This window comes from Cupriavidus gilardii, from assembly GCF_017598945.1.
GTDB classification, from domain to species: Bacteria; Pseudomonadota; Gammaproteobacteria; order Burkholderiales; family Burkholderiaceae; genus Cupriavidus; species Cupriavidus gilardii_E.
Genome location: NZ_JAGFTW010000004.1, coordinates 1 through 57671, shown reverse-complemented (window position 1 = coordinate 57671; position 57671 = coordinate 1). Strand labels below are relative to the sequence as shown.

The 57671-nt window shown below is 68.8% G+C and carries 49 protein-coding genes and 1 riboswitch; of the genes, 33 read left to right on the top strand and 16 right to left on the bottom strand.

All coding sequences use genetic code 11. From position 1 onward, the window contains the following. Positions 1–10 precede the first annotated feature (10 nt). From J5T34_RS02110 to J5T34_RS02085, 6 genes are all read left to right on the top strand, one after another. On the top strand, positions 11–853 hold the full coding sequence (locus J5T34_RS02110; RefSeq protein WP_244258654.1) for an HpcH/HpaI aldolase/citrate lyase family protein: 843 nt from the start codon (positions 11–13) through the stop codon (positions 851–853). A 187-nt stretch (positions 854–1040) separates the two neighbouring features. After that, on the top strand, positions 1041–1775 hold the full coding sequence (locus J5T34_RS02105; protein ID WP_244258653.1) for a GntR family transcriptional regulator: 735 nt from the start codon (positions 1041–1043) through the stop codon (positions 1773–1775). Between the two features lie 72 nt (positions 1776–1847). Then, positions 1848–3362: a malonyl-CoA decarboxylase domain-containing protein gene (locus J5T34_RS02100; RefSeq protein WP_208578239.1), complete on the top strand. Its 1515-nt coding sequence runs from the start codon at positions 1848–1850 to the stop codon at positions 3360–3362. Positions 3363–3541: 179 nt separating this feature from the next. Further along, complete coding sequence (locus J5T34_RS02095; protein WP_432207620.1) at positions 3542–4501, top strand: Bug family tripartite tricarboxylate transporter substrate binding protein; 960 nt, start codon at positions 3542–3544, stop codon at positions 4499–4501. A gap of 31 nt (positions 4502–4532) precedes the next feature. Further along, on the top strand, positions 4533–5324 hold the full coding sequence (locus tag J5T34_RS02090; protein ID WP_208578227.1) for an enoyl-CoA hydratase/isomerase family protein: 792 nt from the start codon (positions 4533–4535) through the stop codon (positions 5322–5324). Between the two features lie 61 nt (positions 5325–5385). Continuing rightward, the gene (locus J5T34_RS02085; protein ID WP_208578225.1) at positions 5386–6936 is read left to right on the top strand and encodes a malonate--CoA ligase; all 1551 of its coding nucleotides are present in this window, start codon (positions 5386–5388) and stop codon (positions 6934–6936) included. A 173-nt stretch (positions 6937–7109) separates the two neighbouring features. Here J5T34_RS02085 and J5T34_RS02080 read toward each other — a convergent pair whose 3' ends face one another. The 5 genes from J5T34_RS02080 to J5T34_RS02060 all read right to left on the bottom strand — a co-directional run bounded on the left by J5T34_RS02080 (position 7110) and on the right by J5T34_RS02060 (position 10816). Further along, positions 7110–7817 (bottom strand): SIMPL domain-containing protein, encoded by a 708-nt coding sequence (locus J5T34_RS02080; protein WP_174106821.1) that lies wholly within the window; start codon positions 7815–7817, stop codon positions 7110–7112. Between the two features lie 96 nt (positions 7818–7913). Next, complete coding sequence (locus J5T34_RS02075; protein ID WP_208578218.1) at positions 7914–8726, bottom strand: sulfite exporter TauE/SafE family protein; 813 nt, start codon at positions 8724–8726, stop codon at positions 7914–7916. A 93-nt stretch (positions 8727–8819) separates the two neighbouring features. Then, positions 8820–9266, bottom strand: a complete 447-nt coding sequence (locus J5T34_RS02070) for an EVE domain-containing protein (RefSeq protein WP_208578317.1) — start codon at positions 9264–9266, stop codon at positions 8820–8822. An 837-nt stretch (positions 9267–10103) separates the two neighbouring features. Beyond that, entirely contained in the window at positions 10104–10484 is a 381-nt protein-coding gene (locus J5T34_RS02065) for a cell division protein ZapA (protein WP_208578215.1), read from the bottom strand. Continuing rightward, a complete protein-coding gene (locus J5T34_RS02060) occupies positions 10481–10816 on the bottom strand; it encodes a hypothetical protein (RefSeq protein WP_006577387.1) in 336 nt (111 codons plus the stop codon). Before J5T34_RS02060 ends, J5T34_RS02065 begins: the two co-directional genes overlap by 4 nt. A 209-nt stretch (positions 10817–11025) precedes the next feature. Next, positions 11026–11307, top strand: a riboswitch (cobalamin riboswitch). Between the two features lie 81 nt (positions 11308–11388). Between J5T34_RS02060 and J5T34_RS02055 the strand changes: the two genes are divergently transcribed. The 7 genes from J5T34_RS02055 to J5T34_RS02025 are packed head-to-tail and all read left to right on the top strand — an operon-like array spanning position 11389 to position 18551. Then, a complete protein-coding gene (locus J5T34_RS02055; RefSeq protein WP_208578213.1) occupies positions 11389–13341 on the top strand; it encodes a TonB-dependent receptor domain-containing protein in 1953 nt (650 codons plus the stop codon). A 54-nt stretch (positions 13342–13395) separates the two neighbouring features. Next, positions 13396–14424: a FecCD family ABC transporter permease gene (locus J5T34_RS02050; protein WP_244258652.1), complete on the top strand. Its 1029-nt coding sequence runs from the start codon at positions 13396–13398 to the stop codon at positions 14422–14424. Positions 14425–14434: 10 nt separating this feature from the next. Further along, complete coding sequence (locus J5T34_RS02045) at positions 14435–15259, top strand: ABC transporter ATP-binding protein (protein WP_208578211.1); 825 nt, start codon at positions 14435–14437, stop codon at positions 15257–15259. A 31-nt stretch (positions 15260–15290) separates the two neighbouring features. Then, complete coding sequence (gene cobO / locus J5T34_RS02040) at positions 15291–15938, top strand: cob(I)yrinic acid a,c-diamide adenosyltransferase (protein ID WP_208578209.1); 648 nt, start codon at positions 15291–15293, stop codon at positions 15936–15938. Positions 15939–15941: 3 nt separating this feature from the next. After that, positions 15942–17045 carry a nicotinate-nucleotide--dimethylbenzimidazole phosphoribosyltransferase gene (cobT, locus tag J5T34_RS02035; protein WP_208578207.1) on the top strand — a complete coding sequence of 368 codons (1104 nt, stop codon included), beginning with the start codon at positions 15942–15944 and terminating at the stop codon, positions 17043–17045. Between the two features lie 46 nt (positions 17046–17091). Then, on the top strand, positions 17092–17931 hold the full coding sequence (locus J5T34_RS02030) for an adenosylcobinamide-GDP ribazoletransferase (RefSeq protein ID WP_208578205.1): 840 nt from the start codon (positions 17092–17094) through the stop codon (positions 17929–17931). Next, the gene (locus J5T34_RS02025; RefSeq protein ID WP_208578203.1) at positions 17916–18551 is read left to right on the top strand and encodes a histidine phosphatase family protein; all 636 of its coding nucleotides are present in this window, start codon (positions 17916–17918) and stop codon (positions 18549–18551) included. Before J5T34_RS02030 ends, J5T34_RS02025 begins: the two co-directional genes overlap by 16 nt. Before the next feature lie 40 nt (positions 18552–18591). On the opposite strand, the gene J5T34_RS02020 is transcribed toward J5T34_RS02025, so the two are convergent. The 4 genes from J5T34_RS02020 to cobU all read right to left on the bottom strand — a co-directional run bounded on the left by J5T34_RS02020 (position 18592) and on the right by cobU (position 22340). Beyond that, positions 18592–19491 carry a cobalamin-binding protein gene (locus J5T34_RS02020; RefSeq protein ID WP_208578201.1) on the bottom strand — a complete coding sequence of 300 codons (900 nt, stop codon included), beginning with the start codon at positions 19489–19491 and terminating at the stop codon, positions 18592–18594. A 70-nt stretch (positions 19492–19561) separates the two neighbouring features. Beyond that, on the bottom strand, positions 19562–20629 hold the full coding sequence (cobD, locus tag J5T34_RS02015; RefSeq protein ID WP_208578199.1) for a threonine-phosphate decarboxylase CobD: 1068 nt from the start codon (positions 20627–20629) through the stop codon (positions 19562–19564). Next, complete coding sequence (gene cbiB / locus J5T34_RS02010) at positions 20626–21624, bottom strand: adenosylcobinamide-phosphate synthase CbiB (protein ID WP_208578197.1); 999 nt, start codon at positions 21622–21624, stop codon at positions 20626–20628. Before cbiB ends, cobD begins: the two co-directional genes overlap by 4 nt. Then, a complete protein-coding gene (gene cobU / locus J5T34_RS02005; protein WP_208578195.1) occupies positions 21618–22340 on the bottom strand; it encodes a bifunctional adenosylcobinamide kinase/adenosylcobinamide-phosphate guanylyltransferase in 723 nt (240 codons plus the stop codon). The genes cbiB and cobU overlap by 7 nt, the downstream gene beginning before the upstream one ends. Positions 22341–22514: 174 nt before the next feature. On the opposite strand from cobU, the gene J5T34_RS02000 reads away from it, so the two are divergent. The 3 genes from J5T34_RS02000 to J5T34_RS01990 all read left to right on the top strand — a co-directional run bounded on the left by J5T34_RS02000 (position 22515) and on the right by J5T34_RS01990 (position 26508). Continuing rightward, positions 22515–23975: a cobyric acid synthase gene (locus J5T34_RS02000; RefSeq protein WP_208578312.1), complete on the top strand. Its 1461-nt coding sequence runs from the start codon at positions 22515–22517 to the stop codon at positions 23973–23975. A gap of 123 nt (positions 23976–24098) precedes the next feature. Next, complete coding sequence (locus tag J5T34_RS01995) at positions 24099–25298, top strand: PepSY-associated TM helix domain-containing protein (RefSeq protein WP_208578311.1); 1200 nt, start codon at positions 24099–24101, stop codon at positions 25296–25298. 199 nt (positions 25299–25497) lie between these two features. Beyond that, on the top strand, positions 25498–26508 hold the full coding sequence (locus J5T34_RS01990; protein ID WP_208578193.1) for an ankyrin repeat domain-containing protein: 1011 nt from the start codon (positions 25498–25500) through the stop codon (positions 26506–26508). Between the two features lie 35 nt (positions 26509–26543). Here the strand turns inward: J5T34_RS01990 and panC are convergent, their stop codons facing one another. From panC to J5T34_RS01975, 3 genes are all read right to left on the bottom strand, one after another. Next, entirely contained in the window at positions 26544–27392 is an 849-nt protein-coding gene (gene panC / locus J5T34_RS01985; RefSeq protein WP_208578190.1) for a pantoate--beta-alanine ligase, read from the bottom strand. 47 nt (positions 27393–27439) lie between these two features. Next, positions 27440–28318, bottom strand: a complete 879-nt coding sequence (locus J5T34_RS01980; RefSeq protein ID WP_208578188.1) for a segregation and condensation protein A — start codon at positions 28316–28318, stop codon at positions 27440–27442. Positions 28319–28385: 67 nt separating this feature from the next. Continuing rightward, positions 28386–28574, bottom strand: coding sequence for a DUF3460 family protein (locus J5T34_RS01975; protein WP_208578186.1), 189 nt, complete (start codon positions 28572–28574; stop codon positions 28386–28388). Positions 28575–28756: 182 nt separating this feature from the next. On the opposite strand from J5T34_RS01975, the gene J5T34_RS01970 reads away from it, so the two are divergent. The 3 genes from J5T34_RS01970 (at position 28757) to bamE (ending at position 35577) form a co-directional block, all read left to right on the top strand. After that, positions 28757–30601, top strand: coding sequence for an autotransporter assembly complex protein TamA (locus J5T34_RS01970; RefSeq protein ID WP_208578184.1), 1845 nt, complete (start codon positions 28757–28759; stop codon positions 30599–30601). Between the two features lie 127 nt (positions 30602–30728). Further along, positions 30729–34979, top strand: a complete 4251-nt coding sequence (locus J5T34_RS01965; RefSeq protein WP_208578182.1) for a translocation/assembly module TamB domain-containing protein — start codon at positions 30729–30731, stop codon at positions 34977–34979. Between the two features lie 49 nt (positions 34980–35028). Further along, on the top strand, positions 35029–35577 hold the full coding sequence (bamE, locus tag J5T34_RS01960; protein WP_174106803.1) for an outer membrane protein assembly factor BamE domain-containing protein: 549 nt from the start codon (positions 35029–35031) through the stop codon (positions 35575–35577). Between the two features lie 24 nt (positions 35578–35601). Here the strand turns inward: bamE and metG are convergent, their stop codons facing one another. After that, entirely contained in the window at positions 35602–37680 is a 2079-nt protein-coding gene (metG, locus tag J5T34_RS01955; RefSeq protein WP_208578180.1) for a methionine--tRNA ligase, read from the bottom strand. Positions 37681–37945: 265 nt separating this feature from the next. Continuing rightward, complete coding sequence (locus J5T34_RS01950; protein ID WP_208578170.1) at positions 37946–38578, bottom strand: OmpA family protein; 633 nt, start codon at positions 38576–38578, stop codon at positions 37946–37948. 367 nt (positions 38579–38945) lie between these two features. Here J5T34_RS01950 and apbC point away from each other — a divergent pair, with 367 nt between their 5' ends. From apbC to J5T34_RS01880, 14 genes are all read left to right on the top strand, one after another. Beyond that, positions 38946–40034, top strand: coding sequence for an iron-sulfur cluster carrier protein ApbC (gene apbC / locus J5T34_RS01945; RefSeq protein ID WP_174106800.1), 1089 nt, complete (start codon positions 38946–38948; stop codon positions 40032–40034). Between the two features lie 11 nt (positions 40035–40045). Next, positions 40046–40567 (top strand): DUF3305 domain-containing protein, encoded by a 522-nt coding sequence (locus J5T34_RS01940; RefSeq protein ID WP_208578310.1) that lies wholly within the window; start codon positions 40046–40048, stop codon positions 40565–40567. Positions 40568–40628: 61 nt separating this feature from the next. Next, entirely contained in the window at positions 40629–41294 is a 666-nt protein-coding gene (locus J5T34_RS01935) for a DUF3306 domain-containing protein (RefSeq protein ID WP_208578168.1), read from the top strand. A 102-nt stretch (positions 41295–41396) separates the two neighbouring features. Further along, positions 41397–43550 (top strand): 4Fe-4S binding protein, encoded by a 2154-nt coding sequence (locus J5T34_RS01930; protein WP_208578166.1) that lies wholly within the window; start codon positions 41397–41399, stop codon positions 43548–43550. A 112-nt stretch (positions 43551–43662) separates the two neighbouring features. Next, positions 43663–44295: a TorD/DmsD family molecular chaperone gene (locus J5T34_RS01925; RefSeq protein ID WP_149317721.1), complete on the top strand. Its 633-nt coding sequence runs from the start codon at positions 43663–43665 to the stop codon at positions 44293–44295. A gap of 251 nt (positions 44296–44546) precedes the next feature. Continuing rightward, entirely contained in the window at positions 44547–44756 is a 210-nt protein-coding gene (locus tag J5T34_RS01920; RefSeq protein WP_174106797.1) for a formate dehydrogenase, read from the top strand. Positions 44757–44891: 135 nt separating this feature from the next. Further along, the gene (locus tag J5T34_RS01915; protein ID WP_208578164.1) at positions 44892–47921 is read left to right on the top strand and encodes a molybdopterin-dependent oxidoreductase; all 3030 of its coding nucleotides are present in this window, start codon (positions 44892–44894) and stop codon (positions 47919–47921) included. Positions 47922–47931: 10 nt separating this feature from the next. Continuing rightward, positions 47932–48621 (top strand): formate dehydrogenase FDH3 subunit beta, encoded by a 690-nt coding sequence (fdh3B, locus tag J5T34_RS01910; protein ID WP_064572710.1) that lies wholly within the window; start codon positions 47932–47934, stop codon positions 48619–48621. Further along, entirely contained in the window at positions 48618–48860 is a 243-nt protein-coding gene (locus J5T34_RS01905; RefSeq protein ID WP_244258651.1) for a hypothetical protein, read from the top strand. Before fdh3B ends, J5T34_RS01905 begins: the two co-directional genes overlap by 4 nt. Positions 48861–48921: 61 nt before the next feature. Continuing rightward, positions 48922–50172, top strand: coding sequence for a formate dehydrogenase subunit gamma (locus J5T34_RS01900; RefSeq protein WP_244258650.1), 1251 nt, complete (start codon positions 48922–48924; stop codon positions 50170–50172). Positions 50173–50245: 73 nt separating this feature from the next. After that, positions 50246–50791, top strand: a complete 546-nt coding sequence (locus J5T34_RS01895; RefSeq protein ID WP_208578162.1) for a superoxide dismutase family protein — start codon at positions 50246–50248, stop codon at positions 50789–50791. Between the two features lie 97 nt (positions 50792–50888). Then, positions 50889–51719 carry a formate dehydrogenase accessory sulfurtransferase FdhD gene (locus J5T34_RS01890; protein WP_208578160.1) on the top strand — a complete coding sequence of 277 codons (831 nt, stop codon included), beginning with the start codon at positions 50889–50891 and terminating at the stop codon, positions 51717–51719. A 291-nt stretch (positions 51720–52010) separates the two neighbouring features. Next, positions 52011–52577 carry a dCTP deaminase gene (dcd, locus tag J5T34_RS01885; protein WP_053821151.1) on the top strand — a complete coding sequence of 189 codons (567 nt, stop codon included), beginning with the start codon at positions 52011–52013 and terminating at the stop codon, positions 52575–52577. Between the two features lie 176 nt (positions 52578–52753). Then, complete coding sequence (locus J5T34_RS01880; RefSeq protein ID WP_208578158.1) at positions 52754–55024, top strand: arginine/lysine/ornithine decarboxylase; 2271 nt, start codon at positions 52754–52756, stop codon at positions 55022–55024. Between the two features lie 164 nt (positions 55025–55188). Here J5T34_RS01880 and J5T34_RS01875 read toward each other — a convergent pair whose 3' ends face one another. Beyond that, positions 55189–56922, bottom strand: a complete 1734-nt coding sequence (locus tag J5T34_RS01875; RefSeq protein WP_208578157.1) for a TRAP transporter large permease — start codon at positions 56920–56922, stop codon at positions 55189–55191. A 12-nt stretch (positions 56923–56934) separates the two neighbouring features. Continuing rightward, complete coding sequence (locus J5T34_RS01870) at positions 56935–57534, bottom strand: TRAP transporter small permease subunit (RefSeq protein WP_208578155.1); 600 nt, start codon at positions 57532–57534, stop codon at positions 56935–56937. Positions 57535–57671: the final 137 nt, after the last annotated feature.

The following is a 57671-nucleotide window of genomic DNA, read 5'->3' as shown; positions in this document are numbered from 1 at the left end:
GGAGGACGCGATGACTCGGGACATGCTGAATCAGGGCGGGCGGCCGCCGCGCAGCTATCTGTTCGTGCCGGCGAATCGTCCCGACAGGATCGGCAAGGCGCTGGCCGCCGGTGCCGACGCGGTGATCGTCGACTTCGAGGATGCGGTCGCGCCGGCCGACAAGGCCGCGGCGCGCGAGAACCTGCGCGCGCCCTGGCCCGCGCTGGCGCAGCAGGCCGCCGATGCCGGCGTGCTGCTGCTGGTGCGCGTGAACGCGGCCGGTACGCCGTACCACGACGACGATATCGGCTGGTGCCGGGCGCTCGGGATCGATACGCTGGTGTTGCCCAAGGCCGACGCCCAGGCGATGCAGCCGTTGCGGCAGGCGCTGCCCGGCGTGCAATGCCATGCGCTGCTCGAAACCGCGGCGGGCTTCGCGCAACTTGCGCAACTGGCCGTGCAGCCGGGCGTCGTGCGGCTGCTGTTCGGCAGCATCGACCTGATGGGCGATCTGGGTGTCGGCGACGAGGGCGAGCCGCTGCATGCGTTCCGCAGTCTGCTGGTGCTGCATTCGCGCGCGGCGGGTCTGCCCGCGCCGGTGGACGGTGTCTGCACCGCGCTGGGCGATACCGCGGTGCTGGCGGCCGAGACCGCCCGGGCGCGCGCGTTCGGCTTCGGCGCCAAGCTGCTGATCCACCCGGCGCAGATCGGCCCGGTGCATGCCGGCCTGGCGCCGACCGAGGCCGAACTGGCCTGGGCCAGACGCATCGTCGAGGCAGCGGGAGCGGCGGACGGCGCCGCGGTGGCGGTCGACGGCAAGATGGTCGACCGTCCCGTGCTCGAGCGGGCGCGGCGCATCCTGGCCCACGGCTGAAGCGATCCGGCAGCCGCTTTACTCTCCAGCCCATCTCCGCCCAGCGGCCCTTGATGCCCTTGACGCTGTGCAATATCGAAACACCTTGCCATTCCCTCGCCGTTATTCATAATTATGAATTATTGCGAGGGCCTCCCGGAGGGGCTACGGCCATCGCGATGTCCACGCATCGCACCGGGAGGAACCCATGCGCATCGTCCAGCAGGCGCTGTATCTCGAAGTCGCCGATCGCCTGCGCGCCATGATCGACGAGCACACGCTCGTGCCGGGCGCCTGGATCGACGAAGCGGCCCTGGCCACCACGCTGGGCATCTCCCGCACCCCGTTGCGCGAGGCGCTGAAGGTGCTGGCGGCGGAAGGACTGGTGCGGCTGGAGCCGCGCCGCGGCTGCTTCGTCAACGAGTTGTCCGAGCAGGACCTCGACGAAATCTTCCCGCTGATGGCGCTGCTGGAAGGCCGCTGCGCCTACGAGGCGGCCCGCAATGCCACGGCCGCCGACCTCGACGCCCTCGAGGACCTGCATCGCGATCTCGCGCGCTACGCCGGCGCCGGCCAGATCGACGCCTACTACGAGACCAACTACCAGATTCACGAAGCGATCCAGCGGCTGGCCGGCAATCGCTGGCTGTCCGGGCTGATCGGCGACCTGCGCAAGGTGCTGCGACTGTCGCGGCACAAGAGCCTGCAGTTGCCGGGCCGCATCGACGAATCCTGCGCCGAGCACCTGTCGGTGTTCGCCGCGCTGAAGGCGCGCGACCCCGAAGGTGCCGAGGCGATGATGAAGACCCACCTGCTGCGCCAGCGCGCCGCGTTGAAGGCGCTGGACGCGGATGCGCAGGCCGCAGCGCCCGAGCCCGCGGCGCCCGCGCGACGGCGCCACAGCCGCCTGCGCCTGGCAGCCAAGGCCGCCTCCGATCGCTGATCCGACTGCACCGCCGTATCGTTCGCGCCGTATCGTTCCAGTTCGCTTCCATCCTTTGCCACAGGTAGTTCGATGACTTCTTTCGAGACCGGAGACAAGACCGTCAGCGCGCCGCTCGGCGCCAGCGAGACCCTGGGCGACGCACGCCCCGACGCGGCCGGCAGCACGCTGCTGGCGCGCTTCGGCCGCTGGTGGAACCGCAAGGGGACACCGGCCGATGCCAATGCGGCGGCCGATGGCAAGACCCGCGCGGCTGCGCCCGCGACACTGAGTGCGCGCGTGCAGCGCCGCCAGCGCGAGGAGCTGCGGCTGTGCTTCGATGCCCGCCTGACCGATGGCGCCGCCAACGCGGCCGCGCAGGCCTGGCGCAACGAATACGAGGCCGCCGACGAGGCGACCCGTCAGGCCATGCTGACGCTGCTGGCCGAGGTGGCCAACAGCGGTGCCCAGGGCGATGGCGAGGGCGCCGCCGCGGGCGAGGGCGGCAAGCCGGCCCGCAACGGCTCGGGGCTGAGCCACGCGCTGTCGAGCGCGCGCATCCGCTTCTTCAAGCGGCTGGCCGGGCTGCACGGCCCAAGCGCAACGTCCGCCTGCGGGCTGCATTTCATCATCCACCTGCGCGCGGACATGTTGCGCTGGTACAAGAAGATCCCCGGCCTGCGCGTGCTCGACGAAGATCTGGAAGGGCTGCTGTCCAACTGGTTCGACGTCGGCCTGCTGGAGCTGCAGCCGATCACCTGGGATTCGCCGGCGTCGCTGCTGGAAAAGCTGATCCGCTACGAGGCGGTGCACGAGATCGCCTCCTGGGCCGACCTGCGCAACCGGCTCGATTCCGATCGCCGCTGCTACGCGTTCTTCCATCCGCGCATTCCGCGCGAGCCGCTGATCTTCGTCGAGGTGGCCTTCGTGCCGGAGATGGCGGCCAACGTGCAGAGCCTGCTCGACGAGGCGGCGCCGCAGGAAGACCTGCGCCGCGTCAAATGGGCGATCTTCTATTCGATCTCGAATACGCAGCCGGGCCTGCGCGGCGTCAGCTTCGGCAATTTCCTGCTCAAGCGCGTGATCGAGGAATTGCAGCGCGATTTCCCCAAGGTCAAGCAGTACGCCACGCTGTCGCCGATACCGGGTTTCGCCGACTGGTTGCGCAAGCAGGACGGCGATACCGTCGCCAAGGTGCTGGGCAGCAAGTGCATGCAGCGCTGGAGCGCACGCACGGCGGCCGCTGGCGACACGAAGCCGCCCGCGGTGCCGGCCACCGGTGCGGAATGGCTGGCGGCGCTGAATGCGGGCTCGGACGACGCGCTCGTGCGCGACAGCGGCCTGGCTCTGGCGGCCCACTTCCTCGTGCATGCGCGCAATGGCGCGCTGCCGGCCGATCCGGTGGCGCGCTTCCACCTCGGCAATGGCGCCTGCGTCGAGCGGCTGAACTGGGGGGCGGATCTGTCGAGCAAGGGGCGCGCGCAGTCGTGCGGCATGATGGTCAATTACCTGTACGTGCCCGAGGCGCTCGACGACAATCTGGCCAAGCTGGGCGAGGGCAATCCGCGCATCAGCCGCTCGGTCGCCAAGCTGCTGGCGCGCTCCTGAGCGCGCGCGGCCGGCGCCGGCTCGCATCAGTGCATCGCATCACCGCATCATCCAGTTTCGCAGTGCATTTTCGACGGGAAGTTCCAAAGCGGTTCACACCAGCAGTTCACATCGCATTTTCATAAGACAAAGCGAGGAGACACACCATGGAACGTAGTCAGTTCAAGCGGACGGCAGGGATGCTGGCACTGGCCGGCGGCATCGCGATGATGGCGCTCGGCCCGGCCTCGGCGCAGGAGCCGTGGCCATCCCGGCCCGTCACGATCGTCGTGCCGTTCCCGGCCGGCGGCGGCACCGACGCGTTTGCCCGCCCGCTGGCGGCGCAATTGTCCAAGCAGCTGGGCAAGCAGTTCGTCATCGACAACCGCGGCGGCGCGGGCGGCACGGTCGGTGCCAGCCTCGCGTCGAAGGCCGCGCCCGATGGCTACACGATCTTCATCGGCGGCGCGCACCACGTGATCGCGCCCTCGTTCTACAAGAAGCTCGATTACGACATCGAAAAGGACTTCGTGCCGATCACCGTGATCGCGCAGCCGCCGCAGGTGGTGGTCGTCAATCCGACCAAGGTCCAGGCCAAGACGCTGCAGGAGCTGATCGCCTACGCGCGCCAGAATCCCGGCAAGCTGAACTACGGCTCGGCCGGCAACGGCTCGTCGCACCATCTGGCAGGCGAGCTGTTCAAGATCCAGACCAAGACCTTCATCACGCATATCCCGTACAAGGGCGCGGGGCCGGCGCTGTCCGACCTGATCGCCGGCCAGGTCGACATGGTGTTCGACGGCCTGGGCTCATCGGCGCAGCATATCCGCGCGGGCCGCATCAAGGCGTTGGCGGTGGCCGCGCCGAAGCGCTCGCCGGCCTTCCCCGACGTACCGACTGCGGCGGAAGCGGGCGTGCCGAACTACGAGGTGTCGACCTGGTATGCGCTGTGGGTACCGAAGAACACGCCCAAGGAAATCAGCGACAAGCTCTACGCCGAGGTCAACAAGGCGCTCAACACGCCGGAGCTCAAGCAGATCTGGCTGAACAACGGCTCGGAGACGCCGTCGTACACGCCGGACCAGTTCGCGCAGTTCCAGCGCGCCGAGATCAAGCGCTGGGCGCAGGTGGTGCAGCAGTCCGGCGCCAAGATGGATTGATGGCGATGACGTTGAACTGGCAGAGGGCGTCGTGAGCGGCGCGGTCACCTTCGAGCGCGATGGCGACATCGCGCTGGTCACGCTGTCGAATCCGGGCAAGCTCAACGCGATTTCGGAGGCGATGTGGCGCGCGCTGACCGATGGCTTCGCGCGCCTGTCGGCCGACCGCACGCTGCGCTGCGTGGTGCTGCGCGGCGCCGACGGCAACTTCGCCGCCGGCGCCGATATCGCGGAGTTTCCGCGGCTGCGCGGCGATCCCGCCTCGGTGCGCGCCTACCACGTCGACCTGCTGGCGCCGGCGCTGGCCGCGATCGCGGGCTGCCTGCATCCGACCGTGGCCTGCATCGAAGGCGTCTGCGTCGGCGGCGGCCTGGAGATCGCCTGCCATTGCGATCTGCGCATCGCGGCCACCGACAGCCGCTTCGGCGTGCCGATCAACAAGCTCGGTTTCCCGATGGCGCCCGGCGAGCTGCAGGGGCTGCTGGCGCTGGCCGGCCGTGCGGCAACGCTCGAAATCCTGCTGGAAGGCCGCGTGTTCGATGCGGCCGAGGCGCAGGCCAAGGGCTTGCTGACGCGCGTGGTCTCGCGCGGGGACGTCGCCGCGGAAGCGATGGCCACCGCGCGCCGCATCGCCGCCGGCGCGCCGCTGGCCGCGCGCATCAACAAGGCCACCATCGCGCGGCTGTCGCCGCAACCCGCGCCGCTGTCGGCGGCCGAACTCGATGCCCATTTCTCGTACGCGGCCAGCCGCGACCATGCCGAAGGCGTCGCCGCCTTCCTGGCGCGGCGCCCGCCCCGTTTCGACGGACAGGAGGGCGCCTAGCGGCGCCGCTGGCCGTTCCCCGTTTTCTTCTTATCCCTCCAAGCTTCTATCCGCTGATCGCATGAACGCCAATCTGTTCGCCCTGTTCGAATCCCGCTTCCCTGCCAAGCGCGAGGCCTGCTGCATCGAGACGCACGACGGCCTGTACTACAGCTGGGATGATCTGGATCGCGCCACCGCCAAGCTGGCCAATCTGCTCGCGTCGCTGGACCTGCCGGAAGGCGCGCGCGTCGCGGTGCAGGTCGAGAAGTCGCCCGAGGCGCTGTTCCTGTATCTGGCCACGCTGCGGGCGGGCTATGTCTATCTGCCGCTGAACACCGCGTACCAGGAAGCGGAGATCGACTATTTCATCGGCAATGCCGAGCCGGCCGTCGTGGTCTGCAGCAGCGCCAATTTCGGCTGGGTGTCGAAGCTGGCGTTCCGCCATGGCACCGGACACGTGTTCACGCTCGACGACGACCGCGGCGGCACGCTGCTCGCGCGCGCCGCGGCCCAGCCGGACCGCTTCGACACGGTGCAGCGCGAGCCGGACGATCTGGCGGCGATCCTCTATACCTCGGGCACCACGGGCCGCAGCAAGGGCGCGATGCTGACCCATCGCAATCTGTCGTCGAACGCCGAGACGCTGCACAAGGCCTGGGGCTGGCGCAGCGACGACGTGCTGCTGCACATGCTGCCGATCTTCCATGTGCACGGGCTGTTCGTCGCCTCGCACGGTGCGCTGCTGGCCGGCGCGAAGATGATCTGGGCACCGAAGTTCGACATGGAGCAGGTGCTGCGCTTCCTGCCGCGCTCGACGGTGATGATGGGCGTGCCGACCTACTACGTGCGGATGCTGCAGGACCAGCGCTTCGACGAGGACACCTGCCGCCGCATGCGGCTGTTCGTGTCGGGCTCGGCGCCGCTGCTGCTGGAGACCTTCGAGGCCTTCCGCGAGCGCACGGGCCATACGATCCTCGAACGCTACGGCATGAGCGAGACCGTGATGCTGGTCTCGAACCCCTATGACGCCGGCGAGGGCGAACGGATCGGCGGCACCGTGGGCCGTCCGCTGCCGGGCGTGTCGGTGCGCGTGGTCGATGGCGACGGCAAGCCTTGTCCGGCCGGCGAAATCGGCGCGGTCGAGGTCAAGGGCCCCAACGTGTTCAAGGGCTACTGGCGCATGCCGGAGAAAACGCGCGAGGAATTCACCGCGGACGGCTGGTTCAAGACCGGCGACATGGGGCGCTTCGGCGGCGCCATCGTCGGCCTCTCGGGCGAGCGCAAGGTGCCGGACGACTATCTGACCATCGTCGGCCGCAGCAAGGACCTGATCATCTCGGGCGGCTACAACGTCTATCCGAAGGAGATCGAGAGCTTCCTCGACGAGATGCCGGGCGTGCAGGAGAGCGCGGTGATCGGCGTGCCCCACCCGGATTTCGGCGAGGCGGTGGTGGCGGTGGTGGTCGGCAAGCCGGGCGCCGAACTGAACGAGCAGGCGATGATCGGCACGCTGAAACACCGGATCGCCAACTTCAAGGTGCCCAAGCGGATTCACCTGGTCAGCGAATTGCCCCGCAATACGATGGGCAAGGTGCAGAAGAACCTGCTGCGGGAGCGGTTCAGCGGGTAGGGTGCGTTTCGCGCTGGCTTTGCACCCCTCTCCCGCTTGCGGGAGAGGGGTCGGGGGAGAGGGCAGCGGCGCTGGCTATGCCTGCGCCGTTTGAAACCACCTCCCTCTCCCCGGCCCTCTCCCCCTGAGGGGGAGAGGGAGAACACCATGGGCGCGTGCTAACTCCGCACCGCTTACTTCAGCATCTGCACCGAGCCGTTCACGGTCACCGTGACCTGGGCCTTGCCGCCCTCCATCGGCACCGGTGCCGCCTCCGCCGCCATCGCGGCCTTGGCGTACATGCGCGGCATCGGCGTCACGGTGCCGGCCTCGCCGACCTGCACGCTGCGGATCGTGTAGCTGCCATAGCCGAACAGCCGGGTCGTGGTCTGCGCCTTGTCGCGGAACGCGGCCACCGCCTGTTCGGTCAGCTTGCTCTCGGCCGCCAGCCGCGCCTCGCGCGACAGCGAGAAGCTGATGTTCTGCACCTGCATCTGGCTGGCCAGCTCGCCGGCGAGCTTCGAGGCCGCGCTGAAATCGCGCGACTGCAGGATGACCTCGGCGCGTCCGCGCCAGGTGCTGATGCGGCCGTTGCGGTCGGTGCTCGGATAGATCGTGAAGCCGCCCGATTCCGCCTGGATGCCGGACACGCGCTTGGCGTGCGCGATCACCTGCTGCGCCTTGGCCGACAGCGCGGACGAGATCGCGGCGGGCTCGGCGCCTTCCTGCTCCGCGGCCAGCGTCACGCGTACCACGTCGGTCGGCACTTCGGCCGCGGCCTCCGCCGACAGCGACAGCACGCCCGCGGGCGGCTGCCATCCTTCGGGCGGCATCGGGCCGCCTTGCGCGGAGGCGGCCAGTGCGGTGGTACCGAGCAGGGTAGCGGCGAGCAATTGCTTCATCGAGTTCTCCATGACAATGTGATGGTGATCAGACGGTCACTGGCGCGCCCGGTTCCCTGGCGTCGCGGGGCGCTTGTATCGGCGTATTACCGGGCGTCAGAACGTCTGCCAGGCTTTCCACAGCATGTAGGTGGCCAGGCAGAACAGCATGCCGGCGAAGACGCGCTTGAGCTTGCGGACTTCCATCCGATGCGCGGTGCGCGCGCCCAGCGGCGCGGTCAGGACGCTGGCGATCGCGATCACCGCCAGCGCCGGCAGGTAGACATAGCCGAGGGAGCCCGTCGGCAGGCCGGTCATCTGGTAGCCGCTCCAGACATAGCCGATCACGCTGGCCGCGGCGATCGGGAAGCCCAGCGCCGCGGACGTCGCGACGGCATGGTGGATCGGCACGTTGCACCAGGTCATGAACGGTACCGAGACGAAGCCGCCGCCGGCCCCGACCAGGCTCGACAGGAAGCCGATCGCCGAGCCGGCGCCGAACATGCCGGGAAAGCCGGGCAGCTGCCGGGTCGGCGAGGGCTTGCGGTTGCGCAGCATCTGCGTGGCCGAGAAGCCGACGAACAGCGCGAACAGCAGCGACAGCCAGCCGGTCTTCAGGGCCGCAAAGACCTTGCCGCCGCCGATCATGCCGCCCAGCAGGATGCCGGGCGCCAGCGCCAGCACGATCTTCCAGCGCACCGCGCCCTGCTTGTGGTGGGCGCGCACCGACGACAGCGACGTGAACAGGATGGTGGACATCGAGGTGGCGATCGCCATATGGACGATCGCCGCTTCCGGAAAGGCCAGCCAGCTGAACGTCAGCGTCAGGAACGGCACCATCATCATGCCGCCGCCTACGCCGAGCAGTCCTGCGCAGAAACCGGTGAACGCGCCGAGCAGCAGCAGCGCGGGAATCAGGGAGAGAGTCATGCGTGGATCGCCTGGTGATGTTTTTCGTTATGGTTATCTCGCGGGCGGTGCGTGTACCGGCCGCGCGCATCGCACGCCGTCAGAGGCGTTCCATCAGCGGCGTCCCATCAGCCGCGTGGTGATGAATTGCCATTCCTGCGGCGTCACCGGTGTGATCGACAGCCGGTTGCCTCGCCGCAGCACGACCATGTCGGCCAGTTCTTCATGCTCGCGCAGTTCCGCCAGCGAGATCAGCTCGCACTTGCGGACGAACTTGACGTCGACCAGTTCCCAGCGCGGTTGCTCCGGCCTGGAGGCGGGGTCGTGATACTTGCTGGAAGGATCGAACTGGGTGGGATCGGGGTAGGGCGTCGAGCAGACCTCGGCCAGGCCGGCGATGCCGGGCTGCGGGCACGACGAGTGGTAGAACAGCACGCCGTCGCCGATGCGCATCGCGTCGCGCATGAAGTTGCGCGCCTGGTAGTTGCGCACCCCGGTCCAGGGCAGGCGCCCCTGCTCGGCCAGCGTATCGATGCTCGCCTCGTCGGGCTCGGACTTCATCAGCCAGTACTGGCGCGCGCGGGACGTACCGAGGGCCGGTTTGTCGGTCGGCTTGTCAGTCGTCTTGTCGGCGGCTTTGGTGGCCGATTTTGCGGCGGACCTGGTGGCCGCCTTCTTGTCGGAGGAACTCATGCTCGCACGTCGTGGATGGTGAGAACGGCATCGCGAGGACGCGGCAAGGGCCTTGCAGCGGTGGCGCGACGCGGCAAGCATACCGTGAAAGCGCCTTCATCGCCCGCACCGGCATCGACCACGTGGGCCAACGCGCCGGCAAAAAAAAGAGGCGATGGTCCAAAGACCATCGCCTCTTGCATGGGTCCCCGCCTCGGCCGTTGGGTCGGCATCCTGAACCCAAGTGAGGTTCAGTGTGGCTGCGGAAGCCGCATTTCGGGTACATCACCTATTCAGGGAGCCCAGGCTCGAGGCCTACGCTATGAACACTGTGACGCGCTCGCCCACACGGCATCATCCCGCACCATGCAATGCATATCGGTTCAAGGAGTTATGACCTTCGCGAACCAGGCAGGGAAACTGTCAAACGTCTGACTATCCAATTTGGCCCGGACATCGAAGTCCGGGGGAGGTCAGACGTTTGCCGTTTCTATCAGGATGGAGGAGAACGGCGGTCAGGCGCGATAACCCGACCATGTTTCTGCACCTTGGTACCTCGTGCAGTGGCTCCACTATACACCGGGCTTTTGCGCATACCAAGCGGGTCCTGGCTTGTCGTTACATTTTGCGTGGCAGCCGCGGCACGGTCTTCACATGCTTATACCGCTATGGTGAAGACCCTTGCACAAGGGCCCATATGCGGGCCCCTGCGTGCAATTCAAGGGGTCACGATTGCGCCGGCGATACGGTGTTGCCAACGGTGTTGCCGATGCCGCTGCCCACGCTGGTGCCGACATGCGCGTACTGGCGCAGCGCCTCGTCGGCGCGCTCGTTCAGCTCGCGGATGCGGGCGCGTACCGCGTCCACCGGGATCGCGCCGTCCTCCTGCTGCTTGCGCTTGAGCGCGAGCAGATCGGAGGCGATGCTGATCGCGGCCATCACTGCGACGCGCTCGACGCCTTTGGTCGAGGCGCCGGACTTGATCCGCGTCATCTGGTTGTCGACCAGCGCCACCGCTTCGAGCAGCGCGGCCTCGTTCTCGGGAGCGATCGCGAAGCGATAGGGCTGCCCCGCGATATGGACTTCGACTTGCTTGTTGCCGCTCATGCGTGTTCTCCGGAAGGCTGGGCGCCGCGCGGCTCGCCCTGGATGCGCTCGGCAGGCAGCTCGCCTTCCTCGAGCAGATCCAGCTGGCGCGCGTCGGTGGCCGTGGGTAGCTTGTCGAGGATCGACTGGATGCGCAGTTGCGCTTCCTCGATCTTGATGTTCAGCAGTTCGCGATCGGCAGCCATCGCTTCGCGATCGCTGCGCAGCTGCGCGGCCTCCGCCTGCAGGCGTTCGATCTCCTCGCGCAGCCGCTGGTTCTCTGCCGCCAGCGTATCCGCGTGGTGCAGCACGCGGCCGATCTTGGCGGCCAGTTGTTCGAGTTCGGTCAGCATGGGCCTGTCGTATCTCAGGGTGTCAGGTAACGGGATTCTAGCCGATGCATGGTCCGCGTCATCACTGCGGGAAGCGATTGTGACCGTGCATTCCCGTCGAAGTTGCATCGATCTGCGCGCAACGGCCTCAATGAGCGCACCCTGGGCGCACGGTGCGGCGCAATGCGCCGCGCCCGTCGCCGATTTGACGAGGGCCGGCAAACTGCCTACACTCACGCGCGTTTTCAGGTGCTCGCGATCCGGTCCTCGCCGGATTGCAGTTAAACGGGAAACAGGGAGTCCGCCATGCCGCCGCGCGAGGCTGGGCCAACCTGTGCTGCCCCCGCAACGGTAAGCGATTGCGATCGCCGCCGCGCCCGAGCCGATCGCACGATCGTCTCGACGCCCGCCGGCTTCGCCTCACCGCCCCACACGCCACTGGACCGACGGTTCCGGGAAGGCGGGCGGTGCCGATCGCCAGCCCGGATACCGGCCTGGATGCGGGCATGCCGGTCGCCATCGCGCCTCTCGCAGCCTCACCGCCAGACGGTCCGCGGGGGAACGGGCCAGGCTATCACTTCCGCTCGAGCACCATGCTTTCATCGTCTTCGAGGTCGCGTCGCCTGGCACTGCCAGCCCCGCGCCCGACTGCGCGCGTCCGCGCCCATGTCATCGCCGTCCAGCTTGCCCGCGATCTTGCGCGCCATCGCACGCAGGCCGCGCTGTTCTCCGCCACGACGCTGTGCGCGGCCGGCCCCGCGCTGGCGCAGCAGGCCGCGCCAGCGCCGGCCACCACGCTGGCGCCCGTGGTCGTCAGCGCCACGCGCACCGCGCAGCCGCTGGACGAGGCGCTGCCCCATACCACCGTGATCACGCAGCAGGAGATCGCCAACAGCCAGGCCCCCGACCTGCGTTCGCTGCTGCGCACGCAGGCCGGTGTGGAGCTGGCCGCCACCGGCGGCATGGGCGCCAACACCACGTTGTTCATGCGCGGCGCCAATTCGAACCAGACGCTGATCCTGATCGACGGCGTGCGCATCGCCTCGGCCAGCAGCGGCACCGCGCAACTGGCCAATATCCTGCCCGACGAGATCGACCGGATCGAGGTCGTGCGCGGCAACGTGTCGGCACTGTACGGCTCCGACGCGATCGGCGGCGTGGTGCAGATCTTCACCAAGAGCGGTGCGGGCAAGCCGCCCGCGGCCAACGCCCAGATCGAATACGGCAGCGACAATACGCGCCGCGCGACGGTCGGCTACGGCGGCCAGGTCGGCGATACCTCGTTCAACCTGACCGGCTCGATCTTCAAGACCGACGGCTTCTCGGCGGTGAACACGCGCCTGCAGCCGCGCGCCAATCCGAACGACAACCCCTACGAGAACAAGAGCGTCTCGGGCCAGATCAAGCACCGCTTCTCGCCGGACTGGGAAGCGGGCGTCGCCGCCTACTACAGCAGGAGCAAGCTGTCCTACGACAGCACCTTCGGACGTCCCACCGACGACTGGCGCAGCGAGAGCGAGCTCTATACGTTGTCGGCCTTCGTCAACGGCAAGCTGACGCCCGACTGGACCACGCGCTTCAAGGTCGCGCAGAGCGAGGACGACAGCGACAACACGCTGAACGGCGTGTTCGACAGCCGCTTCAAGACCCGCACGCGCCAGTTCACCTGGCAGAACGAATACGCGCTGGCCAAGGGCCATCAGCTGATGTTCGGCACCGAATATCTGCAGCAGCAGTTCGATTCGAATTCGTACGGCGCGCCCGGCCGCAACGTGGTGTCGGTGTTCGGCGGCTACGACGGCCGCATCGGCAAGCACCAGCTGCAGCTGAACCTGCGCAACGACCACTACTCGGACTTCGGCGACAAGGGCAGCTATTTCGCCGGCTACGGCTACTACGTGACCGAGCAGTTCAAGCTGCTCGCCAATGCCAGCAACGCGTTCCGTGCGCCGACCTTCAACGAGCTGTACTACCCGAACTACGGCCAGCCGAACCTGCAGCCGGAGCGGGCGCGCTCGGTGGAGATCGGCGCGCAGTACGACAGCAAGGGCGCGGGCCTGCTGCGCGTGACGGCCTTCCGCACGCAATACGACAACCTGATCACCTCGGCGCTGCAGCCCAGCGGCCTGTTCCTCGCGCAGAACGTCAGCAGCGCGAAGGTGGAGGGCATCGAGGCCTCGTGGCGCGCGCGCCTGCTCGGCACCGACGTGACCGCCAGCGTCACCATGCAGAACCCGGTCGACGAGCAGACCGGCACCCAGCTGTTGCGCCGCGCGCGCCGGCATGCGGCGCTCGATCTCGGCCGCGATGTCGGCAACTGGCGCTTCGGCGGGCAGTGGATCGTGTCGTCGTCGCGCCGGGACAGCGGCTCGCGCACGCTGGGCGGATACGGTATCGTCAACCTCAACGCGCGCTACAACATCGACAAGCAATGGTTCATCGCCGCCCGCGTCGAGAATCTGTTCGACAAGGACTATCAGCTGGCCTACCCCTACAACACGCAGGGCCGGGCCGGCTTCATCACGCTCGGCTGGCGCCAGCGATAGGCGGCATCGATGCGCACGGCGGCGACAGCGAAGACAGCGACGACGGGCAGGCCGATGCGCGGCGCCGCTGAGATGCGGCGCGCGCTAGCCGTATGCGCGCTGCTGACCGGCGCCGCCGTCGCGGTGTTCCTGCTGTCGCTGGCGGTCGGCAGCGTCGGCCTGTCGCTGGCCGAGGTCTGGCACGCGCTGTTCGTACCGGCAGATGCGCCGGCCGATCCGACCGCGGCCGCGATCGTGCGCGAGCTGCGGCTGCCGCGCGCCGCGGCGGCGTTCGCCTGCGGCGGCCTGCTGGCGCTGTCGGGCGCCATGATGCAGGTGCTGCTGCGCAATCCGCTGGCCGAGCCCTATGTGCTCGGCGTATCGGGCGGCGCGGCCACCGGCGCCTTGCTGGCCATGCTGACGCTGGCGCCGCTGTGGACCGTGCAGGCCGGCGCGGCGGGCGGCGCGCTGGTGTCGATGGTGCTGGTCGCGACGCTGGCGCGGCGCGATCTGCTGCATCCGCAGGTCGTCGGCGGCCATCATGAAGCCGGCTCGCGGCTGCTGCTGACCGGCGTGATCCTCGCCGCGGGCTGGGGGGCGGTCATCACGCTGATCCTGAGCATCGCCCCCGAGGCGCGGCTGCGCGGCATGCTGTTCTGGCTGACCGGCGATCTGGGCGGCACCGCCAGCTACGGGCTGGCGCTCGGCACGCTGGTGCTGGCGCTGTTGCTGACCTTGCCGATGGCGCGCGCGCTGAACGTGATGCTGCTCGGCGAGACCGTTGCACAGTCGCTCGGGGTACGGGTCGGCCGGGTACGGCTGCTGGCGTATCTGATTGCATCGGTCGCCATTGCGGCGGCGATCACGACCGCCGGCTCGATCGGCTTCGTCGGGCTGGTGGTGCCGCATCTGGTGCGGCTCGCCTGGGGCAACGACCAGCGCCTGCTGCTGCCGGCCGCGGCGCTGCTGGGCGGCACGCTGCTGATGGCGGCGGACCTGATCGCGCGCACCGTGATCGCGCCGGCGCAGCTGCCGGTCGGCGTCATCACGGCGCTGCTCGGCGTGCCGACCTTCCTGTTCCTGCTGCTGCGCCGGCCGCGATGAGGGATCCGCAATGACGACGCTTGTCGACTGGACCGTTCCTACCGTGCCTTGCCCGCAGCTGTCGCTGCATGGGCTGGGCTTGCGCGCGGGCGGCAGAACGCTGTTCGACGCGCTGGATTTCACCATGCGCCCGGGCGAGCTGTGGTGCGTGCTCGGCCCCAACGGCGTCGGCAAATCGACGCTGATGGCCGTGCTGGCCGGCCTGCGCCCTGCCGAGCGCGGCGAGGTTCTGCTGGACGGCGAGCCGCTCGCGACGCTGGCGCGCCAGCGGCCCGACCTGCTGGCCCGCCGGCGCGCGTACCTGCCACAGGCCATTCACGACACCTTTTCGATGACCGTGCACGACGCGGTCGCGGTCGGCCGTCATCCGCATCTGTCGGGATGGGGCTGGAGCGGTCGCGACGACGATGCGGTGGTCGCGGCCTTGCTCGAAGCGCTGGACCTGGCGGACCTGGCGGGCCGCGATGTGCTGACGCTGTCCGGCGGCGAGCGCCAGCGCGTGTCGCTGGCCGCGGTGCTCGCGCAGCAGGCGCCGCTGCTGCTGCTCGACGAACCGCTGGCGCATCTGGACCTGCGCCATCAGATCCTGGTGCTGGACACGCTCGCGCGCCTGACCGGCGCGGGCCGCCATGCCGCGATGCTGATCCTGCACGACCTGAACCTGGCGCGCCGCTATGCCACGCACGCGTTGCTGATGGCCGAGGACGGCAGTTGCCTGCACGGGCCGGCCGACGAGATATTGACGCCCGCCCACTGTTCGCGCGCGCTGCGCACGCCGATCGTCGCCGTCGCGCAGGGCGCGCACACGGCGTTGATCGCCAATGGACCGGCATGAGGCACGCCCGCGCCACTCACCGCTTACCGCCATGACAAACCACGACAACAACAACGACATCGACAGCAGCGACGAGGCCGCCGGCCGCGACGAACGCCACAAGGCGCGCATGGTCCGCAAGAAGGCGGTGGTCGACGCAAGGATCGCCGCCGCGCAGGACGAGCGGGGCGTGATCGTGATCACCACCGGCAACGGCAAGGGCAAGTCGAGCTCGGGCTTCGGCATGGTGATCCGCGCGCTGGGCCACGGCATGCAGACCGGCGTGGTGCAGTTCATCAAGGGTGCGTTTGCCAGCGGCGAGGAAATGTTCCTGCGGCGCTTTCCCGACCAATGCCGCTTCCACGTGATGGGCGAGGGCTATACCTGGGAGACGCAGGATCGGGCGCGGGACGTGGCCAAGGCCGAGGCCGCGTGGGAAGTTGCGCGCGAACTGCTGCGCGACCCATCGATCGGGCTGGTGCTGCTCGACGAACTGAATATCGCGCTGAAGCTGCACTATCTGGACGTCGACTCCGTGATTGCCGATCTGCGCGCGCGGCCGCCGATGCAGCATGTGGTGATCACCGGCCGCGGCGCGCCGCCCGCGCTGATCGACGCGGCCGACACCGTCACCGAGATGACGCCGGTCAAGCACGCGTTCCAGCAGGGCATCAAGGCCCAGCGCGGCATCGAGATGTAAGCCATGACCACCGTATCGAACATCGTATCGAATTTCGCACTGCCCGCGATCGCGCCGCTGGACGACACCCTGCGTCCGGCGCTGCAGGCCGCGATCGACGACAAGACCAAGCCGCTCGGCGCCCTCGGCCGGCTGGAGTCGCTGGCCCTGCAGATCGGGCTGATTCAGCGCACCACGCGGCCCGAGCTGCGGCGCCCGGCGATGATCGTCTTCGCCGCCGACCATGGCGTCGCCGATGCCGGCGTCAGCGCCTATCCTGCCGACGTCACGGTGCAGATGGTCCGCAATTTCGTCGCCGGCGGCGCGGCCATCAACGTGTTCGCGCGCCAGCATGGCATCGCGCTCGAGGTGGTCGATGCCGGCGTGCGCACGCCGACCGGCGCGGCACCGGGTTTGGTCGACTGTCGCATCGATGCGGGCACGCGCAACCTTGTCGACGAGCCGGCGATGCGGCGCGAGCAGGCCGAGGCCGCGATGGCGGCCGGCGCCGCTCGCGTGATGCACCACGCTGCGCAGGGCACCAATGTGATCGGCTTCGGCGAGATGGGCATCGGCAATACCTCGGCTGCGGCCTGCCTCGTCAGCCGGCTGGCCGGATTGCCGATCGCGGCCTGCGTCGGGCGCGGCACCGGTCTGGACGACGCCGGACTGGCGCGCAAGCTGGCGCTGCTCCAGCGCGCGCTGGCGCGGCATGCCGATGCGGTCCAGCCGCTCGATGCGCTGGCCGCGCTGGGCGGCTTCGAGATCGCGATGATGGCCGGCGCCTTTCTCGCCGCGGCGTCGCAGCGGATGGTGATTCTGGTCGACGGCTTTATCGCGTCGGCGGCGCTGCTGGCCGCATGGCGTCTCGATCCGAATGTGCTGGCGTACTGCGTGTTCTCGCATTGCTCGCACGAGCAGGGCCATCGCGCGCTGCTGGACCACCTCGGCGCGCAACCGCTGCTGGCGCTGGACCTGCGGCTGGGCGAGGGCAGCGGCGCCGCGCTGGCGTATCCGCTGGTGGTATCGGCGGTGGCCTTCCTGCGCGAGATGGCGACCTTCGGGGCGGCCGGCGTCAGTACTGCCACCGCGATCGAGGGCACGACCGGCAGCGCCCCGCCGCGATAGACTCGCGCCACGCCATCCGCCCTCCGCCCTCCGCCCCATTGCGACGATGCCGACCGAGCCCACACCCGAGCCGCTGCATGATCGGCAAGAACCGCGGCCGAGCGAGCGCCTGCTGCACCGCGCCTGCGACGAACTGCGCTACCTGCTGACCGCGGTCGGCTATTTCACCCGCATACCGGTACCCGCCTGGGTCGGCTTCGCCCCGCACTATCTGCATGCGGCCGCGCGCTATTTCCCGCTGGTCGGGCTGATGGTCGGCGCGGTGGCCGCGCTGGCGACGCTGGCCGCGTGGCTGCTGTGGCCACCCGCGGTCGCCGTGCTGATCGGCATCGGCGCCACGCTGCTGCTGACCGGCGCCTTTCACGAGGACGGCCTGGCCGATTGCGTCGATGCCTTCGGTGGCGGCTACCGACGGGAGGACGTGCTGCGCATCATGCACGATTCGCGCATCGGCGCCTTCGGCGCGCTCGCGCTGGCGCTGGCCTTGCTGCTGAAATGGCAATTGCTGCTGGCGCTGGGCCAGCGCGGCGGCCTGCGCGAACTGCTGCTGGTACTGGTGGCCGCGCATGCCGCCAGCCGCGCGATGGCGGTCAGCTTTCTGGCCACGCTCGACTATGTGCGTGCCGAAGGCAAGGCCAAGCCCGTCGCGCAGCGGCTGTCGCCGCGTGGTCTGGCCCTGGTGCTGGCGTGCGGCGCGCTGCCGCTGCTGGCGGTGGCGCCGGGCTTCGGTGCCGCCGCCATCGCCGCGCTGGCGCTGCTGCGGCTGGTGCTTGGCCGCTATTTCGTGCGCCGCATCGGCGGCTATACCGGCGACTGTCTCGGCATGGCGCAGCAACTGGGCGAATTGCTGATCTATCTGCTGGCGGCGGCATGGATCTGGTCCTGATCCGGCATGCTCGTCCCGCGGTGGACGATGGCGTCTGCTATGGGCGGCTCGATCTGCCGCTGGCCGAACCGATGTCGCCGCCGGCCGAGGCGATCGTCGCCGCGGCGGCGTCGGCCGGGTCCGCCAATGGCGTGCCGGCTCCGCGCCGCATCCTCAGCAGTCCCGCACGGCGTGCCAGCGTCACCGCGCAACGCATCGCGCGGGCGTACGTGGCGCAAGCCGGTGAAACGGCGCCGGCGATCGACAGCGATCTGCGGCTGCTGGAGCTCGATTTCGGCGCCTGGGAAGGGGAACGCTGGGACGCGGTGCCGCGCGACGGGCTCGATCGATGGGCGGCCGATCTGATGGATGCCCGCCCGCACGGCGGCGAATCGGCGCGCACCGCGTACGCACGCGTCGCGGAATGGGCCGACGCCATCGCGAAACCGGCATCCGTGCCCTGCCTCTGGGCGATCGGCCACGCCGGCCCGATGCGGATGCTGGCCGCGCATTGGCTCGGCCTGCCGCTGTCCGTCACGCTGGACTGGCAGCTCGGCTGGGGCGCCAGTTGCGGCTTCCGGCTCGATCCAGGCGGCGCGCGGCCCGGGCGCCTGCTGTGGTGGAATCGCACGGCGGGCTGATGGCCGACGCGTATGGTGCCGCGCCAGCGTCGCGACCGTATCAGTGCGCGGGCCGCCGGCTTCGCGCGACTTCGAGCTGACGGCACAGGATCTCCGCGGCATCAACCGCGCGCGGGCCGGCCCGGTTGATCAGGTCGCCGTCGATCGTGAACAGATTGCCGCGCGCCACCGCGGTCAGCTGCTGCCAGCGCTGCCATTGCGCGAAATCGGCCAGCGGGCGGTCCGCCGGCGTCGCGCCCATGCTGGCCGTGATCATCGCCTCGGGGTTGCGCGCGATCACCGCTTCGACCGAGATCGTCGGCACCAGCGGTGTCTCGTCGGCGAACACATTGCGGCCGCCGCACAGGGCCAGCATGTCGCTGACCATATGCTGGCCGTTGAGCGTCATCAGCGGCTGCTGCCAGACCTGATAGAACACCGATACCGGCGGACGGGCGGCATGGGCCTTGCCCAGCGCCGCGATGCGCGCGCGCAGGCGTTCGGCCGCGGCATGCGCGGTCGGCCCGGTGCCGAGCAGCACGCCGAGCTTCTCGATATTGTCCGGCACCGCCGCCAGCCGCCGCGGCTCGCTGTGAAACAGCGGCAGGCCGAGCGCGCGCAGGCGCTCGGTCTGCTTCTGCGCGTTGCCATGCCGCCAGACCACGATCAGATCGGGCTTGAGCGCGGCGATCCGTTCGAGGTCCAGCGCCTTGTTGTCGCCCACGCGGGGAATCGCGCGGGCCTCGGGCGGATAGTCGCTGTAGTTGACCGTACCGACGATGCGGTCGCCGCCGCCGGCCGCGAACAGCATCTCGGTGACATGCGGGGCCAGCGACACGATGCGGCGCGCTGGCTGCGCCAGCGTGATGGTCTGGCCCGCATCGTCGATGACGGTGACGGCCGCGTGCACGCGGATGGGCAGTGCGGTGGCGATCAGCGCCGCAAACAATGCGGCAGACATCGCGACGGCGGCGAGCCGCGTGGCGGCAGGGCGCCGACGTCGGCAGGACAGGAACGGCAGAACGGGCATGTCAGAGCGGAAGGGTCGTGGCGAGGGCGTCGGCAAGCCGTTGCCAGCAGGCGTCGCGGTCGGGCGGCAGGCCGAAGCGCAGGCTCGGCAGGCCGGTGGAATCGTTCGGAGTCACGGACGACGCCGGCGCGTCGAACAGGCGGGTCCAGACACCGGCATGCGCCAGTGCCTCATGCAGCCGCGCTGCCTCGGCATGCGGCACCCAGGCGAACAGCGGCAAGGTGACCGGGGCCAGTCCGTGCGCGCGCAGCAGCGCGTCCAGGCGCGCGCTCGCCGCACGAAGATGCGAGCGCGTGGCGGCCTGCCAATCGGTGTCGCACAGCGCCAGCCGGGCCACCGCGCGTGCCGGTCCGGAAACAGTCCAATGGCCTAGTTGCTCGCCCAGGGCCCGCAGCAGGTCCGGCTGCGCCAGCACGAAGCCGCAGCGCACGCCGGCCAGTCCATAGAACTTGCCCAGCGAGCGCAGCACGATCAGGCCCGCACGGCCGCTGTCCGGCGCCAGCGAATCACTGTCCTCATCGGCAGCCTGCGCATCGGCAAAGGCCTCGTCGACCAGCAGCGTGCCCCCGCGCGCGGCCAGCGCGGCATGCCAGCCGAGCAGCCGTTGGCGCGGTACCCGACGCCCGGTCGGATTGTTCGGATTGACCACCACCAGATGATCGAGCGTATCGGCCAGGGCCGGACGCAAGAATTCCGCTTCGCCGAGCGGCACCACGCGATGGCCCGCGGCGGCGAACGCGGGCGCGTACTCGCTGTAGCCGAGCGCGGCGATGCCGACGCGGCCCGGCGGCAGCAGCGCCGGCAGCGTGCGGATCGCGGCCTGCGAGCCGGCCACCGGCAGCGCATGCGGCGCGCCGTAAGCGCGCGCGGCGATCTCGGCGAGACCGTCGTCGTCCTGCGGCAGCCGCTGCCAGCAGTCGGCCGGCAGCGGCGGCACCGGATAGCCGTCGGGATTGATGCCGGTCGACAGGTCGAGCCAGTCGGCCGGGTCGCGGCCGTAGCGGCGCGCGGCGGCGAGCAGATTGCCGCCGTGGCGGATCGGCGGGGGCAGGGGATGCGGGTGGTTCATCGCGTCAGCGCCATCCACTGCGCGACGATGCCGCCGGCGGCCGCCAGCGTCAGCCACAGCCACAGCGTTCGCCGCACCAGCCGCAGGCTGGCCAGGACGTCGGCGGCGCCGGGCGGCGCGCCTTCGCCCAGCGGCGGACGCGCTTCCCATTGGCCGTGGTAACGGGCGGGCCCGCCGAGTGCGACACCGAGCGCACCGGCGCCCGCCGCCATCACCGGGCCCGCGTTCGGGCTGGACCAGGCCGGCGCCTGCTCGCGCCAGCAGCGCAGGGCGCGCGCGGTCGAGCCGAGCAGCGCGTAGGACAGCGCGGTCAGCCGTGCCGGGATCAGATTCAGCAGGTCGTCGAGACGGGCCGCGGCCCAGCCGAAATGCAGCAGGCGCTCGGTCCGGTAGCCCCACATCGCATCGAGCGTATTGGCGAGCCGATAGGCGATCGCCGCGGGCGCGCCGCCGATCAGAAACCAGAACAGCGCGCCGAAGATCGCGTCGTTGCCGTTCTCGAGCGCCGATTCGCAGGCTGCCCTGGCCAGCGCCGGCGCATCGGCATCGGCGGTGTCGCGCGAGACGATGCGCGCGGTCAGCTGGCGCGCCTGCGCCAGCCGCCCTTCTGCCAGCGCCCGGGCGATCGGTTCGATATGCTGGCTGAGGCTGCGCGCGCCCAGCGCGGCATACAGGCCCAGGGCGTGCAGCAACCAGCCGAGCCACGCGCCGGCGAGGTCGGTGGCGGCGGCGATCAGCAGCACGCTCAGCGCCGCGGGGCCGAGCACCAGCGCCGTCCAGGCCATCAGCCCGACGCCGCGCTGGCGCCAGCGAGACCCTGGTCCCGGCCGGTTCAGCCGGCGCTCGGCGGCATGGGCCAGGCGGCCGAAGCCCACCAGCGGATGCCAGCGGCGCGGCTCGCCAAACCAGCGGTCGATCGCCACGCCAGCCAGCGCCGTCAGCGCAATGGCGGCCCCGGGCGCCAGCGGCGCCGCGGGCCACAGCGAACTCACCATGCCGGGTCCGGTCCCTTGATCGCGACCGGCAGACCGGCGACCAGCAGCCGCACGCGGTCGGCCGCGGCGGCCAGCTTCTGGTTCAGGCGGCCGAGCTCGTCGACATAGAACCGCGTGATGGCGCCCATCGGCACCACGCCGAAGCCGATCTCGTTGGAGACCAGGATCACATGGCCGGGCAGGGTCGGAAGCGCGGCCAGCAGCGCGTCCATCTCCTCGGTGAAGGCCGGCGGCGGCGTGATGACGCCGTGCTCGGGATAGGGGCGCTTGTCGAGGAAGATCAGGTTGTTGAGCCAGACCGTCATGCAGTCGACCAGGATGCAGCCGTCGCGGCGGGCATGCGCGTACAGCGCGTCGGCCAGATGCAGCGGCTCCTCGACCAGATTCCAGTCGGCGGGGCGCCGCGCGCGATGCAGCGCGATGCGCAACTGCATCTCCTCGTCGGTGTCGTCGGGGTCTTCACGGGCGGTGGCGATATAGGTCACCGGACCGCCGGTGGCCAAGGCATGATCGGTCGCCAGCTGCTCGGCAAAGTGGCTCTTGCCGGAGCGCGCGCCGCCCAGCACCAGCGTCAGTTCGCGCGGCCCGGGCCGGGGCAGGTCGACGATCGGCTGGGTCGCCACCGCGATCGCCGCTTCGCCGGTGGGCAGCACGACATCGGACGGCGTGTCGGCCTGGCCGGCGCCAGCCGCGGGAGGAGGGGCCTTGGGTTCCATCCGGGTATTGTAGCGGGCGCATCGCCCGTCGCCAGGGCGGATCGGCCGGCAGGTGCGCCGCGCCACGGCGGACCCGCCTGACCCGATGCGATAATCGCCGCGATGCCAACCTATCCCGACCCGAACGATCCCGCCGCTGCGGCCGTGCCTTGCGCCGAGTTGCACGGCACGCTGATGATCCAGGGCACGACCTCCGACGCCGGCAAGAGCACCGTGGTGGCCGGCCTGTGCCGGCTGCTGGCACGCGCGGGGGTGCGGGTCGCACCGTTCAAGCCGCAGAACATGGCGCTGAACAGCGCCGTCACCGCCGATGGCGGCGAGATCGGCCGCGCGCAGGCGCTGCAGGCGCAGGCCGCCGGGCTGGCGCCGCACACCGACATGAATCCGGTGCTGCTCAAGCCGAGCAGCGACACCGGTGCGCAGATCGTCATCCACGGGCGTGCGCGGCTGGACCTCGACGCCCGCGCCTATCACGACTACAAGCCGGTGGCGATGCAGGCGGTGCTGGCCTCGCACCGGCGCCTGCGCGAGGGCTACGACGTGGTGCTGGTCGAAGGCGCCGGCAGCCCGGCGGAGGTCAATCTGCGCGACCGGGACATCGCCAACATGGGCTTTGCCGAGGCGGTCGATTGCCCGGTGGTGCTGGTCGCCGATATCGACCGCGGCGGGGTGTTCGCGCATCTGGTCGGCACGCTGGACTGCCTGTCCCAGAGCGAGCGCGAGCGGGTCAAGGGCTTCATCATCAATCGCTTCCGCGGCGATATCTCGCTGCTCGAACCGGGGCTGGACTGGCTGCGTCGGCGCACCGGCAAGCCGGTGCTGGGCGTGCTGCCCTATCTGCACGGCCTGCATCTCGATGCCGAGGACGCGGTGGCGGCCACGCAGGCGGCCAAGGACCAGAACGCGCCGCGTCTGCGCGTGATCGTGCCGGTGCTGCCGCGCATTTCGAACCATACCGATTTCGATGCGCTGCGCGCGCATCCGCGCGTCGATCTGCGCTGGATCGGCCCCGGCATGCCGATTCCCCCGGCCGATCTGATCGTGCTGCCGGGCAGCAAGAGCGTGCGCGCCGACCTGGCCTTCCTGCGCGAACAGGGCTGGGACCGCGCGCTGCTGCGGCATCTGCGCTATGGCGGCAAGGTCATCGGCATCTGCGGCGGCATGCAGATGCTGGGGCGCCGCATCGAGGATCCGGACGGACGGGAGGGCGCACCGGGCGGCAGCGACGGTCTGGGGCTGCTCGATTTCCGCACCGTGCTGGCGGCCGACAAGCAGCTGCGGCAGGCGCGCGGCCATCTCTTGCTGGATGGACAGCATGCCAGCGTGGCGGGCTACGAGATCCATCTCGGCGTCACCGACGGCCCGGCGCTGGCGCGGCCCGCGCTGCGGCTCGACGATGGCCGCGCCGACGGCGCGCTGTCCGGCGACGGCCAGGTGCTGGCGACCTATCTGCATGGGCTGTTCGACGATCCGGCCGGCTGCGCCGCGCTGCTGCGCTGGGGCGGTCTGGATGGCGCCGACGGGATCGACCTGGCGGCGCTGCGCGAGGCGTCGCTCGAACGGCTGGCGGACACGATGGCTTCGCATCTGGATCTGGCGAGCTTATTCGCGCCGCTGCGGCCCGCCGGCCGCTGAGTCTCGCGCAAGGGGGAGGGCCGGCCGCCACCGCTGCGCAAGGCCCGCCTGCTACACTTGTCGGCTTTGTCAGCCTCGTAGCGCGCGCGTCGGCAGCCGCCGGCCGTGCCATCGTTCCCCACCATGGTTACCGGCCGCCTGCGCGTCCTGCTCGTCAAACTCCATCTGTACATCGGCCTGTGGCTCGGCGTGCTGTTCGTGCTGCTGGGCCTGACGGGCACCGTGCTGTCATGGCGCGACGAGATCGACGCCGCGCTCAATCCCGAGCTGCTGGTGGCCTCCGAGCCGGTATCGCTGCCGCTGCGTGCCGATACCGTGCAGCAGGTGGTCGCCAGGCTGAAGGCCGATCCGCAGTATGGCAAGCCGCGGATGCTGATGCTGCCGGTATCGGAGCGCGAGGTGTTCGTCGCCTGGTACCACGTCAAGGATCCCGCCACGGGCAACGTGGTGCCGGGACGCTCGCGGCAGGTGATGGTCGATCCGGCCACGCTGGCGATCAAGGGCGAACGCATCTGGGGCGAACCCGGACTGTCGCGCCCGCTGCTGATGCCGACGATCTTTCATCTGCATCACTATCTGCTCGCCGGCGATACCGGCAAGACCGTGGCCGGCGTGGGCGGCATGCTGCTGCTGTTGTCGGTGCTGGCCGGCATCGCGCTGTGGTGGCCCAAGCTGAAGGCCCGCGCGATCGTGCAGGCGTTCCGCATCACGCACGGCGGCTCGTGGTGGCGGCTGAACTATTCGCTGCATCGCGCCGGCGGCATCCTGGCCGCGCCGGTGCTCGCGACGCTGGCGTTTTCCGGCTGGTATCTGAATCTGCCGAAGTGGGTCACGCCGCTGGTCGGCAGCGTGATGACGGTCACCGCGCCGGCGCGGCCGGCCTCCACGCCGCCCTACGAGGGCGCCATGCCGATGGGCGTACAGCAGGCCATGCAGGCGGCCCAGGCGCTGTACCCCGAGGCGACCGTGTCGCGCGTGTCGTTCCCGCGTCAGCCGACCGATGCCTACGAGATCCGGCTGCGCCAGCCGGGAGAGGTCCGCCAGGGCAGCGGCGCGACCCGGCTGTGGCTGGATGCCTATACCGGTCAGCGTCTGGGCGTGCGCGATCCGCTGGCCGCACCGGCCGGCGACACCGTGCTGAACTGGATGTACCCGCTGCACACCGGCGAAGCGTTCGGCCTGCCCGGCCGCATCTTCATCTCCGTCTTCGGGCTCGCGCCGCTGCTGTTCGCGCTGACCGGCGTGCTGATCTGGTGGAAGCGGCAACGCGGCCATCGGCGCCATCTGAAGAAGACCGAACAGCGGCAGGCGGCGCGCCGCTGAAATCGGCGCGGCGGCCATGGCGTAGCGCGCCGCTGCAACTCCCTCCTTTCCCAGTCTCCTCCGCACTTCCATTTCCACAACGCCGGCCAGAAAAGGCGAAGCGCCTGCGCGTCGCGCCTTAATACTGGCCGGCGCCGGCCGCGGCGCCTGGCGCCTGCCGGTCCGATCGCTGGAAATCCCGTTCGAAACAGGAGGGAACATGTTCTCTGTACCCTGCAAGGGCGCCCCGTCCATCTCCAGGCCGGGCGCGCTGGCCATGCCGCTGGCCGGCACCGCCGCGCTGATGCGCGCGCTGGCCGACCGCGACGACGACGGCGCGATGCGGCTGCTGTCGGCCTGGCCCAGGCACGACCAGACGCTGCCGCAATTCCGCACCGCCATTGGCGAAACCCTGCTGCATGTCGCGGCCTACTGGCGCAGCAGTCCCGAGGTCCTGCGCATGCTGCTGGCGCGCGGTGTCGAGCTGCGTGGCGTCACCCGGACCGGAGCCAGCCCGCTGCACTATGCGATGCAGGGCGTCATGCGCGCATCGCCGGCGGCATTGCAATGGCTGTTGCGCGAGGGCGGGCCGACGCTGCGGGAAGGGGCTGACGCCAACGGACGCACGGCGCTGATGGCGGCCGTATTGTCGGACGCCGCCGAGGCGGTGACCACGCTGGTGGATGCGGGCGCCGCGGTGCGGGCGCGCGACGATGGCGGCAGGACGGCGCTGCATTTCGCCGCGGCGGTGGGCTCGCCCGCGCTGCTCGATGCCTTGCTGGCGGCAGGTGCCGATGCCGATGCGCGCGACAAGTCGGGCGTCACGCCGCTGATGATGGCCACGGCGCAAGGCCGGCTCGACAACGTGCTGCGCCTGCTGGTGGCGGATGTCGATATCGATGCTGCCGACGGCCAGGGCGGTACCCCGCTGATGTATGCGGTCGCCAACGGCCATGTCGAACTTGCCGATGTCCTGCTGACTAGCGGTGCGGCCTGGCATCACGCCAACGACGGCGGGTGGAACGCGTTGACGCTGGCCGCCTACACCGGCCACGGCGGCATGCTGCAGCTTCTGCTCGAACATGGCGCCAACCCGGTCCTGCCCGATGGGGCGGGGCGGCTGGCATGGCAGGTGGCGGTGCAGCGCGGCGCGGCGGATCTGGAGATCGCGTTGCGCGTGCCGGGCAGCGGAACCGGCGGGGGCCATGCGGCCCGCGCCGGTTTGCGCTGACGCTGCGCCGACTGCCGACTGCGCTGCGGCCAGGCTCAGATCTCGAGGTTGTCGATCAGACGCGTGGCGCCGAGCTTGGCGGCGGCGAGCACCACCAGCGGTTCGCCGGCCGCATATTCGTCGCGGGTCGGTGCCTGCAGATTGCTGCGCTTGCGGATCGACACGTAGTCGGGCTTCCAGCCGCGCGCCTTCAGCGCGTCGAGGGCCTGCGCCTCGACCGCGGTCAGTTCGGCGCCGCCGCCGGCGTTGGCCAGCACCTGGTCGCGCACCTGATGCAGCGTGCGGTACAGCATCGGCGCCTCGGCCCGCTCGTCCGGCGACAGATAACGGTTGCGCGACGACAGCGCCAGGCCGTCCTCGGCGCGCACGGTCTCGGCCGGCACGATGTCGATCGGCAGCGCGAACTGGTTCGCCATGCGCCGCACGATCATCAGCTGCTGGTAGTCCTTCTTGCCGAACACCGCGACGCGCGGCTGCGTGCACGAGAACAGCTTCATCACCACCGTGCAGACGCCGTTGAAGAAGCCGGGCCGGAATTCGCCCTCGAGGATGTCGCCCAGGTCGTGCGGCGGATCGACCCGGTATTCCTGCGGTTCCGGGTACATGTCGCGCTCGGTCGGCGCGAACAGCACGTAGACGCCTTCCTTCTGCAGCTTCTCGATATCGTCCTGCAGCGTGCGCGGATACTTGTCGAAATCCTCGTTGGGACCGAACTGCAGCCGATTGACGAAGATCGAGGCCACCACCGGATCGCCATGCTGGCGCGCCAGCCGCATCAGCGACAGATGGCCTTCGTGCAGATTGCCCATGGTCGGGACGAAGGCGATCCGGTTCTGGCCGCGCAACTGGTCGCGCAGCTCGTGAATGGAGGAAATGACTTTCATGGATGCGGTGTACTGCTCGTCAGGTAAAGCGCGCGGCGAAGCCGGGGCTATGCGGGGGTATAGGCCAGGCGCACATAGATCGGCGCATAGGGTTCGGCCTGGGTGATTTCGACCAGGGACTCGCGCGACAGCTCGAGCATCGCGATGAAATTGACGACCACCACCGGCACGCCCTTGCCCGAGCGGATCGCATCCTCGAACAGCTCGGTGAACTCCATGAAGCGGGCATGCTGCAGCCGGCGCAGGATCTGGCTCATGTGCTCGCGCACGGACAGTTCCTCGCGCGAGATCTTGTGGTGCTGGTTCAGCTTGGCGCGCTTGAGCACGTCGGCCCAGGCAGCCTGCAGGTCGGCGGTGTCGACCTCGGGAAAGCGCGGCGACAGGCTCTGCTCGATATAGACCTGCGAGCGCAGGAAATCGCGGCCCAGCTGCGGCACCTGGTCCAGCTTCTGCGCGGCGAGCTTCATCTGCTCGTATTCGAGCAGCCGGCGCACCAGCTCGGCGCGCGGGTCCTCGGCGTCCTCGTCGGTGTCGGCCTTCTTGACCGGCAGCAGCATGCGCGACTTGATCTCGATCAGCATCGCGGCCATCAGCAGGTATTCGGCGGCCAGTTCCAGATTGCTCTTGCGGATCTGCTCGACATACGCCAGGTACTGGTGCGTGACCTGCGACATCGGGATGTCGAGCACATTGAAGTTCTGCTTGCGAATCAGGTACAGCAGCAGGTCCAGCGGCCCTTCGAAGGCCTCGAGGAAGATCTCGAGGGCGTCGGGCGGGATATACAGGTCCTGCGGCAGCTGGAACAGCGGCTCGCCGTACAGGCGCGCAAACGCCATGCCGTCGACGGTGTCCGGCGCGGTGCCCTCGGGCGCCACGCTGGGCAGAGCGAGCGCGAGCGCGAGCTTGTCCTGTTCGCTATGGTTCATGAGTGGGGCGGATCTGCGCGCATCGCGGTCGTCGGCAGGGGCGCCGGCGCCGGGACGCGTGCCGGCATCAGTCCAGCGAGTAGACGTAAGGCTTCTGCGGGACCCGCGACGCCTCGGCGCGCTGGCGCTCCTCGAGGTCGATCGGGGTCTTGTCCCACAGCAGGGCGCGACCCTGGCGCTGTTCCGCCTCCAGCGACGGGCGCTCCTGCTTGAGCGCCTTCAGGAACTGGGTGATCTCGGATTCGTACATGGCCATGGCAGGAAAGCTATACAGAATGCTATAGGGGAATGGAAAACTGCCGCGATTCTACCGTATTGCCATGCCGGGGCGGGCTTTGCCGCCCTGGGGCGCTCGGGGTTTGCGGATCGGCCGCCGGGGTGTGGTCAAATAGCGACTTTGTCGGATCGCAACGACGGATGATATTGGACCTCGGGATCATGCGCATCGGATTCCGCCGCCCCCGGGCCAGCGGCGCGGTGGCGTCCGCGCCGGCATTGCGGCGGCCGGCACGCCGGCCGGCGCCGCTGCTTGCCCCGCTGCTCGCGTCCCTGATCGCGCTGCTGTTCGCCATGCTGCCGGCGCCCGCCGAGGCGGCCTACCGGGTTCAGGTCGAGGCCCCCGAGCCGCTCAAGGACATTCTCGAGGAACATCTGGACCTGGTCCGCTATCGCGAGCGCGCCGATCTCGGCGAGGACCAGATCGCCTATATGGTCGAAACGGTCGGCGACCAGGTCCGGGCCTTCGCCGCCACCGAGGGCTGGTTCGACCCCCAGACCACCACCCGCGTCGAGGGCAGCGGCGACAGCCGCGTGATCCATGTGACGGTCGATCCGGGCGCCCGCACGCTGATCCGCCAGGTCGATGTCGATGTGCGCGGGCCCGCCGCCACGCGTTCGCCCGAACAGGTTGCGGCGCTGCGGGAGAAGTGGGGCCTGCCGGTCGGCGACCCGTTCCGCCAGTCGGACTGGGACAAGGCCAAGGAAGACGCGCTGGTCGAGCTGCAGAGCAACGCCTACTACGGCGCCAAACTGACTGCCTCGCAGGCGCGCATCGAGCCCGAGGAGCGCGCCGCCGATCTGAGCGCGACCTATGACAGCGGCCCGGCCTACCGCATGGGCGAGCTGGTGGTCAGCGGCACGCGGCGCTATCCCGAACGCATCGTGCGCAACGTCAATCCGCTGTACGTCGGCGAACCCTATCGCGTCGAGCGGCTGCTGGAGCTGCAGCGTGCGATCCAGAATCAGCCGTACTTCTCCAACGTGCTGGTCGAGCTCGGCGATCCGGTCGCTGACGCCGACGGCAATGGCGAGACGGTGACCGCGCCGGTCAATGTGCGCGTGCGCGAGTATCCGGTACACCGGGTCGTTTCCGGCGTCGGCTACAACACCGATACCGGCGCGCAGGTCGAGGGGCGCTACGCCTACTACAACCTGTTCAACCGCGCCTGGATCTTCGATTCGCAGGCCCGCATCGAGCAGAAGCGCCAGTACGCCTTCGCCGAGGTGGCGATGCCGCCCGACAGCAAGACCTATCGCAACAGCGTCTACGGCAGCTACGAGCGCACCACCGACATCGAGAACACCGACACCCGCAGCTGGCGCACCGGCGTGCGCCGGGCCCGCACGCGCGAGCGTTACGACACCGCGCTGTCGCTGGATTTCTACTACGACGATCTGCGGCCCTACGATCAGCCGCGCCAGCTGAGCAAGGCGCTGGTGCCGCAATACGCCTGGACCCGGCGCGATGTCGACAACCCGGTGTTTCCGCGCCGCGGCAATATCATCAACACGCAGGTCGGCGCGGCGGTGGAGGGATTCCTGACCGACCAGACCTTCGTGCGCCTGTATGGCCGCATCCGGCAATACATCCCGGTGCGGACCCGCGATCTGATCGTGGCGCGCCTCGAGCTGGGCGCCGACCTGACCAGCGGCAGCGCCGACAAGATCCCGGCCACGCTGCGCTTCCGTGCCGGCGGCACCGATTCGATCCGCGGCTACGGCTTCCAGTCGATCGGCACCAGGCGGGGCGCCTCCGTGCTGCCGGCCAAGTACCTGGCCACCACCAGCCTGGAGTACCAGTACTGGTTCAAGCCCGACTGGGGCGCGGCAATCTTCTGGGACGCCGGCACCGCCACCAACAACCTCGACGGCGTGCGCATCTACCACGGCGTGGGCATCGGCGCGCGCTGGCGCAGCCCGGTGGGCCCGGTGCAGCTCGACGTGGGCTACGGCATCCAGGAGCGGCAGTTCCGCCCGCATATCTCGCTGGGAGTGGCATTCTGATGGCGATGCGTCCTTCGTGCCGGCCGGCACCGGCGCATGACGCGATCGTCGGGATTGCCCCGATCGCCCCGATTGCCTCGATCGCGTCAACTGGCACCGTTCCTGCCGATTTCCCGAGTCCCGGCGCATGAGCACGCCCGATCTGCCTTCCGTTCCCGCCCGCGGCAGCGAGCCCCCGCGCGCGCCGCCGCCGCGCCGCCGGCGCTGGCTGCGCGTGCTCGGCGCGGTGCTGCTCGCGCTGGTGGCGCTGATCCTGCTGCTGGCGATCGCGCTCGGCGCGGCGCTGCGCACCGAGCGCGGCTCGCGCGAGCTGTGGTCGCTGGCCACCCGGCTGTCGGCCGGCGTGCTCGCCGGCCAGTACCAGGGCGGCACCTTCGCGCGCGGCCTGCAGTTGCGCGACGTGGTGTTTGCGCAGGGCGACACCCGCGTCAGCGTGGACCGTCTCGACGGCAGCTGGTCGCTGGCCTGGCATCTGGGGCCGGGCCGGCCGCGGCTGCATGTGGCCGCGCTGCGGCTGGGCAATGTCGACGTCCGGCTGCCGCCGCCCGTGGACGAGCCGGACCAGCCGCCGCCGACCTTGCCCGATTCGCTCTCGCTGCCGCTGGCGGTCGACGTCGATGCGCTGACGCTGGCGCGCTTGTCGATCCTGCGTGGGCCCGAGGCCACCGCATCGCCGCTGGTGTTTTCCGACTTGTCGGCCGAGTTGCATTCCGATGGCAGCCGGCATCGGCTCAGCGTCCATCGCCTCGGCACGCCCTACGGCAAGCTGTCGGCCAACGCGCAGATCGCCGGCGAGGCGCCGTTCGCACTGAATGGCGAGGCCCTGCTCGAAGGCGAATGGGAGAAGGAGGCTTACAACGTCAGCGCCCGCGCCGACGGCATCCTGGAGGCGCTGCGCGCCGATGTCGAGGCGAGCGGCGACCGCCTGCGCGGCCGCGGCGAGATCGAGCTGACCCCTTTCGGCGCGGTGCCCTTTACGCGCCTGCGGGTCGATGCCGAGCGCATCAATCCACGGCTGTTCAACCCGTCCGCGCCGCAGGCCAATCTGTCGGTGCACGCGGAATTGCGGCCGGTCGATGGGTCCGGTGGCGCGGCTGCGCCCGGCGCCCCCGCGGCCTCGGCCCCGGCAGCTTCGGCGCCCGCGGCGCCGGCCAGCCCACCGGCCGCATCGGCGGCATCGGCAGCATCGGCAGCATCGGCGGCCGCCCCCTCCGCTTCGGCTGTCCCCGCGGCGCCCGGCGCGCCTGCCTCACCCGGCACCGCGCCGCTGACCGTGGCCGGCGAGATCACCCTACGCAATCACGAGCCCGGGCCGCTCGACGCCGAGCGGCTGCCGGTGCAATCGCTGCGCGCCACCGTCGAACTGAGCGAGACGGCGCAGCATGTCCGCGACCTGCGCATCGCGCTGGCCGGCAATGGCGAAATCGCCGGCAGCGGTTCGCTGCGCGAGGGCCGCGGCGGCTTCGATCTGGACGTGCGCCGGCTCGACCCGCATGCGATCCATGGCAAGCTGCGCAGCGCGCGGCTGTCCGGCCCGGTGATCGTGCGGCTGGAGCCCGGGCGCCAAAGTGTGGCGCTCGACCTCGGCGGCGGCGAGCTCAAGCTGTTCGCCGACGCGCGCATCGATGCCGACGCGGTCACGCTGGCCGCGCTGCGGCTCGGCGTCGCGCAGGGCAGCGTGCATGCCGAGGGCCGGCTCGGGCTGAAGGAGCAGCAGCCGTTCAGCTTCAAGGGCCGCGTCAGCGACCTGGACCCGTCGCGGCTGGCCAGCGTGGCCAAGGGCCGCATCAATGCGAACTTCGACGCGTCCGGCACGCTGGCCGGCGAGCCGCGCGTGGCGGCCGATTTCTCGATCGGCGACAGCGAATACGCGGGCTTGCCGATGACCGGCGGCGGCAAGATCCGGCTGGCCGGACAGCGGCTGCTGCCCAGCGAGGCGACGCTGTCGATGGCCGGCAACCGCGCCGAGCTGCGCGGCAGCTTCGGCGCGCGCGGCGACCGCATGATGGTGGCGGTCGATGCGCCGCAGCTCGACCGGCTCAAGTTCGGCGTCGCCGGCACGCTCAAGCTCGACGGCCAGGTGAGCGGCACCTGGCAGCGTCCGGAAGTCACCGCGACCTACGATGCCCGCGCGCTGTCGATGGGCCCGCACCGGGTCGACAGCGCGAGCGGCAACGCCGACCTGCGCGGCGGCATCGATGGCCCGCTGCGGCTGCGCCTGGACGCGCGCGGCTATCGCGGCCCGCAACTGACGATGAGCACGCTGCAGGCCAGCCTCGACGGCACGCAGGCGAAACACAGCTTCACGGTGGAAGGCGAGGGCCGCATGCGGCGCCGGCCGCTGCAGCTGAAGGCCGCCGGGCAGGGCGCCTGGCAGAGCGGACGCTGGACCGGCACGCTGAGCACGCTGGAGGAGCGCGGCACCGTCCAGCTGCGGCTGCTGACGCCGGTCGCGATCAGCGCAGGCGCGCAGCGCCTGACGCTCGGCGCCACCCGGCTGCAGCTGGAGCGCGCGACCATCGCGCTCGACAGCCTCGACTGGGACCGCGGCCGCATCCGTTCGAAAGGCCAGCTGACTGCCCTGCACGTCGGCCACCTGCTGCAGCTGGCCGAGGCCTTTACCGGCGATGCGCCTCCCGTGCGCTCCGACCTGGTGCTCGACGGCCAATGGAACCTGAATCTGGCCGAGACCGCGTCGGGCTTTGCCGAACTGCGGCGGCGCAGCGGCGACCTGTCGGTCAACGCCGGCCGCGGCTTCACCACGCTCGGGCTCGGCGAGACGGTCATGCGTGCCGAAGCTGCCGGCAATCGCCTGCATTTGCGCGGCAACCTGGTGTCGTCGCGCCTGGGTACCGCCAAGGTCGACGCCTTCGCCGGCCTGATGCCCGAGCAGGGCGTGCTGACGGTGACGCCGGCCTCGGCGCTGGGCGGGCAGGTGGCCTTCGACGTGCCGCGTCTCAAGGCGCTGGAGGCGCTGACCGGCCCGCAATACGCCTTCGACGGCCGGCTCGCGGCCGCGATGCAGCTGGCGGGCACGATCGGCGCGCCGGTGTTGACGGGCACGGTCAACGGCGACGGTCTGGCGATCACGCTGTACGACCAGGGTATCCGCCTGACCGATGGCATCGTCCGCATCGTGCTCGACCGCAACGTGATCGAACTGCGGCAGGTGCGCTTCCACGGTGGCGACGGCACATTGACCGCCAGCGGCAACGTGCGGCTCGGCGAGACCGATCCCACGCTGCGCGCACGCATCGTGGCCGACCGGCTCGAGCTGTTCGCCAGTCCCGAGCGCACGCTGGTGGTGTCGGGCAATGCCGATATGGCCAACGAGAATCGGCAGTTCGTGATCCGCGGCAAGTTTCGCGTCGACCGCGGGCTGTTCGACCTGCCCAAGGCCGGCGCGCCGGTGCTCGGCGACGATGTGGTGATCGTGCGCAAGTCCGATCGCCGCGCCGAGCGCGAGGTGCGTACCGCAGCCACGCCGGCAGTGCCGGAGTCGCAGCCGACCAGCCGCTTCGCGCCGGTGATCGACCTGTCGGTCGATCTGGGCGACCGCTTCCGCTTCCGCGGCGCGGGCGCCGACCTGCTGCTGGCCGGCCGCCTCGGTGTCAACAGCGAACCCTTGACGCCGATGCGCGTCACCGGCACCGTGCGCGTGGTCGACGGTACCTACGAGGCCTTCGGCCGCCGGCTGCAGATCACGCGCGGCATCGTCAATTTCAATGGCCCGGTCGGCAATCCCAACCTGAACATCCGCGCGATGCGGCTGAACCAGGAAGTCGAGGCGGGCGTCGAGGTCACCGGCACGGTACGGCTGCCGCGCGTGCGGCTGGTGTCCGAGCCCAATGTTCCGGATGAGGACAAGCTGTCATGGCTGATGTTCGGTTACGGCGCCGAGAGCGGAACGGCGGGGCAGCAACAGCAGTTGAGCGGTGCAGCGCTGGGCGGCGCGGCGCTTGGCATGCTGGGCTCGAAGGCGGGCAAGGGCGTGGTGCAGCGCTTCGGCATCGACGAGTTTTCGATCGGTCCGAGCACGGCGGGCCTGAGCGACCAGCAGGTGGTGACCGTCGGCAAGGCGGTCAGCGAGAAGATCTCGGTCGGCTACGAGCAGAGCCTGACCTCGGCCGCCAACGTCGCCAAGCTGACCTGGGCGTTTTCGCGGCGCTGGTCGCTGATCGCCCGGGGCGGCACGATCAACGGGCTGTCGCTGCTGTTCAACCGCCGCTTCGACAGCTGGAGCCAATTATTTTCAGGATCGTCATCACGGCGCGAGGGCGCCAGGAGAGAGCAGGATGGAAGCACGGGAAGCACCGGCGGCGACGCCGACAATCCGCCAACGCCACCGGAAGGGCCCGTCGAGGCCATCAAGCGATGAAGGCGGCGGCGTGGGCGCCGGCCGCCGATCCGCGCGCGGGGTGGCAGCCATGGGCCTGATCGCTTCGGTGCTGGCGCTGTTCGGCTGCGACCAGCGCAAGGTCGACGAGGCGCTGAACAAGGCCGGCGACGCCGCGCGCTCGGCCTGGCAGACGATCCAGCCCGACAGCCAGCTGTTCAAGGGCATCGAGCCGGGCGTGTCCAGCGAGGACGACGTGCGCCGCCAGGCCGGCAAGCCCGAGATCGTCTGGGAAGAGGAAAACGGCGCGCGCCGCCTCGAATATCCGCGCGGGCCCGAGGGCGCCACCACGTGGATGGTGACGATCGGCGCCGACGGCCGGGTCGGCGCGATCGAACAGGTGCTGACCGCCGAGAACTTCCAGCGTGTGCGCGCCGGCATGAGCCAGGACAGCGTGCGCCGGATGCTGGGCAAGCCGACGAAGATCGAGGCGTTCCGCCTGAAGCAGGAGACCGTGTGGGGCTACCGCTGGTGGGAGACCTCGCAGGACAAGGCCTTCTTCAACGTGCACTTCGGCACGGACGGGCTCGTCACGCATACCTCGCGCAGCGACGATCCGTCGAAGGTGCAGGGCGGCTGAGGCCGCCCCGCGGCGGCAAGGCGTTCAGCGGATCCGCATGCCGGGCACGGCGCCCGAGTGCGGTTCGAGGATGTAGAGGCCCGGCGCGGCCTTCTCGTCCGCCGCCGAGGCCGCCAGCACCATCCCTTCGGACAGGCCGAACTTCATCTTGCGCGGCGCCAGGTTGGCGACCACCACGGTCAGCTTGCCGACCAGCTGCTCCGGCTGGTAGGCGGACTGGATGCCGGAGAAGACGTTGCGGGTCTTGCCCTCGCCCAGGTCGAGCGTCAGCTGCAGCAGCTTGTTCGAGCCCTCGACCTTGCGGCATTCGACGATGCGCGCGACGCGCAGGTCGACCTTGGCGAAGTCGTCGATCGTGATGGTGTCGGCGATCGGCTCGATGCCGGCTCCGGCGGCATTGCCAGCCTCGGCCGCACCGGTCGTGGGCGTGGCCTGCAGCGAGTCGCGGTTGGCGGCCAGCAGCGCCTCGATCTGCCTGGCGTCGACCCGCGTCATCAGGTGCGAATACGGCTTGATCGGGTTGGTGCCGCTCAGCTGGCGGTCGACCGCGCGCCAGTCCAGCGGCTCGATATTGAGGAAGGCCTCGACGCCGGCCGCGACGTTCGGTACCACCGGCTTCAGATAGACGGTCAGCAGCCGGAACGCTTCCAGCGACACCGAGCAGGCGGCATGCAGCGCCGGGCGCCTGGCCTCGTCCTTGGCCAGCTCCCACGGTTTTTCGGCGTCGACGAAGGCGTTGACGGCGTCGGTCAGCTCCATCACCAGGCGCAGCGCCTTGCTGTATTCGCGGCCCTCGTACAGCTGCGCGATCTGCGGCGCGGCCTGGCGCAGCTGCTCGAGCAGCGGATGCGACAGGGCGGCGTCGTCGACGCGGCCGTCGAAGCGCTTGACCAGGAAGCCCGCCGCCCGGCTGGCGATATTGACGTACTTGCCGATCAGGTCGCTGTTGACCCGGGAGACGAAGTCGTCCAGGTTCAGGTCCAGGTCTTCCATGCTGGCGTTCAGCTTGGCGGCGAAGTAGTAGCGCAGCCATTCCGGGTTCATGCCGGTGTCGATATAGCTCTGCGCGGTGATGAAGGTGCCGCGCGACTTGCTCATCTTGGCGCCGTCGACGGTCAGGAAGCCGTGCGCGAACACATTGGTCGGCGTGCGGTAGCCCGAGAAGCGCAGCATCGCGGGCCAGAACAGCGTGTGGAAGTACAGGATGTCCTTGCCGATGAAGTGGTACTGCTCGGCGGTCGAGTGCGGGCCGACCCAGGCGTCGAAGTCGATGCCCTTGCGCTCGCACAGGTTCTTGAAGCTGGCGTAGTAGCCGATCGGCGCGTCCAGCCAGACGTAGAAGAACTTGCCCGGCGCGCCCGGGATCTCGAAGCCGAAGTAGGGCGCGTCGCGCGAGATGTCCCAGTCCGACAGCGTGGAGGCCTCGCCGTCGCTGCCCAGCCATTCCTGCATCTTGTTGCTGGCCTCGGGCTGGGCCAGGTCGGCCACCCACTCGCGCAGGAAGCTTTCGCAGCGCGGATCGGACAGCTTGAAGAAGTAGTGGGTCGAGGACTTGCGCACCGGCGTCGCGCCCGACACCACCGAGTACGGGTTCTTCAGGTCGGTCGGCACGTAGGTGGTGCCGCAGACCTCGCAGGAGTCGCCGTACTGGTCCTTGGCGCCGCACTTGGGGCACTCGCCCTTGATGAAGCGGTCCGGCAGGAACATGTTCTTGACCGGATCGTAGAACTGCTCGACCTCGCGCTCGGCGATCAGGTCCTCGGCCTTCAGCGCCAGGTAGATCTTCTCGCACAGCAGCCGGTTCTCCTCGGAGTCGGTGCTGTAGTAGTTGTCGAACGAGACCAGGAAGCTGTCGAAGTCGCGCTTGTGCTCGTTCCACACCCGGTCGATCAGCTGCTTCGGCGTGATGCCTTCCTTTTCCGCGCGCAGCATCACCGGCGTGCCATGGGTATCGTCCGCGCCCACGTAATAGACCTCGTTGCCCATCATGCGCTGGAAGCGGACCCAGATATCGGTCTGGATGTATTCCACCAGGTGGCCGATATGGATCTGGCCGTTGGCGTAAGGCAGGGCAGATGTGACGAGGATGCGACGTGCTGTCATGGGAATGCCGGTCGGGAAGCGGTTGGATGTCGGTGCTGCGCGGCGCGGGCGGGCCGGCGCGCGGAAAACCGACATTCTAGCAAGCGGGGCCATCGGCCGCGGGCAGGGCGGCCCGCGCGGGGCGCGAAGCCAAAAAAAAGCGCCGGTCTGAGCCGGCGCAGCTTTCCACAACGGAAAAGGAGGAGAAATCAGGTACCGCCCGGGAGGTCAGCCACCCATCGCGAGCCAGCAACGGTGGCAAGCGGTACCTGTTTCTATGACTCCATCACCCTTGAATTGGTTTCAAAAAAATTTCGACCCGGCGATTCTGGGCCCGGCCGGCCTCGGTGGCGTTGTCCGCAATGGGCTGGGACTGGCCCCGGCCCTCGGCGTTCAGCCGGTTGCGCGCGACCCCGCGGTCGCCCAGATAGCCGGCCACGCTCTGGGCGCGGCGCTGGGACAGCTGCATGTTGTAGGTCGGGTTGCCGGTGCTGTCGGTATGGCCGACGACCGTGGCATTGACGTCCTGATGCTGGCTCAGCGTCTGGGCGACCTGGTCCAGCACCGAGCGGAACGACGGCTTGATGGTGGCGCTGTCGGTATCGAAGGTCACCTGGCTCGGGATATTGACCTTCAGCGAGCCGTCCGGCTGCTCGGTGATCTGGGTGCCGGTGCCGGCCGTGTCGCGGCTGAGCTTGCCGCGGATCGCGTTCCAGTTGTAGCCCAGCGCACCGCCCGCGGCCGCGCCGACGGCGGCGCCGATCACCGTGCCCTTGGTATTGCCGCCGATCAGATTGCCCAGGCCGGCGCCCACGGCCGCGCCTGCACCGGTACCCACGGCGGTGTGCGTACCCTGCTCGGTCGCACAGCCGGCGGCCAGTGCGGCGACGATCGAAAGGCTGACGAGCTTGAGTTTCATGCTTTCTCCTTCTGTCGATTGTTGTGCTTCAACTGCGGCTGCCTGCGCCTCGGGGTGAGGCATTGTGACGCACTGGCCTAATTGCGCCAGCAGCTTCGCAAAAATGCAAGCGTCAAGTGACGGTTCAGGCGGCTGCCCGGCTGTTGCCTTGGCCTTCGGCCGGGATCCGGGCGAGCCGACGTTTCGGGGCACTACAATAGGGAGATGCCGCCCCGTGCACAAGCGCGACGCTGTGAAAGTTGTAAGCACGTGTAATCCCTTGCGCACCGCAGGGATAATCGAGGTCTTCCAGGCCCTCGCCGAGCCGCGGGGCCACTCTTTGATACAGTACGCGCCTTCCCCCACATATCAAGTAGCGGAGATTGTCTTGAGCCTTACCGTTGACCAGGTTACCGAAGCCTTGCGTACCGTGATCGATCCCAACACGGGCAAGGATCTGGTGAGCACGCGCTCCGCCCGCAATATCCGTGTCGATGGCGGCGATGTGTCGCTCGACGTCGAACTCGGCTATCCGGCCAAGAGCCAGCTCGACCCGATCCGCAAGCTGGTGATCGCGGCGCTGCGCGCCCTGCCCGGCGTCACCAACGTCAGCGTGACGGTGACCATGCACATCGTCGCCCACGCCGTGCAGCGCGGCGTCAAGCTGCTGCCCGGCGTCAAGAACGTGATCGCGGTCGCCTCCGGCAAGGGCGGCGTCGGCAAGTCGACCACCGCCGTCAACCTCGCCCTGGCGCTGGCCGCCGAGGGCGCGCGCGTCGGCATGCTGGACGCCGACATCTACGGCCCCAGCCTGCCGATGATGCTCGGCATCGACGGCCGTCCCGAGTCCGCCGACGGCCAGACCATGGAGCCGCTCGAAGGCCACGGCCTGCAGGCCAACTCGATCGGCTTCCTGATCGAGCAGGACAACCCGATGGTCTGGCGCGGTCCGATGGTGACCTCGGCGCTGGAGCAACTGCTGCGCCAGACCAACTGGCACGAGCTGGACTACCTGATCGTCGACATGCCGCCGGGCACCGGCGACATCCAGCTGACGCTGTCGCAGAAGGTGCCGGTCACCGGCGCGGTGATCGTGACCACGCCGCAGGACATCGCGCTGCTGGACGCGCGCAAGGGCCTGAAGATGTTCGAGAAGGTCGGCATCCCGATCCTCGGCATCGTCGAGAACATGGCGGTCTATTGCTGCCCGAGCTGCGGCCATGTCGAACATATCTTCGGCGAGGGCGGCGGCGAGCGGATGTGCGAGCAATATGGCGTCGACCTGCTGGGCAGCCTGCCGCTGAACCTGTCGATCCGCCAGCAGGCCGATTCCGGCCGGCCCACCGTGGTGGCCGAGCCCGACAGCCCGATCGCCGAGCTCTATCGCGGCATCGCGCGCAAGGTGGCGATCAAGGTCGCCGACAAGGCGCGCGACATGACCAGCAAGTTCCCCAGCATCGTCGTGCAGAACACCTGATCATGGAACCGATGCAGTCCGAGGTGCCGGAGCCGGCCGGCAGCCGCCCCGCCGTCACGATGGCGGTGGTGATGCGCAAGGTCGCGCTGGCCAGCCGCTGGCAGCCGTGGAAGTGGGAGCTCGAAGCGGTGCTCCCCGACCTCGGCGCGTTCGGCACCGAGCCGCACTGCCTGCACGAGGACGACCAGGGCGCGCGCTGGCTCTATCCCGGCTACCCGGTCGTGCTGTTCCGCGACGAAGCCGAGGGCTACTATCTGAACCTGAGTTCCACCGCGCCGTGCTGGTTCGTGCTGTGGCGCATGGATGAGTCCCAGCCCGAAGACCAGCGCCGGCCGGTGCCGATGACCGTCACGCTGTCCTACAACGAGGCAGGGCGCTGGCTGGACGCCGGCGAGACGGTCGAGAACGTGCCGCTCGCGCCCGAGCAACTGGCCTGGCTGCAGGCCTATGTGGCCGAGCACTACCGTCCCGAGCCGAAGAAGCGGCGGCGGCCGGAGTCCTTCAAGTCGCCGCAGGACCGGGCGCGCTACTGAAATTCGTGAAATCCGCGGCAGCCATGTCGTTATCCGTATCCCTGCCGCCTGCAATGCCATCATGAGCGATTCGTCCGAAACGTCCTTCCTGTCCCGCTGGTCACGCCGCAAGGCCGCCGTGCGCGAGGGCAAGGCCGTGCCGGCCGAACCGGCACTTCAGCCGGCCGCGCCGGTCCCCGTCTCCGCAAAGGCGGACGCGACGCACGGCGAGGCCATCCGCGAGGCCGAAGCCCCGCCCGCGCCGACGCTGGCCGACGTGGCGATCCTCAAGCCCGGCGACAGCGTGGCTCGCTTCGTTGCCCAGGGGGTCGACGAAACCGTCAAGCGCGCCGCGCTGAAGACGCTGTTCGCCGACCCGCATTTCAATGTGATGGACGGGCTCGATATCTATATCGACGACTACAGCAAGCCGGATCCGATTCCGCCCGACGTGCTGCGGCGCCTGCGCCAGTCCGAGACGCTGGGCCTGTTCGATCCGATCGAGGAAGCGGAAGAGGCGGGCACCGCTGTCGCCGATCCGGGCACTGCTTCGGCCGAAGCTCAAGCTCAGGCCGAATCGTCCGTTGATCTCCCCGAGGACGGTATCGGCGATCCGGATACCGCCGCGCAGGCCGCCTCGGACGATGGCGGCGAAGCCGAGCCACAGTGCCGCACCGGGCGTGCGCCGCAGGCGGATGCCACCGCCGAGGTGCCGCATACCGAACCAGCTACGGACAAACCTGCGTAGCCCCGGCCCGGTCTCGGGCCTACAATGTCACTCCCTCACAAAACCGCCGGCGCGGACCCGCTCGACAGAAGCGGGCTGGCAAGCCGGCCAGCTGTACCTACCATGCCGACGCTGATCTGCAATTGCAACGACACCATGCCGCTTGACGGGGCGGTGCTGTCGGATGCTTCCTCCCAGCCGGGCGCCGCCCCGCTGAAAGTCCACCGCCTGCTGTGCCGCCGCGAGGTCGGCGCCTTCACCGCCGCGATCGATGGCACCGAAGACGTGATCGTCGCGTGCACGCAGGAACGCCCGCTGTTCACCGAACTGGCGGCGAAAACGCAGGCCGATGGCGTGGTGACCGCGCCGGTGCGCTTCGTCAATATCCGCGAGACCGGCGGCTGGTCGCGCGGCGCGCACAAGGATCCGCGCACCGCCAACGCCAAGATTGCGGCGCTGCTGGCCGCCGCGGCGCTGCCCGATCCGGACCCGGTGCCGGTGGTCGAATACCGCTCGGCCGGCAGCGTGCTGGTGTTCGGTCCGGCCGCGCGCGCGCTGCCCTGGGCCGATCGCCTCGGCGAGGCCGGCCTGCAGGTGACGGTGCTGCTGAGCGGCACGGCCGACCGCGTCGATGGCGCGACGCCGCCCGCGATGCGCGACTATCCGGTCCACAGCGGCCGGCTGGACAAGCTGAGCGGCTGGCTCGGTGCCTTCGAGGCGAGCTGGGACACCGGTGCGGGCCGCGCCAATCCGATCGATCTGGACCTGTGCACCCGCTGCAATGCCTGTATCGACGCCTGCCCGGAAGGCGCGATCGACTTCAGCTACCAGATCGACCTGAGCCGCTGCAGCGCGCACCGCGACTGCGTGAAGGCCTGCGGCGCGGCCGCGGCGATCGATTTCGACCGGCCCGCCGGCACGGCCAGCGAGCGCTTCGACCTCGTCTTCGATCTGAACGACAGCCCGTTCTTCGGCCGGCATGCGCCGCCGCAGGGCTATCTGCATGCGGGCGCGGACCCGGTGCGGCAGCAGCGGATGGCGCTCGCCGCCACGCAACTGGTCGGCGAATTCGAGAAGCCCAAGTTCTTCCAGTACAAGGAATCGCTGTGCGCGCACGGCCGCAACCGCACCACCGGCTGCTCGGCCTGTATCGAGGTCTGCTCGGCCGAGGCGATCGGCTCGCGCTGGCAGGACGGCAAGGGCCGCATCGAGGTCGCGCCGAACCTGTGCGTGGGCTGCGGGGCCTGCACCACGGTCTGCCCCACCGGAGCGATCAGCTACGCGTATCCGAAGCCCGATCATCAGGGCCGGCGCCTGCGCACGCTGCTGTCGACCTATCGGCAGGCGGGCGGACGCGATGCCGTGCTGCTGCTGCATGGGCAGGAGCATGGCGATCCGCGCATCCTGGCGCTGGGGCGCGAGGCGCGCGCGGGCCGGGCCAATGGCCTGCCGCCGAACGTGATTCCGGCCGGCCTGTTCCATCCGGCCTCGGTCGGTCTCGAACTGTGGCTGGCGGCGATCGCCTGGGGCGCGGACCGCGTCGCGGTGATGCTGACGGGCGACGAGGCGCCGCAATATCGGACCGCGCTGGCCGAGCAGATGGCCGTCGCGCAGTCGATCCTGGCGGGCCTGGGCTATCGCGGCGAATTCTTTACGCTGATCGACGCACCCGATGCGGGTTCGCTCGATCGCGCGCTGGCCGCGCTGAACCCCAACCGTCCCGCGCTGCCCACGGCCGCCTTCCATGCCGCCGCGGCCAAGCGCGAGACGCTGGGCTTCGCGCTGGATCATCTGGCCGCGCACGCGCCGGTACCCGCCGACGCCGTGCCGCTGCCGGCAGGCGCACCGCTGGGCGCGGTGCAGGTCGACAGCGGGCGCTGCACGCTCTGCATGGCCTGCGTCGGCTCCTGTCCGTCGCAGGCGCTGCGCGACAACAGCGAACGTCCGGTGCTGTCCTTCCTCGAGCGCAACTGCGTCCAGTGCGGCCTGTGCGAGCGGACCTGCCCGGAAGATGCGATCACGCTGGTGCCGCGCCTGCTGACCGGCGATGCCGTGCGCCAGCCCGTCACGCTGCATGAGACCAGGCCCTTCCACTGCATCCGCTGCGCCAAGCCCTTCGGCACCGCGCAGATGGTCGAGGCGATGCTGGGACGCCTGGCCGGGCACCCGGCCTTCGCCGGCGCCGCCGCCGATCGCCTGAAGATGTGCAGCGACTGCCGGGTCGTCGACATGATCGAGAAGGACACCGGGGCCGCGACCGGCGCGACGCTTCAATGAGCAGGGTGCCGGCGACAGCCGGCACCGGTTTTCGATGCATCAGGCCTATGCGACAAGCCGATGCGGCCCTTGACGTCCTTGACGTAGAACTGCCACCTCTCACCGCGATTCGATGACCGATTTCCAGCCTATCCAGCTGACCCAGGCCGCCCCCGCGGACCAGGCCGAAGACACCGCCCGCGCCGACCTCTACGGCCTGCTGGCCACGCTGTTCTATCGCGCGCCCGACGCGGCGCTGCTGCACCATATCGCCGCCAATCGCGCCCATGCCGACGATGCCGCCAGCCCGCTGGGCCAGGCCTGGAACGCGCTGGGCGAAGCCGCGGCGGGCACCACCGAGGCGGAGGCCGCCGACGAGTACCAGCAGCTGTTCGTCGGCATCGGCAAGCCCGATGTCTTCCTGTACGGCTCGTACTACCAGACCGGCTTCCTGCACGAACGGCCGCTGGTGGCGGTGCGCGAGGATCTGGCGCGCTACGGCCTCGAGCGTCATGAAGGCGTCAGCGAACCCGAGGACCATATCGCCACGCTATGCGAAGTGATGCGCTTCCTGATTGCGGGCGACGACGTCGCGGTATCGAACCTCGGCGAGCAGCAGCGCTTCTTTGCGCGCCATCTGCAGCCGTGGGTCGAGTCGCTGTGCGATACGGTGATCGCGCATCCGGGCGCGCGCTTCTATGCGCGCGCGGCGGAATTGCTGAAGTCGTTCGCGGCCGTCGAGGCGGTCGCGATGGAGATGCATTGAAGGCGTGGCAGCGCTAAAGCGGACGGCTCAGGAAGCCGATAAACGCGCTGTGGCGTGCAGATCGAGATGTCGCGACGCGGGTCGCGCGGCGTGCAACGAGATGTCTCAAGACATTTGATGCACAGCGCCATGGTTACCGAAAATCAGGATAAACCCGCGGTGAGCATGGTCATTCCGTACATATCGATCTACAATACGCAAAACAATGCATAACTAGATTGGTAATCGGTAAATATTACCGAGGAGCCCCCATGAAAGAGAAGCAAACTCGGGTCGCACGTCGCCATTTCCTCGCGGGCGCTGGCGTCGTGGCTGCCGCTGCAGGTGCCGCGGCCCTGACCGCGCGCACGCCCGCCGCCCCCGCTGGTGCGATCCCCGCGCCGGAACCCACTCCTGCCGACAGCAACGGTTACCGTGTCTCAGAACACGTACGGAAGTATTACCGGACGACGCTGGTATAAGCCGCGCGATGGCCGGCTCGCCGCGATGCCTGGCATCCCGGCGCGGCCCGATCGCGCGATATCGCGCGCGGTATTCACCGCGATATCGCTCGCAGATTCGCTTCTACCTGCTTCGTACCTTTCCCGAGGTGACACATGATTCTGACCCGCAAGCACGCGGCCCAGGGCGGCGCCCCTGCGCAGCGCGTTGATCGACTCGCGTCCGCTCAGCCGGCCGCCGCTTCGTCCGCACGCCTGTCGTCGCGGCTGGCCACCAGCCTTGCCGGCGCGATGCCGACCATGGACCGCCGCAGCTTCCTGAAGCGTTCGGGCATCGGCGTGGGCGCCGGCCTGGCGGCCTCGCAGCTGACGCTGATCCGCAAGGCCGATGCCGCCGACGGCAAGGCCGCCGGCAACGGCAAGGGCGACATCGTCGTGCGCCGCACGGTCTGCGGCCACTGCTCGGTCGGCTGCGCGGTCGACGCGGTGGTGCAGAACGGCGTCTGGGTCCGCCAGGAGCCGGTGTTCGATTCGCCGATCAATATGGGCGCGCACTGCGCCAAGGGCGCGGCGCTGCGCGAGCACGGCCACGGCGAATACCGCCTCAAATATCCGATGAAGCTCGTCAACGGCAAGTACCAGCGCATCAGCTGGGACCAGGCCCTGGACGAGATCACCGCGAAGATGAAGCAGATCCGCCAGGAGACCGGTCCGGATTCGATGTTCTTCATCGGCTCGTCCAAGCACAGCAACGAGCAGTCGTATCTGCTGCGCAAGTGGGTGTCGTTCTTCGGCACCAACAACACCGACCACCAGGCGCGCATCTGCCACTCGACCACCGTCGCGGGCGTGGCCAATACCTGGGGCTACGGTGCGATGACGAACTCGTACAACGATATGCAGAACGCCAAGGCGGCGCTGTATATCGGCTCGAACGCGGCCGAGGCGCACCCGGTGTCGATGCTGCATCTGCTGCATGCCAAGGAGAACGGCTGCAAGGTGATCGTGGTCGATCCGCGCTACACCCGCACCGCGGCCAAGGCCGAGCAGTATGTCCGCATCCGTTCGGGCTCCGACATCCCGTTCCTGTTCGGCGTGCTGTACCACATCTTCAGCAACGGCTGGGAAGACAAGGAGTACATCCGTCAGCGCGTCTATGGCATGGACAAGGTGCGCGAGGAAGTGCTGGCCAAGTGGACCCCTGACAAGGTCGAAGAGGCCTGCGGCGTGCCCGAGGCACAGGTCTACAAGGTCGCCGAGACCATGGCCAAGAACCGGCCCAGCACGCTGGTCTGGTGCATGGGCCAGACCCAGCATACGATCGGCAACGCGATGGTGCGGGCCTCGTGCATCGTGCAGCTGGCGCTGGGCAACATCGGCGTGTCGGGCGGCGGCGCCAACATCTTCCGCGGCCACGACAACGTGCAGGGCGCGACCGACGTCGGCCCGAACCCCGATTCGCTGCCGGGCTACTACGGCCTGGCCACCGGCGCGTGGAAGCACTACGCCGCGGTGTGGGGCGTCGACTACGAGTGGATCAAGTCGCAGTTCCCGTCGCAGGCGATGATGGAGAAGTCCGGCACCACGGTGTCGCGCTGGATCGATATCGTCACCGAGAAGAGCGATCTGATCGACCAGGACAACAACGTCCGCGGCGTGTTCTTCTGGGGCCATGCGCCGAACTCGCAGACGCGCGGCCTGGAAATGAAGAAGGCCCTCGACAAGCTGGACCTGCTGGTGGTGATCGACCCGTATCCGTCGGCCACCGCGGCGATGGCCAACATGCCGCCGGCCGAAGGCGACAAGGTCAACCCGAACCGCGCCGTCTATCTGCTGCCGGCCGCGACGCAGTTCGAGACCTCGGGCTCGTGCACGGCATCGAACCGCTCGCTGCAATGGCGCGAGAAGGTCATCGAGCCGCTGTTCGAATCGATGCCCGACCACACGATCATGCAGGCCTTCGCCGACAAGCTGGGCTTCGGCAAGGAGCTGTCGCGCAACTTCAAGATGATCGAGGTCAAGCGGGCCGGCCGTACCTGGATGGAGCCGGAGCCCGAGTCGATCCTGCGCGAGATCAACAAGTCGAACTGGACCATCGGCTACACCGGCCAGTCGCCGGAACGGCTGAAGGCGCATATGAAGAATATGCACATGTTCGACGTCAAGACGCTGCGCTGCAAGGGCGGCAAGGACGCGGCCACCGGCTACGACCTGACCGGCGACTACTTCGGCCTGCCGTGGCCGTGCTACGGCACGCCGGAACTGAAGCACCCCGGCTCGCCGAACCTGTACGACACCACCCGTCACGTGATGGACGGCGGCGGCAACTTCCGCGCCAACTTCGGCGTCGAGCGCGACGGCGTGAGCCTGCTGGCCGAGGACGGCTCGCATTCGGTCGGCGCGGAAATCACCACCGGCTATCCCGAGTTCGACCACGTGCTGCTGAAGAAGCTGGGCTGGTGGGACGATCTGACCGATGCCGAGAAGCAGGCCGCCGAAGGCAAGAACTGGAAGACCGACCTGTCGGGCGGCATCCAGCGTGTCGTGCTGAAGGTCCACGGCTGCCATCCGTTCGGCAACGCCAAGGCGCGCGCGGTCGTGTGGAACTTCCCGGATCCGATCCCGCAGCACCGGGAGCCGCTGTACTCGACCCGTCCGGACATGGTCGCCAAGTATCCGACCCACGACGACAAGATGGCGTTCTGGCGCCTGCCGACGCTGTACAAGACCGTGCAGCAGCGCAACGTCGAGAACAAGATCCACGAGAAGTTCCCGATCATCCTGACCTCGGGCCGACTGGTCGAGTACGAGGGCGGGGGCGAGGAAACGCGTTCGAACCCGTGGCTGGCCGAGCTGCAGCAGGAGAACTTCGTCGAGATCAATCCGCGCGCGGCCTCCGCCCGCGGCATCCGCAACGGCGACTACTGCTGGGTCAAGACGCCGACCGGCGCCACGCTGAAGGTGCGCGCGCTGGTCACCGAGCGGGTCGGCCCGGATACCGCCTTCATCCCGTTCCACTTCTCGGGCTGGTGGCAGGGCAAGGACATGCTGGACTACTACCCGGACGGCGCGCATCCGATCGTGCGGGGCGAGGCGGTCAACACGGCGACAACCTACGGCTACGACGCGGTGACGATGATGCAGGAAACCAAGACCACGGTCTGCCAGATCGAGCGCTTCGCGTAAGGGGAACACAATGGCACGCATGAAATTCATTTGTGACGCCGAGCGCTGCATCGAGTGCAACAGCTGCGTCACCGCTTGCAAGAACGAGCACGAGGTACCGTGGGGCGTCAACCGGCGCCGCGTGGTGACGGTCAACGACGGCGTGCAGGGCGCAGAGAAATCGATCTCGGTGGCCTGCATGCACTGTTCGGACGCGCCCTGCATGGCGGTCTGTCCGGTCGACTGCTTCTACCGCACCGATGACGGCGTGGTGCTGCACGACAAGGATGTCTGCATCGGCTGCGGCTACTGCTCCTATGCGTGCCCGTTCGGCGCGCCGCAGTTCCCGTCGACCGGCACCTTCGGCGTGCGCGGCAAGATGGACAAGTGCACGTTCTGCGCGGGCGGTCCGGAAGCCAACGGCAGCGAGGCCGAGTTCGAGAAGTACGGCCGCAACCGCCTGTCCGAAGGCAAGCTGCCGCTATGCGCGGAGATGTGCTCGACCAAGGCGCTGCTCGGCGGCGACGGCGACGTGATCGCCGACATCCTGCGCAACCGCGTGATCAAGCGCGGCACCGGCGGCGATGTGTTCGGCTGGGGCACCGCCTACGGCACCAACGGCCAGGCCGCCCAGCGCGCCCCGGCCGCGCCGGCCGGCACCCCGGCACCGGCCCAGCAGACGCCGGCCGGTCCGTCCACTCCCGCGGGGCAGGCATCATGAAAGCAGGCAAGCTGATGTGGATGGCGGCGGGCGCCGCCGCGCTGATCGGGCTGGCGGGCTGCGGCGAAGAGCCGCAAACCGCCAAGCCGAGCCCGAAGAAGACCGACACCGCGGCCTGGAAGGGCGCGCCCGGCGATCCGTTCGTTGCCACCGGCTGGACGCAGGGCGACCAGACCAGCTGGCAGAAGCAGATCCGCCAGCGCAACCAGCTGCAGAACGAGTACACGCGCGTCCAATGAGCGGGGCGAGCATGGGCGGCCGCCGTTGCCGCCGACTTGAAGCCGATCCGAAGGAGGCCCTATGAGCGCCAAGCTGATTTCCGCGCTGGCCGGCAAGGCCCGTGCCGCCGCGGCAACGGCCGCATGCGCGCTGGCCTTGGCCGTGCCGCTGCTGCACGCCGGCGCGGCGCACGCGCAGACCACCCCCGCGCAGGCGCCTGCACAGGCAGCCGCGCAGGGCCAGAGCCCCGCCGCGACACCGACGCAGGCGGATGCGGACGCGAACAACCCCGCGCTGCATCCGCAGCAGCCGTTCTCGGGCATCGCCTCGCAGAACATCTTCGACGTGCCCGAGCGCGACATCGCGGCCGAGGCGCGCGAGCAGCAGAGCCGCACGCGCACGCAGCCGGGCAACAACGCGCCGGTCTGGCGCGAGATCAACTCGGACCAGCGCCACTACAGCAGCCTGCCCGACAAGGAAGCGGGCGTGCTGATCCTGCGCACCGGCCAGGAATGGCGGCTGTTGCGCAACGGCGTGATCACGGTCTGGGGCGGCTGGCTGCTGGTGCTGGTGCCGGCGGTCATTCTGGCCTTCTTCGTCTGGCGCGGCACCATTCCGCTCAAGTCGCAACCGACCGGCCGCATGATCGAGCGCTTCACACCGCTGGAGCGCATCGTCCACTGGACCATGGCGATCGCCTTCGTGGTGCTCGCCGTGTCGGGCATCGTGATGCTGTTCGGCAAGCATTTCCTGCTGCCGATCATGGGCCATACGCTGTTCGGCTGGCTGACCTATCTGCTGAAGAACGTCCACAACATCGTCGGCCCGGTCTTCACGCTGTCGCTGATCGTCGGCTTCGTGATCTTCGTGCGCGACAACCTGCCGTCGCGCGACGATATCCGCTGGCTCACCAGCCTCGGCGGCATCGCCAGCGGCAAGCACGTGCCGAGCGGCCGCTTCAATGCGGGCGAGAAAGGCTGGTTCTGGGTCGGCGTGTTCTTCCTCGGCCTGCTGATCTCGGCCTCGGGCTTCGTGCTCGACAAGATCGTGCCGGGGCTGGACTACTACCGCACCACGATGCAGCTGGCCCATATCGTCCACTCGATCGCCGCGATCGTGATGATGGCGATGGCCTTCGGCCATATCTACATGGGCTCGATCGGCATGGAAGGCGCCTATCGCGCGATGCGCGACGGCTATGTCGACGAGGCCTGGGCCAAGGAGCACCACGAGCACTGGTACGACGACATCAAGTCCGGCAAGATCCCGGCCCAGCGTTCGGCGCCGTCGCGCCGCCATGCCGAACGGCGGCCGGCACCCGGCGAAGCGTAAGGCACAGCGTACGGACCCGGCCGGGATGAGCGCTACAATGCATGCTCGACATCACCGTGACAGGAGGTTCGGCATGAAGCGTATTCTTTTCGGTCTGGTGGCAAGCGGCGCACTGGCAGCGTGTTCGCAGACGGGACCCTTGGGGCAGATGATGGGCGGCGGTGCGACGGCCGAGCGAGCCGTGGCGCCGCTGACCGCCAAGAGCGGCACCACTACCCAGGGCACCGTGACCTTCACCCAGCATGGCGATCATGTGATGGTGCTGGCCGACGTGACGGGGCTGCCGCCGAATTCGGTGCACGGCTTCCACGTCCACGAGAAGGGCGATTGCTCGGCCCCCGATGCGATGAGCGCCGGCGGCCATTTCAACCCGACCGGGAAGCCGCACGGCTCGGTGAATACGCCGGACCACCATGTCGGCGACATGCCGAACCTGACCGCCGACGCCAATGGCCGCGCGCGGGCGAGCTTCCAGCTGACCAGCATGACCGTCGCGCCCGGCCCGAACAGCGTGGTCGGCCGCGCCGTGGTCGTGCACAAGGACCCCGACGACTACAAGACCCAGCCCACCGGCAATTCGGGCGGCCGCATCGCCTGCGGCGTGGTGGTCAAGTCCTGACCGGCGCGGCCGGCGCGATGGCCCGATTCCCGCTTGCCCGCTTCGCGGGTTCGCCGTCGCGCCGGCCCGCCTCGATGTTTCCGATTTTCCAGTACCCATGACCCTGCGTCCCCAACTGAGCCAAGCCGCCGTCCCGCTGATCGAGGAGGTCGAGGTCGTCGACGAGCAGGGCCGCGTGCGCTCGGCCTTCCTGCCTGGTGAGCGGCCGCTGACCGTCTATCTGGACAAGCGCGAGCTGGTCACGCTGATGACGCTGGGCGGCGCTCCCGAGGCGCTGGTGCTGGGGTATCTGCGCAACCAGCGGCTGGTCGAGTCGATCGAGGACATCGCCGCGATCCAGGTCGACTGGGAGACCGAGTCGGCCGCGGTGACCACGCGCGGCGGCGTCGACCGCATCGAGGAGCGCACCGCGCGCAAGATCGTCACCACCGGCTGCGGCCAGGGCACGGTGTTCGGCTCGCTGCTCGACGAGGTCGACCAGATCCGGCTGCCCGACGACGCGGTGCTCGACCAGCAGACGCTGTACAGCATCGTCGATACCATCCGGCTGCAGCAGTCGGTCTACAAGCAGGCCGGCTCGGTGCATGGCTGCGCGCTGTTTCAGGGCCGCGAGCTGCTGATGTTCATCGAGGACGTGGGCCGCCACAACGCGGTCGATGCGATCGCCGGACGCATGTGGCTCGAGGGGATGGACGGCGCCGACAAGGTCTTCTACACGACCGGCCGCCTGACCTCGGAAATGGTGATCAAGGGCGCGCAGATGGGCATTCCCTTCCTGCTGTCGCGCTCGGGCGTCACGCAGATGGGCTACCAGATGGCCAGGCGCGTCAACATGACGCTGTTCGCCCGCTGCACCGGCAAACACTTCCTGCTTTATACCGGCCGCCAGCGCTTCCGCCACAGCGAGCCGCAGGCCGCGGTGGCCTGAGGCTTCGGCAGGCGGGGGGAGGCCCTCTCCCCCGGCCCCTCTCCCGCAAGCGGGAGAGGGGAGCAAACCGGCATCGTCTTCGGTCCGCGGAAAGACGGAAGCTACCCTGCAGAGCGGGCATACCGACTCCCCTCTCCCGCCTGCGGGAGAGGGGATGGGGGAGAGGGCCAGTGCGCCCGCCCCGCTTCCTGGTGCCTCGCATGATTGGTTGTACAATGCGGCCCATTGCGCGCCATGCCGTCCGTTGCGGCGTTCCACTTCGCGGCGCTTCCTTCCGTTCACCGCTACCTTATGAGCATCAAATCCGACAAGTGGATCCGCCGCATGGCGGAGCAGCATGGCATGATCGAGCCGTTCGAGCCGGGCCAGGTCAGGGAAATGGATGGCCGCAAGATCGTCTCCTATGGCACCTCCAGCTACGGCTACGACATCCGCTGCGCCGACGAATTCAAGATCTTCACCAACATCAACAGCACGATCGTCGACCCGAAGAACTTCGACGAGAAATCGTTCGTCGACTTCAAGGGCGATGTCTGCATCATCCCGCCGAACTCGTTCGCGCTGGCCCGCACCGTCGAGTATTTCCGCATCCCGCGCAGCGTGCTGACGATCTGCCTGGGCAAGAGCACCTACGCACGCTGCGGCATCATCGTCAACGTGACGCCGTTCGAGCCCGAGTGGGAAGGCTACGTGACGCTGGAATTCTCGAACACCACGCCGCTGCCCGCGAAGATCTACGCCGGCGAGGGCTGCGCCCAGGTGCTGTTCTTCGAGAGCGACGAGGTCTGTGAAACCTCGTACCGCGATCGCGGCGGCAAATACCAGGGCCAGCACGGTGTCACGCTGCCGAAAACCTGATTGCCCTACAATGCGGGCCAATGGCCCCGGGAACGCACGACACCCCCGATTGCCACCGACCGACGGAACGGCCCGACCGCTCCCCTGAATATCCGAGCCACATGCCGCCGCGCGCCTGAACGCGGCCATGTGGCTCAAGTCCTTTTGCCTCTCTCTCCTTTCCGCGAGGACGCCCGATGAAATTCCGCTTCCCCGTCATCATCATCGATGAAGACTTCCGCTCCGAGAACATCTCCGGCTCGGGCATCCGTGCGCTGGCCCAGGCCATCGAGGCCGAGGGCATGGAGGTGATGGGCCTGACCAGCTACGGCGACCTGACCTCGTTCGCGCAGCAGTCCAGCCGCGCCTCGACCTTCATCGTGTCGATCGACGACGACGAGTTCGCCAGCGGCACCGACGAGCCGGAAGCGGCGGCGATCGAGAAGCTGCGCGCCTTCGTCACCGAGGTGCGCCGCCGCAACGCCAATCTGCCGATCTTCCTGTACGGCGAGACCCGTACCTCGCGCCATATTCCGAACGACATCCTGCGCGAGCTGCACGGCTTCATTCACATGTTCGAGGACACGCCCGAGTTCGTGGCCCGGCATATCATCCGCGAAGCCAAGGTCTATCTCGAATCGCTGGCGCCGCCGTTCTTCAAGGCGCTGATCGACTACGCGCAGGACAGCTCGTACTCGTGGCACTGCCCGGGCCACTCGGGCGGCGTCGCCTTCCTGAAGAGCCCGGTCGGCCAGGTGTTCCACCAGTTTTTCGGCGAGAACATGCTGCGCGCCGACGTCTGCAATGCGGTCGACGAACTGGGCCAGCTGCTCGACCATACCGGACCGGTGGCGGCATCGGAGCGCAACGCCGCGCGAATCTTCAACTCCGACCACATGTTCTTCGTCACCAACGGCACCTCGACCTCGAACAAGATGGTCTGGCACGCCAACGTGGCGCCCGGCGACATCGTCGTGGTCGACCGCAACTGCCACAAGTCGATCCTGCACGCGATCATGATGACCGGCGCGATCCCGGTGTTCCTGATGCCGACGCGCAACCACTACGGCATCATCGGCCCGATCCCGAAGAGCGAGTTCGACCCGGAAACCATCCGCCGCAAGATCGCCGCGCATCCGTTCGCCAGCCAGGCGAAGAACCAGAAGCCGCGCATCCTGACGATCACGCAGGGCACCTACGACGGCGTGCTGTACAACGCCGAGCAGATCAAGGAGATGCTGGCGGCCGAGATCGACACGCTGCATTTCGACGAGGCCTGGCTGCCGCATGCGGCCTTCCACGACTTCTATCGCAACATGCACGCGATCGGGCGCGATCGTCCGCGCAGCAAGGACGCGCTGGTGTTCGCCACGCAGTCGACCCACAAGCTGCTGGCGGGGCTGTCGCAGGCCTCGCAGATCCTCGTGCAGGACTCGGAGACGCGCAAGCTCGACCGGTACCGCTTCAACGAGGCGTACCTGATGCATACGTCGACCAGCCCGCAGTATTCGATCATCGCCTCGTGCGATGTGGCCGCGGCGATGATGGAAGCGCCGGGCGGCACCGCGCTGGTCGAGGAGAGCATCCAGGAGGCGCTGGACTTCCGCCGCGCGATGCGCAAGGTCGAGGGCGACTACGATGCCGGCAACAACGGCGACTGGTGGTTCAAGGTCTGGGGGCCGGAGGCGCTGATCGAGGACGGCATCGGCGACCGCGAGGCGTGGATGCTGAAGGCCAACGACCGCTGGCACGGCTTCGGCGACCTGGCCGACGGCTTCAACCTGCTCGACCCGATCAAGGCCACGATCATCACGCCGGGGTTGGACGTCGACGGCGAATTCAGCGAGCGCGGCATTCCGGCGGCGATCGTCACCAAATACCTGGCCGAGCACGGCATCATCATCGAGAAGACCGGGCTGTACTCGTTCTTCATCATGTTTACGATCGGCATCACCAAGGGCCGCTGGAATTCGCTGGTGACCGAGCTGCAGCAGTTCAAGGACGACTACGACCAGAACCAGCCGCTGTGGCGCGTGCTGCCGGAGTTCGTCGCGCGGTTCCCGCAGTACGAGCGGATGGGCCTGCGCGACCTGTGCGACGCGATCCATAGCGTCTACAAGGCCAACGACGTCGCGCGCGTGACCACCGAGATGTACCTGTCGGACATGGAGCCGGCGATGAAGCCGTCGGACGCGTGGGCGATGATGGCGCACCGCGAGATCGAACGGGTGCCGGTCGACGATCTGGAGGGCCGCGTCACCGCGATCCTGCTGACGCCCTATCCGCCGGGCATTCCGCTGCTGATCCCGGGCGAGCGCTTCAACCGGACCATCGTCCAGTACCTGAAGTTCGCGCGCGAGTTCAACCAGCTGTTCCCGGGCTTCGAGACCGATATCCATGGCCTGGTGGCCGAGGAGATCGACGGCAAGCGCGTGTATTTCGTCGATTGCGTCAAGCAGACGGTTTGAGCCGGCACGAGCGGTGTGGCATCGCCAGCCGGCTCCCCTCTCCCGCTGGCGGGAGAGGGGTGGGGGAGAGGGCAGGGGGCTCGATCACGCCACCGCGGTAGAAACCACCCCTCTCCCCAACCCTCTCCCCTTGAGGGGAGAGGGAGAGCCCCACTACCTTCCCACTACTTCTTCTCGAACTCGAACACCGGCGCCGCGGGACCGCTGTCGTTCGACTGACCCGGCGAGCTCGGCGTCTCGAGCTGGGCGCCGCCCGGCAGCGTCGGCGCTTCGGGCGCTTCCGATGGGCCGGTCGAACCCGGTGCGCTGGGCGCAGGCTGCGGCGTCGTGCCGAAGTCGATGTCCAGGCTGCGCGTGATGCTGCGGTCCTGCGCCTTCGTCTTGTCGGTCGTGACCAGCCCCGGGAAGATGATGATCAGCGCGACCATGATCAGCTGGATCACCACGAAGGGCACCGAGCCCCAGTAGATGTCCGAGGTCTTGACCGAGCGCGGCGCGACCGAGCGCAGGTAGAACAGCGAGAAGCCGAACGGCGGGTGCATGAACGAGGTCTGCATGTTGACCGCCAGCAGCACGCCGAACCAGATCAGGTCGATGCCCAGCTTGTCCGCCACCGGGCCGACCAGCGGCACCAGGATGAAGGCCAGCTCGAAGAAATCGAGGAAGAAGGCCAGCAGGAAGAACAGGATGTTGACCGCGATCAGGAAGCCGGTCTGGCCGCCCGGCAGCGCCGTCAGCAGGTGCTCGACCCACAGGTGGCCGTCGACGCCGTAGAACGTCAGCGAGAACACCCGCGCGCCGATCAGGATGAAGATCACGAAGGCCGACAGCTTCAGCGTCGAGTCCATCGCCTGCCGGGTCAGGCTCAGGTTCAGCCGGCCCTTGATCAGCGCCAGCACCAGCGCGCCCAGCGCCCCCATGCCGCCGCCTTCGGTCGGCGTGGCCACGCCGATGAAGATCGTGCCCAGCACCAGGAAGATCAGCGCCAGCGGCGGGATCAGCACGAAGGTCACCTTCTCGGCCATCTGCGACAGCAGATTGAGCTTGAGCACGCGGTTGATCACCGCCAGCACGAAAGCGAACGAGATCGCCGCGCCGATCGACACCACCAGCCGCTCATCCAGCGGACCGCCGGGGTTGTAGTTCAGGTCGACCACCACGCCGACCACCACCGCCAGCGCGGTCAGCACCAGCACCGAGGTGGAGCCGCTCTTGCCGCTGGGCTCGCGGAAGGTGCGGGCTTCCAGCGGCAGCGCGGGCGCGGCGGCGGGCTTGAACAGCGTCACCAGCAGCACATACGCCATGTACAGACCGGTCAGCACCATGCCGGGCACGAACGCGCCCTTGTACATGTCGCCGACGGAACGGCCCAGCTGGTCGGCCAGCACGATCAGCACCAGCGACGGCGGAATGATCTGCGCCAGCGTGCCCGAGGCGGCGATCACGCCGGTCGCGAGCCGCTTGTCGTAGTTGTACTTGAGCATCAGGGGCAGCGAGATCAGCCCCATCGAGATCACCGAGGCCGCCACCACGCCGGTAGTCGCCGCCAGCAGCGCGCCGACGAAGATCACCGCATAGGCCAGGCCCCCGCGGATCGGGCCGAACAGCTGGCCGATCGTATCGAGCAGATCCTCGGCCATGCCGGATCGCTCCAGTATCAGTCCCATGAAGGTGAAGAACGGAATCGCCAGCAGCGTGTCGTTCTCGATGATGCCGAACAGCCGGCTCGGCAGCGCCTGCAGCAGTTCCGGCGCCAGCAGGCCCAGCTCGATGCCGATGAAGGCGAACAGCAGCCCGTTGGCGGCCAGTGCGAAGGCGATCGGAAAGCCCGACAGCAGGAAGACCACCAGGGAGCCGAACATGATCGGCGCCATGTTGTCGATCAGGAATTGCGTCATCGCGGTCCTCGCTTACGGGGTTGCCGGGGGACCGGAGCGGCCGCCGTCGGTCAGCACGGCGGCATTTTCCGCGGGGTTGTGGCCGTGCTTGCGGAAGGCCTCGAACGGCAGCTCGCCCTTCAGGTAGGCGAAACGCTTGATCAGTTCGGACACGCCCTGCAGGACCAGCAGGAAGAAGCCGGCGACGATCAGGAACTTGGCCGGCCAGCGGATCAGGCCGCCGGCATTGCCCGACATTTCATGGCCGGCGTAGGACAGCCAGAAGTAGGGGATCGACAGCCACAGGATGATCAGCGAGATCGGCAGCAGGAACAGCAGAATGCCGAAGATGTCGATCCAGACCTGGGTGCGCTCCGAGAAGCGTCCGGCGATCACGTCGATGCGGACATGCTCGTCCTTGCGCAGGGTGTAGGGCGCGCCGAGCAGGAACACGCCGGCGAACATGTACCACTGCAATTCGAGCCAGGCGTTGGAGCTGATGCTGAAGGTGTAGCGAATGATGGCATTGCCCGCGCAGACCAGTACGGCGAGCAGGATCAGCCATTTCGCCCACCTCCCGATGGCATCGTTCACGGCGTCGATAAGCCGTGAGATCCTCATGAGGAGAGACATGTGAACGTCCTAGGGATGGGGAAAACGGGGGTGGCGCGTCAGTTTACGGTTGAACCCCAAGGCAAATCGCTAGGGTTAATCCCCAATTCGTCACATTGTCTGCGTTGTCTGCACCGGGAGAGGGCGGGGAGGGGAGG

Excerpts from the sequence above, each read along its gene's own strand:
- J5T34_RS02110 (WP_244258654.1), top strand. The coding sequence starts at position 11 with ATGACTCGGGACATGCTGAATCAGGGCGGGCGGCCGCCGCGCAGCTAT.
- J5T34_RS02105 (WP_244258653.1), top strand. The coding sequence starts at position 1,041 with ATGCGCATCGTCCAGCAGGCGCTGTATCTCGAAGTCGCCGATCGCCTG.
- J5T34_RS02100 (WP_208578239.1), top strand. The coding sequence starts at position 1,848 with ATGACTTCTTTCGAGACCGGAGACAAGACCGTCAGCGCGCCGCTCGGC.
- J5T34_RS02095 (WP_432207620.1), top strand. The coding sequence starts at position 3,542 with ATGCTGGCACTGGCCGGCGGCATCGCGATGATGGCGCTCGGCCCGGCC.
- J5T34_RS02085 (WP_208578225.1), top strand. The coding sequence starts at position 5,386 with ATGAACGCCAATCTGTTCGCCCTGTTCGAATCCCGCTTCCCTGCCAAG.
- J5T34_RS02080 (WP_174106821.1), bottom strand. The coding sequence starts at position 7,817 with ATGAAGCAATTGCTCGCCGCTACCCTGCTCGGTACCACCGCACTGGCC.
- J5T34_RS02075 (WP_208578218.1), bottom strand. The coding sequence starts at position 8,726 with ATGACTCTCTCCCTGATTCCCGCGCTGCTGCTGCTCGGCGCGTTCACC.
- J5T34_RS02070 (WP_208578317.1), bottom strand. The coding sequence starts at position 9,266 with ATGAAGTCCGAGCCCGACGAGGCGAGCATCGATACGCTGGCCGAGCAG.
- J5T34_RS02065 (WP_208578215.1), bottom strand. The coding sequence starts at position 10,484 with ATGAGCGGCAACAAGCAAGTCGAAGTCCATATCGCGGGGCAGCCCTAT.
- J5T34_RS02060 (WP_006577387.1), bottom strand. The coding sequence starts at position 10,816 with ATGCTGACCGAACTCGAACAACTGGCCGCCAAGATCGGCCGCGTGCTG.
- J5T34_RS02055 (WP_208578213.1), top strand. The coding sequence starts at position 11,389 with ATGCTTTCATCGTCTTCGAGGTCGCGTCGCCTGGCACTGCCAGCCCCG.
- J5T34_RS02050 (WP_244258652.1), top strand. The coding sequence starts at position 13,396 with ATGCGCGGCGCCGCTGAGATGCGGCGCGCGCTAGCCGTATGCGCGCTG.
- J5T34_RS02045 (WP_208578211.1), top strand. The coding sequence starts at position 14,435 with ATGACGACGCTTGTCGACTGGACCGTTCCTACCGTGCCTTGCCCGCAG.
- cobO (WP_208578209.1), top strand. The coding sequence starts at position 15,291 with ATGACAAACCACGACAACAACAACGACATCGACAGCAGCGACGAGGCC.
- cobT (WP_208578207.1), top strand. The coding sequence starts at position 15,942 with ATGACCACCGTATCGAACATCGTATCGAATTTCGCACTGCCCGCGATC.
- J5T34_RS02030 (WP_208578205.1), top strand. The coding sequence starts at position 17,092 with ATGCCGACCGAGCCCACACCCGAGCCGCTGCATGATCGGCAAGAACCG.
- J5T34_RS02025 (WP_208578203.1), top strand. The coding sequence starts at position 17,916 with ATGGATCTGGTCCTGATCCGGCATGCTCGTCCCGCGGTGGACGATGGC.
- J5T34_RS02020 (WP_208578201.1), bottom strand. The coding sequence starts at position 19,491 with ATGTCTGCCGCATTGTTTGCGGCGCTGATCGCCACCGCACTGCCCATC.
- cobD (WP_208578199.1), bottom strand. The coding sequence starts at position 20,629 with ATGAACCACCCGCATCCCCTGCCCCCGCCGATCCGCCACGGCGGCAAT.
- cbiB (WP_208578197.1), bottom strand. The coding sequence starts at position 21,624 with ATGGTGAGTTCGCTGTGGCCCGCGGCGCCGCTGGCGCCCGGGGCCGCC.
- cobU (WP_208578195.1), bottom strand. The coding sequence starts at position 22,340 with ATGGAACCCAAGGCCCCTCCTCCCGCGGCTGGCGCCGGCCAGGCCGAC.
- J5T34_RS02000 (WP_208578312.1), top strand. The coding sequence starts at position 22,515 with ATGATCCAGGGCACGACCTCCGACGCCGGCAAGAGCACCGTGGTGGCC.
- J5T34_RS01995 (WP_208578311.1), top strand. The coding sequence starts at position 24,099 with ATGGTTACCGGCCGCCTGCGCGTCCTGCTCGTCAAACTCCATCTGTAC.
- J5T34_RS01990 (WP_208578193.1), top strand. The coding sequence starts at position 25,498 with ATGTTCTCTGTACCCTGCAAGGGCGCCCCGTCCATCTCCAGGCCGGGC.
- panC (WP_208578190.1), bottom strand. The coding sequence starts at position 27,392 with ATGAAAGTCATTTCCTCCATTCACGAGCTGCGCGACCAGTTGCGCGGC.
- J5T34_RS01980 (WP_208578188.1), bottom strand. The coding sequence starts at position 28,318 with ATGAACCATAGCGAACAGGACAAGCTCGCGCTCGCGCTCGCTCTGCCC.
- J5T34_RS01975 (WP_208578186.1), bottom strand. The coding sequence starts at position 28,574 with ATGGCCATGTACGAATCCGAGATCACCCAGTTCCTGAAGGCGCTCAAG.
- J5T34_RS01970 (WP_208578184.1), top strand. The coding sequence starts at position 28,757 with ATGCGCATCGGATTCCGCCGCCCCCGGGCCAGCGGCGCGGTGGCGTCC.
- J5T34_RS01965 (WP_208578182.1), top strand. The coding sequence starts at position 30,729 with ATGAGCACGCCCGATCTGCCTTCCGTTCCCGCCCGCGGCAGCGAGCCC.
- bamE (WP_174106803.1), top strand. The coding sequence starts at position 35,029 with ATGGGCCTGATCGCTTCGGTGCTGGCGCTGTTCGGCTGCGACCAGCGC.
- metG (WP_208578180.1), bottom strand. The coding sequence starts at position 37,680 with ATGACAGCACGTCGCATCCTCGTCACATCTGCCCTGCCTTACGCCAAC.
- J5T34_RS01950 (WP_208578170.1), bottom strand. The coding sequence starts at position 38,578 with ATGAAACTCAAGCTCGTCAGCCTTTCGATCGTCGCCGCACTGGCCGCC.
- J5T34_RS01940 (WP_208578310.1), top strand. The coding sequence starts at position 40,046 with ATGCAGTCCGAGGTGCCGGAGCCGGCCGGCAGCCGCCCCGCCGTCACG.
- J5T34_RS01935 (WP_208578168.1), top strand. The coding sequence starts at position 40,629 with ATGAGCGATTCGTCCGAAACGTCCTTCCTGTCCCGCTGGTCACGCCGC.
- J5T34_RS01930 (WP_208578166.1), top strand. The coding sequence starts at position 41,397 with ATGCCGACGCTGATCTGCAATTGCAACGACACCATGCCGCTTGACGGG.
- J5T34_RS01925 (WP_149317721.1), top strand. The coding sequence starts at position 43,663 with ATGACCGATTTCCAGCCTATCCAGCTGACCCAGGCCGCCCCCGCGGAC.
- J5T34_RS01920 (WP_174106797.1), top strand. The coding sequence starts at position 44,547 with ATGAAAGAGAAGCAAACTCGGGTCGCACGTCGCCATTTCCTCGCGGGC.
- J5T34_RS01915 (WP_208578164.1), top strand. The coding sequence starts at position 44,892 with ATGATTCTGACCCGCAAGCACGCGGCCCAGGGCGGCGCCCCTGCGCAG.
- fdh3B (WP_064572710.1), top strand. The coding sequence starts at position 47,932 with ATGGCACGCATGAAATTCATTTGTGACGCCGAGCGCTGCATCGAGTGC.
- J5T34_RS01905 (WP_244258651.1), top strand. The coding sequence starts at position 48,618 with ATGAAAGCAGGCAAGCTGATGTGGATGGCGGCGGGCGCCGCCGCGCTG.
- J5T34_RS01900 (WP_244258650.1), top strand. The coding sequence starts at position 48,922 with ATGAGCGCCAAGCTGATTTCCGCGCTGGCCGGCAAGGCCCGTGCCGCC.
- J5T34_RS01895 (WP_208578162.1), top strand. The coding sequence starts at position 50,246 with ATGAAGCGTATTCTTTTCGGTCTGGTGGCAAGCGGCGCACTGGCAGCG.
- J5T34_RS01890 (WP_208578160.1), top strand. The coding sequence starts at position 50,889 with ATGACCCTGCGTCCCCAACTGAGCCAAGCCGCCGTCCCGCTGATCGAG.
- dcd (WP_053821151.1), top strand. The coding sequence starts at position 52,011 with ATGAGCATCAAATCCGACAAGTGGATCCGCCGCATGGCGGAGCAGCAT.
- J5T34_RS01880 (WP_208578158.1), top strand. The coding sequence starts at position 52,754 with ATGAAATTCCGCTTCCCCGTCATCATCATCGATGAAGACTTCCGCTCC.
- J5T34_RS01875 (WP_208578157.1), bottom strand. The coding sequence starts at position 56,922 with ATGACGCAATTCCTGATCGACAACATGGCGCCGATCATGTTCGGCTCC.
- J5T34_RS01870 (WP_208578155.1), bottom strand. The coding sequence starts at position 57,534 with ATGTCTCTCCTCATGAGGATCTCACGGCTTATCGACGCCGTGAACGAT.